Source organism: Gemmatimonas sp. (assembly GCF_036405635.1).
Classification (GTDB): domain Bacteria; phylum Gemmatimonadota; class Gemmatimonadetes; order Gemmatimonadales; family Gemmatimonadaceae; genus Gemmatimonas.
In genome coordinates this window covers 1-57671 of sequence record NZ_DASWXE010000076.1, presented here as the reverse complement: position 1 = coordinate 57671, position 57671 = coordinate 1, and the positions used below count along the sequence as shown (strand labels likewise).

Annotated in this window: 52 protein-coding genes and 1 pseudogene (1 of these 53 running past the window's edge); 26 read left to right on the top strand and 27 right to left on the bottom strand. The window is 65.2% G+C overall.

Annotated features, from left to right (window positions below; all coding sequences use genetic code 11):
• From VGE27_RS05605 to gpmI, 3 genes are all read right to left on the bottom strand, one after another.
• Window positions 1-149 carry the beginning of a 6-pyruvoyl trahydropterin synthase family protein gene (locus tag VGE27_RS05605; RefSeq protein WP_331048654.1) on the bottom strand. It extends 280 nt beyond the left edge of the window, so the window shows 149 of its 429 coding nt (coding positions 1-149); its start codon is at window positions 147-149; its stop codon lies off the left edge, out of view.
• A gap of 72 nt (window positions 150-221) precedes the next feature.
• Window positions 222-935 carry a hypothetical protein gene (locus tag VGE27_RS05600; protein ID WP_331048653.1) on the bottom strand — a complete coding sequence of 238 codons (714 nt, stop codon included), beginning with the start codon at window positions 933-935 and terminating at the stop codon, window positions 222-224.
• A gap of 5 nt (window positions 936-940) precedes the next feature.
• A complete protein-coding gene (gpmI, locus tag VGE27_RS05595; protein ID WP_331048652.1) occupies window positions 941-2503 on the bottom strand; it encodes a 2,3-bisphosphoglycerate-independent phosphoglycerate mutase in 1563 nt (520 codons plus the stop codon).
• Window positions 2504-2588: 85 nt separating this feature from the next.
• On the opposite strand from gpmI, the gene VGE27_RS05590 reads away from it, so the two are divergent.
• From VGE27_RS05590 to VGE27_RS05535, 12 genes are all read left to right on the top strand, one after another.
• A complete protein-coding gene (locus tag VGE27_RS05590; RefSeq protein WP_331048651.1) occupies window positions 2589-3248 on the top strand; it encodes a hypothetical protein in 660 nt (219 codons plus the stop codon).
• A gap of 38 nt (window positions 3249-3286) precedes the next feature.
• Window positions 3287-4099 (top strand): L,D-transpeptidase, encoded by an 813-nt coding sequence (locus VGE27_RS05585; protein WP_331048650.1) that lies wholly within the window; start codon window positions 3287-3289, stop codon window positions 4097-4099.
• A 219-nt stretch (window positions 4100-4318) separates the two neighbouring features.
• On the top strand, window positions 4319-5266 hold the full coding sequence (locus tag VGE27_RS05580; RefSeq protein ID WP_331048649.1) for a hypothetical protein: 948 nt from the start codon (window positions 4319-4321) through the stop codon (window positions 5264-5266).
• Window positions 5263-6249 carry a D-Ala-D-Ala carboxypeptidase family metallohydrolase gene (locus tag VGE27_RS05575; RefSeq protein WP_331048648.1) on the top strand — a complete coding sequence of 329 codons (987 nt, stop codon included), beginning with the start codon at window positions 5263-5265 and terminating at the stop codon, window positions 6247-6249. Before VGE27_RS05580 ends, VGE27_RS05575 begins: the two co-directional genes overlap by 4 nt.
• A 29-nt stretch (window positions 6250-6278) precedes the next feature.
• Window positions 6279-6737: a hypothetical protein gene (locus VGE27_RS05570; RefSeq protein WP_331048647.1), complete on the top strand. Its 459-nt coding sequence runs from the start codon at window positions 6279-6281 to the stop codon at window positions 6735-6737.
• A gap of 3 nt (window positions 6738-6740) precedes the next feature.
• Window positions 6741-7301 carry a YkvA family protein gene (locus VGE27_RS05565; RefSeq protein ID WP_331048646.1) on the top strand — a complete coding sequence of 187 codons (561 nt, stop codon included), beginning with the start codon at window positions 6741-6743 and terminating at the stop codon, window positions 7299-7301.
• A gap of 71 nt (window positions 7302-7372) precedes the next feature.
• Window positions 7373-8863, top strand: a complete 1491-nt coding sequence (gene guaB, locus VGE27_RS05560) for an IMP dehydrogenase (RefSeq protein WP_331048645.1) — start codon at window positions 7373-7375, stop codon at window positions 8861-8863.
• Window positions 8864-9011: 148 nt separating this feature from the next.
• Window positions 9012-10583: an amino acid permease gene (locus tag VGE27_RS05555; RefSeq protein WP_331048644.1), complete on the top strand. Its 1572-nt coding sequence runs from the start codon at window positions 9012-9014 to the stop codon at window positions 10581-10583.
• Window positions 10580-11611, top strand: a complete 1032-nt coding sequence (locus tag VGE27_RS05550; protein ID WP_331048643.1) for a bifunctional oligoribonuclease/PAP phosphatase NrnA — start codon at window positions 10580-10582, stop codon at window positions 11609-11611. Before VGE27_RS05555 ends, VGE27_RS05550 begins: the two co-directional genes overlap by 4 nt.
• 93 nt (window positions 11612-11704) lie before the next feature.
• The gene (locus VGE27_RS05545; RefSeq protein WP_331048642.1) at window positions 11705-12868 is read left to right on the top strand and encodes an Mrp/NBP35 family ATP-binding protein; all 1164 of its coding nucleotides are present in this window, start codon (window positions 11705-11707) and stop codon (window positions 12866-12868) included.
• Entirely contained in the window at window positions 12849-14210 is a 1362-nt protein-coding gene (locus VGE27_RS05540) for an MATE family efflux transporter (RefSeq protein ID WP_331048641.1), read from the top strand. Before VGE27_RS05545 ends, VGE27_RS05540 begins: the two co-directional genes overlap by 20 nt.
• A 7-nt stretch (window positions 14211-14217) precedes the next feature.
• The gene (locus VGE27_RS05535) at window positions 14218-14967 is read left to right on the top strand and encodes an SAM-dependent chlorinase/fluorinase (RefSeq protein WP_331048640.1); all 750 of its coding nucleotides are present in this window, start codon (window positions 14218-14220) and stop codon (window positions 14965-14967) included.
• Between the two features lie 20 nt (window positions 14968-14987).
• On the opposite strand, the gene VGE27_RS05530 is transcribed toward VGE27_RS05535, so the two are convergent.
• The 3 genes from VGE27_RS05530 to VGE27_RS05520 all read right to left on the bottom strand — a co-directional run bounded on the left by VGE27_RS05530 (window position 14988) and on the right by VGE27_RS05520 (window position 17010).
• On the bottom strand, window positions 14988-15725 hold the full coding sequence (locus tag VGE27_RS05530; protein WP_331048639.1) for a hypothetical protein: 738 nt from the start codon (window positions 15723-15725) through the stop codon (window positions 14988-14990).
• Between the two features lie 12 nt (window positions 15726-15737).
• The gene (locus tag VGE27_RS05525) at window positions 15738-16187 is read right to left on the bottom strand and encodes a hypothetical protein (RefSeq protein ID WP_331048638.1); all 450 of its coding nucleotides are present in this window, start codon (window positions 16185-16187) and stop codon (window positions 15738-15740) included.
• Between the two features lie 220 nt (window positions 16188-16407).
• Window positions 16408-17010, bottom strand: coding sequence for an RNA polymerase sigma factor (locus VGE27_RS05520; protein ID WP_331048637.1), 603 nt, complete (start codon window positions 17008-17010; stop codon window positions 16408-16410).
• Between the two features lie 124 nt (window positions 17011-17134).
• Between VGE27_RS05520 and VGE27_RS05515 the strand changes: the two genes are divergently transcribed.
• The 6 genes from VGE27_RS05515 (at window position 17135) to VGE27_RS05490 (ending at window position 22238) form a co-directional block, all read left to right on the top strand.
• The gene (locus VGE27_RS05515; RefSeq protein WP_331048636.1) at window positions 17135-17863 is read left to right on the top strand and encodes a class I SAM-dependent methyltransferase; all 729 of its coding nucleotides are present in this window, start codon (window positions 17135-17137) and stop codon (window positions 17861-17863) included.
• A 15-nt stretch (window positions 17864-17878) separates the two neighbouring features.
• Window positions 17879-19369: a menaquinone biosynthesis decarboxylase gene (locus tag VGE27_RS05510; protein ID WP_331048635.1), complete on the top strand. Its 1491-nt coding sequence runs from the start codon at window positions 17879-17881 to the stop codon at window positions 19367-19369.
• On the top strand, window positions 19369-20325 hold the full coding sequence (locus VGE27_RS05505; RefSeq protein ID WP_331048634.1) for a UbiA-like polyprenyltransferase: 957 nt from the start codon (window positions 19369-19371) through the stop codon (window positions 20323-20325). Before VGE27_RS05510 ends, VGE27_RS05505 begins: the two co-directional genes overlap by 1 nt.
• Entirely contained in the window at window positions 20322-20960 is a 639-nt protein-coding gene (locus tag VGE27_RS05500) for a flavin prenyltransferase UbiX (RefSeq protein WP_331048633.1), read from the top strand. The genes VGE27_RS05505 and VGE27_RS05500 overlap by 4 nt, the downstream gene beginning before the upstream one ends.
• 85 nt (window positions 20961-21045) lie before the next feature.
• On the top strand, window positions 21046-21738 hold the full coding sequence (locus VGE27_RS05495; protein ID WP_331048632.1) for a hypothetical protein: 693 nt from the start codon (window positions 21046-21048) through the stop codon (window positions 21736-21738).
• On the top strand, window positions 21735-22238 hold the full coding sequence (locus VGE27_RS05490) for a metallophosphoesterase family protein (protein WP_331048631.1): 504 nt from the start codon (window positions 21735-21737) through the stop codon (window positions 22236-22238). The genes VGE27_RS05495 and VGE27_RS05490 overlap by 4 nt, the downstream gene beginning before the upstream one ends.
• On the opposite strand, the gene VGE27_RS05485 is transcribed toward VGE27_RS05490, so the two are convergent.
• The 5 genes and pseudogenes from VGE27_RS05485 to VGE27_RS19465 form a co-directional block, all read right to left on the bottom strand.
• On the bottom strand, window positions 22184-23467 hold the full coding sequence (locus VGE27_RS05485) for a GIY-YIG nuclease family protein (protein WP_331048630.1): 1284 nt from the start codon (window positions 23465-23467) through the stop codon (window positions 22184-22186). The genes VGE27_RS05490 and VGE27_RS05485 overlap by 55 nt on opposite strands.
• Window positions 23394-24230 (bottom strand): bifunctional DNA-formamidopyrimidine glycosylase/DNA-(apurinic or apyrimidinic site) lyase, encoded by an 837-nt coding sequence (mutM, locus tag VGE27_RS05480; protein WP_331048629.1) that lies wholly within the window; start codon window positions 24228-24230, stop codon window positions 23394-23396. Before mutM ends, VGE27_RS05485 begins: the two co-directional genes overlap by 74 nt.
• Window positions 24223-25503, bottom strand: coding sequence for a phosphoribosylamine--glycine ligase (purD, locus tag VGE27_RS05475; protein WP_331048628.1), 1281 nt, complete (start codon window positions 25501-25503; stop codon window positions 24223-24225). The genes mutM and purD overlap by 8 nt, the downstream gene beginning before the upstream one ends.
• A gap of 136 nt (window positions 25504-25639) precedes the next feature.
• Window positions 25640-26710 carry a M48 family metallopeptidase gene (locus VGE27_RS19470; protein WP_345787987.1) on the bottom strand — a complete coding sequence of 357 codons (1071 nt, stop codon included), beginning with the start codon at window positions 26708-26710 and terminating at the stop codon, window positions 25640-25642.
• Window positions 26711-26878: 168 nt separating this feature from the next.
• A pseudogene (locus VGE27_RS19465) lies at window positions 26879-28036 on the bottom strand (trans-sulfuration enzyme family protein); the annotation flags it as partial.
• A 179-nt stretch (window positions 28037-28215) separates the two neighbouring features.
• Between VGE27_RS19465 and VGE27_RS05465 the strand changes: the two are divergent.
• Complete coding sequence (locus VGE27_RS05465) at window positions 28216-29298, top strand: HD domain-containing phosphohydrolase (protein WP_331048626.1); 1083 nt, start codon at window positions 28216-28218, stop codon at window positions 29296-29298.
• Here VGE27_RS05465 and VGE27_RS05460 read toward each other — a convergent pair.
• Window positions 29260-30015: a hypothetical protein gene (locus tag VGE27_RS05460; protein ID WP_331048625.1), complete on the bottom strand. Its 756-nt coding sequence runs from the start codon at window positions 30013-30015 to the stop codon at window positions 29260-29262. The two genes, VGE27_RS05465 and VGE27_RS05460, sit on opposite strands and share 39 nt — an antisense overlap.
• A 248-nt stretch (window positions 30016-30263) precedes the next feature.
• Here VGE27_RS05460 and glmM point away from each other — a divergent pair, with 248 nt between their 5' ends.
• The 4 genes from glmM to VGE27_RS05440 all read left to right on the top strand — a co-directional run bounded on the left by glmM (window position 30264) and on the right by VGE27_RS05440 (window position 36524).
• Window positions 30264-31634 carry a phosphoglucosamine mutase gene (glmM, locus tag VGE27_RS05455; protein ID WP_331048624.1) on the top strand — a complete coding sequence of 457 codons (1371 nt, stop codon included), beginning with the start codon at window positions 30264-30266 and terminating at the stop codon, window positions 31632-31634.
• A gap of 11 nt (window positions 31635-31645) precedes the next feature.
• Window positions 31646-33472: a glutamine--fructose-6-phosphate transaminase (isomerizing) gene (gene glmS, locus VGE27_RS05450; RefSeq protein ID WP_331048623.1), complete on the top strand. Its 1827-nt coding sequence runs from the start codon at window positions 31646-31648 to the stop codon at window positions 33470-33472.
• 434 nt (window positions 33473-33906) lie between these two features.
• Complete coding sequence (locus VGE27_RS05445; RefSeq protein ID WP_331048622.1) at window positions 33907-34794, top strand: Fpg/Nei family DNA glycosylase; 888 nt, start codon at window positions 33907-33909, stop codon at window positions 34792-34794.
• A 62-nt stretch (window positions 34795-34856) separates the two neighbouring features.
• Window positions 34857-36524, top strand: coding sequence for a peptide chain release factor 3 (locus VGE27_RS05440; protein ID WP_331048621.1), 1668 nt, complete (start codon window positions 34857-34859; stop codon window positions 36522-36524).
• Window positions 36525-36607: 83 nt separating this feature from the next.
• On the opposite strand, the gene VGE27_RS05435 is transcribed toward VGE27_RS05440, so the two are convergent.
• Window positions 36608-38176 carry a hypothetical protein gene (locus VGE27_RS05435; protein ID WP_331048620.1) on the bottom strand — a complete coding sequence of 523 codons (1569 nt, stop codon included), beginning with the start codon at window positions 38174-38176 and terminating at the stop codon, window positions 36608-36610.
• Between the two features lie 65 nt (window positions 38177-38241).
• On the opposite strand from VGE27_RS05435, the gene dtd reads away from it, so the two are divergent.
• A complete protein-coding gene (gene dtd / locus VGE27_RS05430) occupies window positions 38242-38715 on the top strand; it encodes a D-aminoacyl-tRNA deacylase (protein WP_345787986.1) in 474 nt (157 codons plus the stop codon).
• A gap of 69 nt (window positions 38716-38784) precedes the next feature.
• Here dtd and VGE27_RS05425 read toward each other — a convergent pair whose 3' ends face one another.
• Window positions 38785-39969, bottom strand: coding sequence for a trans-sulfuration enzyme family protein (locus tag VGE27_RS05425; protein WP_331048618.1), 1185 nt, complete (start codon window positions 39967-39969; stop codon window positions 38785-38787).
• A gap of 53 nt (window positions 39970-40022) precedes the next feature.
• Between VGE27_RS05425 and VGE27_RS05420 the strand changes: the two genes are divergently transcribed.
• A complete protein-coding gene (locus tag VGE27_RS05420) occupies window positions 40023-40646 on the top strand; it encodes a Maf family protein (RefSeq protein WP_331048617.1) in 624 nt (207 codons plus the stop codon).
• On the opposite strand, the gene VGE27_RS05415 is transcribed toward VGE27_RS05420, so the two are convergent.
• Genes VGE27_RS05415 through VGE27_RS05400 form a run of 4 tightly spaced genes read right to left on the bottom strand, consistent with a single transcriptional unit; the run spans window position 40632 to window position 45627 of the window.
• Window positions 40632-41738 (bottom strand): glycosyltransferase family 9 protein, encoded by a 1107-nt coding sequence (locus tag VGE27_RS05415; RefSeq protein ID WP_331048616.1) that lies wholly within the window; start codon window positions 41736-41738, stop codon window positions 40632-40634. The genes VGE27_RS05420 and VGE27_RS05415 overlap by 15 nt on opposite strands.
• A complete protein-coding gene (locus tag VGE27_RS05410; protein WP_331048615.1) occupies window positions 41738-42535 on the bottom strand; it encodes a lipopolysaccharide kinase InaA family protein in 798 nt (265 codons plus the stop codon). The genes VGE27_RS05415 and VGE27_RS05410 overlap by 1 nt, the downstream gene beginning before the upstream one ends.
• Window positions 42532-44109, bottom strand: a complete 1578-nt coding sequence (locus VGE27_RS05405) for an adenylate/guanylate cyclase domain-containing protein (RefSeq protein WP_331048614.1) — start codon at window positions 44107-44109, stop codon at window positions 42532-42534. Before VGE27_RS05405 ends, VGE27_RS05410 begins: the two co-directional genes overlap by 4 nt.
• A gap of 18 nt (window positions 44110-44127) precedes the next feature.
• On the bottom strand, window positions 44128-45627 hold the full coding sequence (locus VGE27_RS05400) for an anthranilate synthase component I family protein (RefSeq protein ID WP_331048613.1): 1500 nt from the start codon (window positions 45625-45627) through the stop codon (window positions 44128-44130).
• A 62-nt stretch (window positions 45628-45689) separates the two neighbouring features.
• Between VGE27_RS05400 and VGE27_RS05395 the strand changes: the two genes are divergently transcribed.
• Window positions 45690-46295 (top strand): NUDIX domain-containing protein, encoded by a 606-nt coding sequence (locus VGE27_RS05395; RefSeq protein ID WP_331048612.1) that lies wholly within the window; start codon window positions 45690-45692, stop codon window positions 46293-46295.
• A 71-nt stretch (window positions 46296-46366) separates the two neighbouring features.
• Here VGE27_RS05395 and VGE27_RS05390 read toward each other — a convergent pair whose 3' ends face one another.
• From VGE27_RS05390 to VGE27_RS05350, 9 genes are all read right to left on the bottom strand, one after another.
• A complete protein-coding gene (locus tag VGE27_RS05390; protein ID WP_331048611.1) occupies window positions 46367-47074 on the bottom strand; it encodes a hypothetical protein in 708 nt (235 codons plus the stop codon).
• Entirely contained in the window at window positions 47074-47763 is a 690-nt protein-coding gene (gene yihA, locus VGE27_RS05385) for a ribosome biogenesis GTP-binding protein YihA/YsxC (protein WP_331048610.1), read from the bottom strand. The genes VGE27_RS05390 and yihA overlap by 1 nt, the downstream gene beginning before the upstream one ends.
• Window positions 47760-50234, bottom strand: coding sequence for an endopeptidase La (gene lon / locus VGE27_RS05380; protein WP_331048609.1), 2475 nt, complete (start codon window positions 50232-50234; stop codon window positions 47760-47762). Before lon ends, yihA begins: the two co-directional genes overlap by 4 nt.
• Before the next feature lie 35 nt (window positions 50235-50269).
• Window positions 50270-51532, bottom strand: coding sequence for an ATP-dependent Clp protease ATP-binding subunit ClpX (gene clpX, locus VGE27_RS05375; protein WP_331048608.1), 1263 nt, complete (start codon window positions 51530-51532; stop codon window positions 50270-50272).
• Window positions 51533-51900: 368 nt separating this feature from the next.
• Entirely contained in the window at window positions 51901-52515 is a 615-nt protein-coding gene (locus VGE27_RS05370; protein ID WP_331048607.1) for an ATP-dependent Clp protease proteolytic subunit, read from the bottom strand.
• Between the two features lie 43 nt (window positions 52516-52558).
• Window positions 52559-53803 (bottom strand): trigger factor, encoded by a 1245-nt coding sequence (gene tig / locus VGE27_RS05365; protein WP_331048606.1) that lies wholly within the window; start codon window positions 53801-53803, stop codon window positions 52559-52561.
• A 258-nt stretch (window positions 53804-54061) separates the two neighbouring features.
• Window positions 54062-55534 carry a phytoene desaturase gene (locus VGE27_RS05360; RefSeq protein WP_331048605.1) on the bottom strand — a complete coding sequence of 491 codons (1473 nt, stop codon included), beginning with the start codon at window positions 55532-55534 and terminating at the stop codon, window positions 54062-54064.
• A complete protein-coding gene (locus tag VGE27_RS05355) occupies window positions 55534-56439 on the bottom strand; it encodes a carotenoid biosynthesis protein (protein ID WP_331048604.1) in 906 nt (301 codons plus the stop codon). The genes VGE27_RS05360 and VGE27_RS05355 overlap by 1 nt, the downstream gene beginning before the upstream one ends.
• The gene (locus VGE27_RS05350) at window positions 56436-57410 is read right to left on the bottom strand and encodes a phytoene/squalene synthase family protein (protein WP_331048603.1); all 975 of its coding nucleotides are present in this window, start codon (window positions 57408-57410) and stop codon (window positions 56436-56438) included. Before VGE27_RS05350 ends, VGE27_RS05355 begins: the two co-directional genes overlap by 4 nt.
• Between the last annotated feature and the right edge of the window lie 261 nt (window positions 57411-57671).

Genomic DNA, 57671 nt, shown 5'->3' with positions numbered 1-57671 from the left:
GTGACATCACACAAATAGGTGTGGCCGTGATAGTGCGGATGGGCGCAGGCGCCGAACACGTCGGCGTTCTCCTGGTCGCTCCAGTCGGGACGACGATAGCGATGCGCGGCCGCAAACACGACGCGACGGGTGAGCGAGGTACGGGGCATCGGGCCGCGCAGGGAGGGGAGACGACGACGGCGCCACTCCTGCGAGTGGCGCCGGTGAACGAACGGAGTGCCTTAACGGAAGAGCGGGACCGACACGCCGGCGCTTACGCCCCAGTTGGTGCGCCACGCCGAACGCTGGCGCGTGTCGGTGAGCACCGACGTGGTGTCCGACGCTTTCACGAAATAGCGGTCGGGGTACTCGTACTTCCACATGTAACGACCAATGTCGATGCGCACCTGTGGCCCCTTGCGCGGCAAGTAGCGCAGGCTGGCACCATAGGTCAGCGCAAACTTGCTGCCAAAGCGATACGCACCGGTGTCGACGGCGGCAAAGTTGCTGGCAATACCACCGCCGAAATTCACCGACGGCATCAGGTTGTGCCACGTCTTCTTGCCGGTAAGCGAGATATCGAGGCCCAGGTCCATCACATGCGTGTTGGCCGACTCCATGCGCAGCACACGCGTGGCGCGCGGGTTGTTCGGCACCAGCACCTTTCGCTCCGATGGCGCGAGCAGGTAGCGCGCATACAGCGATACCGGACCACCAACCCCCAGATCGTAGCGCAATGAACCCATCGCTGACGACTTGGATGCCACATCGGCCGGGTCGCGCTTGATTGCCAGCCAGCCGGCCATGATGGTCAGCGTCTGGCCGATCTTGAAGTCTTCGTACGGGCTCGCCGACGGCTGATGACCGACCTGCGCGGATGCCACGGCCGGCACAGCGACGGAGAGCGCCGCCAGCACAGACGCGCGGGCAAGGACAGCAAAACGAATGGAGGACACGCGCATCACGAAATGACTCGGGCAGTTGGACGAACGCGAAGATCGCGTCCGGTGATTTCAGGGGGAAGCGGCAAGCCCAGCAGCGTCAGCACTGTCGGACCGACGTCGCAGAGCGCGCCGCCGTCGCGCAGCGGTGCCGTCTCATCGGGGTCGATGATGACGAGGGGCACCGGGTTGGTGGTGTGGGCGGTGTGCGGCTGACCGGTGATCGGATCCACCATCACGTCCGCATTGCCATGATCGGCCGTGATGATCAATCGGGCGCCGCCCACCCGCGCGGCCTCGAGAATGCGCCCCAGGCAGGCATCCACCGTCTCCACGGCCTTCATGGCGGCGGGAATGGAACCGGTGTGTCCGACCATGTCGGTGTTCGCGAAATTGCACAGCATGAAATCATGCGTGCGATTGGCGAGCGCTTCACACAGGATGTCGCATACTGCCGGCGCACTCATCTCCGGCTGCAGGTCGTAGGTCGCGACCTTGGGGCTCGGCACCAGGTGTCGGTCTTCGCCAAGGAACGGTGCATCACGTCCACCATTGAAGAAGAACGTCACATGCGGGTACTTCTCCGTCTCCGCAGTACGCAGCTGCGTGAGGCCGGCATTCGACACCACCTCACCAACAAGGTTCTGCATCGACTGCGGGGCAAACGCCACCGGAAAGTTGAACGCATCGTCGTAGTGCGTCATGGTCGTGATGTGCAGCACCGGACGGATGCCCGCATCAAAACCCACAAAGTCCGGCAGTGAGAGCGCACGCAACGACTGACGCATGCGATCGCTGCGGAAATTGGTGCACACGAGGACATCGCCGTCGCGCATGGGCGCGATGGCTTGGCCATCCGCACCGGCCATCACCCACGGCAGCACAAACTCGTCAGTGACATCGGCATCGTAGGAACGCTGCAGTGCGGCCAGCGCGTCGTGCTCCACCGGCGCATTTCCTTCCACCGCGGCCCGATACCAGAGACCCGTACGTTCCCACCGATTGTCGCGATCCATGCCGTAGTAGCGACCACTCACCGAGGCGAGCATCGCGCGGCCGGCCACGCGTTCGAGCAGGGAAGAGAGGAACCCATACGCGCTCGACGGCGGCGTATCGCGTCCGTCGAGCATGGTGTGAATGGCCACCCGTGGCACGCCTTCACGATGCGCGAGTTCCACCATCGCCAACATGTGATCGTCGTGGGCATGCACACCGCCGTTGCCCAACAGGCCAAGCAGATGCAGGGTGCCACCAGTGCGCTTTGCGGTGGCGCAGGCCGATAGCAGCACCGCGTCGCGATAGAAGTCGCCGTCCTCGATGGACGCGCCGATGCGCACCAGGTCCTGCATCACCACGCGTCCAGCACCCAGGTTGAGGTGCCCGACTTCGCTGTTGCCCATCTGCCCATCAGGCAGCCCGACTGCCCGCCCGGATGCGCTGAGCAGTGTACGTGACGCATGTGACCAAACCCCGTCCCAGATCGGGGTATTGGCCAGACAGATTGCGTTCGCCTCACACGCTTCGCGGTATCCCCATCCGTCCAGGATGATCAGGGCCACTGCTCGCGTCGCTCGTGCAGACATCGTTCTCCGGGGTAAGCTTGGGGAAACGTCGTGGGCGGAATCTACTGCAACGCGGCTCAACCATTCAGAGGAACCCCGGATCTCCATGCGTGTTCGTCGTCGGATCGTGGTGTTGGCCCTCGTATTAGGCGCCTTGGCGGCGTTCGATGGTTTCCTCCTCTTGAGACGGGATCGCTATCGGGAGGAGACGGCCCGTCTGCGCACCGGCATGACGGACCTGGAACGGCAGCGGGCCGACGCCATTGTGGCGGCCGATGCCGACCGGGCCACGCTGATGATCGAGCTGCTGCGGCGACAGGCGCAGGGCGATGAGGCACTCCACCTGGCGGTCAACGTGGACTCGTCCTTTGTGGCGCTGGATCGTGGCACGGCGCGTCTGCGCACCATGACGGCCACGATCGGACCGGAACGCCGCGTGGGCACTGCGCCTGACACCATGCACGCCGTGGTGCCGCGTGGAATGCGCGTGGTGGAGCGCCTGCTGGGCAAGGACGATCGCTATGAGCTTCCGGCCTGGCTCTGGCTGGACCGTGGACTGCCGGTACCAGCGGTGCGCTCCGGCACGGGCTGGACGGGCGCGCAGGCCATTGTCACCACCGGTGGGGTACTCATCTACTCGACCCCCACTACGGGGCCACTGGCCGACAGCAGCTATGTGATGCCGGGCGCAGTACGGGTCTCTGCCGCTGACCTGGTAGCTATCCGCGAGAACCTCACCACCGGAACCAAGGTGTACTTCTTTTGACCACGGCACCGTCATTCCGATTCCGTGCGCGCTGGCTCATGGGGCTGATTGTCCTGCTGGCCGCCTACACCGTCTGGCTGCTCATCGGCACCTTCCGGCTGCGTTTTGAGCGCGACGTGGCCCGCATGGTGTTCAACGACAACACCGAGTCCATCGAGCAGGCCATTCTGCAGGCCGGCTCGGGGGCTGACAGTCTGCGGGCTGAGCTCGCCGAGGCCCCGGTACCACCGGCCGCGGCCAACGCCCCCTACATCGTCGTATCCATCGCGGAACGACGCGTCTGGTACAAGCAGGGCGACAGCGTGCTGTTCACGGCCCCCGTCGCCACCGGTTCCGGGAAGCAGATGGTCGTGAAGGGAAGCACCAAGGTCATGCGCTTCGAGACACCGCGCGGGCGCCTGGTGGTGCAGCGCCGGGATTCCGCGCCGGCCTGGATTCCCCCGGACTGGCATTTCCAGGAACAGGCCAACAAGCGGGGGATGGGGTTGGTGCAGATGGTGCGCGGTTCCCCGATCAAACTGAAGGATGGGTCGAGCATCACAGTGCAGGGGAACGACGTCGTCCGTGTGGGGTCCGATGGCAGTGTCAAACCGCTCTCGGCCAGTGACGGCCGGGAAATCGTGGCCGATGGGCGGATCGTCATTCCACCTTTCGGAACAAATCAGCGAAAGTATCCGGATGTACTGGGCACCCGCCGCCTGTATCTGGGTGATGGCTACGCCTTGCACGGGACGAATAATCCCAAGTCGGTTGGCCAAGCTGTGAGCCACGGCTGTGTCCGCCTCCGGAACGAAGACATCGAAGCGCTGTACAATCAGGTTTCCGTCGGGACTCTGGTCTACATCTACTGACCGGATTTCCCACACACGCGGCCGGCTGTCTACCGGCGGCTTTTGGCCCCGTGATGCGGGAGTCTCCCGGCAGTGGGAGACTTATATTTCCCGACTGACGTTCGATCGTCTTTCTGATTAGCTGATCAGACATCGAGCGCCATCCCCGACTCCGTGAATTCGCCACAGCCTCTCGATACCGCACACGCCGTTCGCCGTCAGTCCCGTTCACCACGCATAGTGCGTCGCCTTTCGGTGACGCTCGGTGTGGGCGCGTGTCTGACGCTCGCGGCTTTTGCTCGACCCGGCCGTGCCGGCGAGGCGACCACGGTTCGCCGCGCCACCGAATACACGACCGCGCGTCGTGCGGCGGCTGCGGCGCCCGGTTCGCTCATCGACTCCCTGCGTGGACGCAGCCGCAAGCTGCGCGCGCGATTCCTCTCGCCGACGCGCACCGCCAGTGTGCCCATTCTGCGCGAGCTGTTCGGCGATTCCGCCACTTCACATGCCGGCATCTATGCGACGCCCGACTCCGTGAGTGCGGCGACGCCGTTCCATTTCATCACCATGCGTCCGTTCGCCGACAAGGTGCGCGGCCGTATCGGCGCCTATCGCATCGGCTTCTTTCCCGCCGAACGCCGAGGTGTGCGCAGTGCGTCGTACTCGAATCCCGAAGGCTTTCTCGAGGTCACGGCGAACAATCAGGACACGCATATCTCCGAGCACTTCCGCCTGCGTGATTTTCTGACCCACGACCAGGCCACCGTGTGGCCCAAGTATCTCGTGCTGCAGGAAACGCTGGTCGACAAGCTCGAACTGGTGCTGGCCGAATTGCGTTCGATGGGCATTCCTGCGCAGAAGATGCGGGTGATGTCGGGCTTCCGCACACCGCAGTACAACGAGCAGGGTGTGGGGGCCGGTGGTCGCGTGCAGGACAGCCGTCATCAATACGGCGACGCGGCCGATGTGTACGTCATGAACAGTGCGCGCGACTGGATGAGCGACCTCAATGGCGATGGTCGCGTCGACATTCGCGACGCACGTGTGCTGGCCAAGGCGGCGGAGCGGGTCGAACAGGCCCATCCCGAACTCGCCGGTGGCATCGGTGTGTACACGGCCACCTCAGCACACGGCCCGTTTGTGCACATCGATGTGCGCGGTCAGCGTGCTCGCTGGGGATCGCTGTGATCCGACGTCGTACCGCACTGGTGCTCAGTGGTCTCGCGGCGATTACGGCGGCTATCTGGTACCAGCCACCTGGTGAACTCATGGCCGACACCTCCGCGCAGAGTGCCGCGCGGCGTGTGCCCAGAGTGGAAGCCACCGCCGAGGCCAAGGGCACGAGCGGTGACGTGCACATGCGCTTCGTACGGGCTGGCGAGCGCCTGGCATTCCCGCTTCGCGTCAATGGCGATGCACTGGGCTTTACCTACCAGTGGATCGCCGTGGGGGGCAACGAGTCGGGAGACGTGGCGCGTCCGCTCGACAGCGACACGCTGCTGGCGCCGCTCACGCCGGGCTTCTACGAACTGGCGGTCACGCGGGCCGGCGTGACACAGCGTCTTACCGAGCCACGACTGGCCGTGCTCGTGCCGTTCGAGCTCAAGTTGGGCAGCACGCTCAATGGCTATCAGATCGGTCGGTATCCGTCCGAGTGGTCGCGCGACGAACAGGGCGAGCGGCCCGATGGATTCGCCGAAGTGCGTGAAGAACATCTCGACCTGCCACTGACCCGGCATCTCAAGGTGCGCGATTTCGTCACGCACGACCGGCAGACCATGTGGCCCCGCTATGTGGCCGTCGATCCGCGCGTGCTCGACAAGATCGAGCTGGTGCTGCGGGAACTGGCGCGTCGCCGGGGCGAGGAACGCATGGATTTCGATCTCGAAGTACACTCCGGCTTCCGCACGCCACTGCACAACTCTGCCGTCGAAGGCTCGGCGCGCGACTCGCGGCACCTCTACGGTGATGCGGCCGACGTGGCGATCGACGCCGATGGAGACGGCCGTCTCACCATCTTCGACGCCTATCGGGTGGAACAGGCGGTGGATTGGGTGGAGCGCATGCACCCGGAACTGGCCGGTGGGCTCGGCGTGTACAGCAGCCGGCGGTACGCCACGCCATATTGCCACATCGACGCCCGCGGCGAACGGAAACGCTGGCGAGGCTGACCGCGTAAGGCGGGCTTAGGAGGAAACACATGAATCCATACGTCCGCGATCGCATCACCCGAAAGCTTGAAACGCTCAACGATGAGCGTCTCTATCAGGTACTCGACTATGTCGAGTTCCTCGAATCGAAGTACGCCGAAAAGCCGGCGCCGGTGGCCAACGTCTTCCAGCGCTTCACCGATGGCGTGGAAGACACGCTGCGGGCCGGCGGCCTGGCCGTTGGAACCGTCTCCGAGGCCATGGGGTTTCTGAACAAGGCTGTCGGGGTATTGAACAACGTCGCTCAGACCACCAAGACGGTGGCCACCGACGTCGTTTCTGCCGCCAAGACCGCCGCCGATCAGATCGGTGCTCCGCCTCCGGGAGGCGCACCGACTGGCTCCACCCCCGCGAATCCTCCGTCAGCCGCCGCTCAAGCCGCCCCTGACGGTGCCCCACCTGCGCCGCCAACCGCGCCGCCCTCAGCTCCAGGCTCCAACCCCACCTGATTCATGGACGAACGGCAGCGACCCGACCCGGACGACGATCACGAAGAGACCGAGGGACATGCCCGAGCAGAGGCGCACGCGGAAGCGCGCGAGCATGCCCGCAGGCGGCGCCTGTCGGCGGCGCGTCGGGAACGTCGTGCCCGTCGTGAGGAAGCCGAGGGGCGCGGCGGTGCTCCGCGTCGAGGGCTCAAGCGCTCGGTGGTCAACGCGATCCGGCAGATTCCGTCGTACATCCGCCTGCTGATTGGGCTGTTCGGTGACCGACGGGTGTCCAACATCGACCGGTTCATGGTCATCGCGGCGGCGGCCTATATCATCTCGCCGCTCGATTTCATTCCCGACGTCATCCCCTTCCTGGGTGAGGTGGACGACGTGTTCCTGCTCATGCTCTCTCTCCAGCGGTTGGTGGAGCGGGCCGGATACGACGTGCTGCTGGATCACTGGCGGGGCGATCCACGGGAGCTCGACGATCTCAATCTGGCCGGTATCGTGGCCGCCGCCGGGTTCTTCCTGCCCAGCCGCTTGCGCCGTCGCCTGCGCAAGATGGCCGGCCATCGGGGCTGATGTCTGGGCTCCGGTCTGTCACAGCTGCAGACCGGAGTTGATTCACCGTCGAGTGCCGTCTACTCTTCAAGATGGCACCCTCGACAGATGGCCCCTCACGCGGCTCCGCCCGTATTCGTGAGGACGTCGCGCTTACGTTCGACGACGTCCTCCTTGCTCCTCGCCATTCGCGCACGCATCCGCGCGAGGTGACGCTGCACTCGCGCTTCACGCGAGGCATCACGCTCAATGTGCCACTGGTCTCTGCGGCCATGGACACTGTCACCGAGAGCGAAATGGCGATTGCGATGGCGCGCTATGGTGCCATCGGCGTCTTGCACAAGAACATGTCGATCGACCGGCAGGCGGCTGAAGTCGATCGGGTGAAGCGCAGCGAGAGTGGCATGATCCTCAATCCGATCACACTCTCGCCAACCGCCTCACTTCGCGAAGCGGTCGCCCTGATGATGCGGTTCAAGATCTCGGGCGTGCCCATCGTGAATGGATCTGGACACCTCGTCGGCATTCTCACCAACCGCGACCTCCAGTTCGAACGGGACCTCGACCGACCGCTGAGCGAGGTCATGACCAGCGAAGGGCTGGTGACCGCACCGGTGGGCACTACGCTCGATGAAGCGGAACGCACGCTGGGCAAGCACCGCATCGAGAAGCTCCCGGTGGTCGATGACCACGGCATGCTCAAGGGGTTGATCACGGTCAAGGACATTCACAAGCGCCGTCAGTATCCCGATGCCAACAAGGATCAGCATGGTCGCCTGCGGGTGGCTGCCGCGATCGGCGCTGGCGCTGACTACATCGACCGGGCCCGGGCCCTGGTGCAGGCTGGTGTGGATGTGCTGATCATCGACACGGCCCACGGACATAGTGAAGGGGTGTTGCAGGCCACGGCGCGAGTGCGCGAGGCTTTCCCCGAAGTGCAGTTGGTGGCGGGCAACGTGGCGAGCCGGGCTGGAGCCGCTGCCCTGGTCGAGCGGGGTGTGGACGCGGTGAAGGTGGGTGTTGGACCTGGTTCGATTTGTACCACGCGCGTGGTGACCGGCGTTGGTGTGCCGCAGTTGACCGCGGTCATGGAAGCAGTGGAAGGGGCGGGCGATGTGCCCGTGATTGCTGACGGTGGTGTGAAGTATTCCGGCGACATTGTGAAGGCGCTCGCGGCCGGTGCCTCGAGTGTGATGATGGGCTCGATGCTGGCTGGCACCGAAGAGAGCCCCGGCGAATCGTTCCTGCTCGAGGGACGCCGCTTCAAGATGATCCGCGGTATGGGATCGCTCTCCGCCATGCAGGACGGCTCGGCCGACCGCTACTTCCAGGAAGGCGAGATGTCCCCCAAGAAGCTCGTCCCGGAAGGCATCGAGGGACGAGTGCCCTACAAGGGCCCGGTTGGCGACGTGCTGTTTCAGATGGTGGGCGGCCTGCGCAGCGGCATGGGCTACGTAGGGTGCGGCAGCATCGAGGCGTTGCGTACGGAAGCGGAGTTTGTGCGCATCACCACGGCGGGCCTGCGTGAATCGCACCCGCACGACGTGACGATCACACGCGAAGCGCCCAACTACTCGCTCTGACCAGTTTCGCTGGGCCACTGTCCGAAACCATCGCCCGTGGGCACATTAGCGCCCACGGGTGATCTGTCTCCCGCCGGCAGGTCCTTGTAGTTGCCTTGCGATCCGTCCTCCACCCAACGGATCGCTCCACCCAGACCACACCGCTCTGATGGGAATCTGGTCAAAGAAATCGATCGCGGCGCTGCGTGCAGAAGCGAACAGCTCCGAAGGAGGGCTCAAGCGTACGCTGGGAGCTCTCAATCTCACGTTGCTCGGTATCGGTGCCATCATCGGCGCCGGTATCTTCGTGCTGACGGGCACAGCCGCTGCCAACTTCGCGGGCCCCGGCGTCTCGCTGTCGTTCGTGCTGGCCGGACTGGCCTGCCTGTTCGCGGGTCTGTGCTACGCCGAGTTCGCGTCGATGATTCCCATCGCCGGTTCCGCGTACACGTACAGCTATGCCACGATGGGTGAGGGCGTGGCGTGGTTCATCGGTTGGAACCTCGTGCTCGAGTACCTGTTCGCGGCCGCCACGGTCAGCGTGGGCTGGTCGGGCTACTTCGGTGCGCTGCTGAGCGAAGTGGGCATTCACATTCCCGCGGCATTTGCCTCGGCGCCGCTGACGGTGGTGAATGGTCACCAAGTCGTGCGCGCATTCACGTGCGTCGACCCTGCCACGGGCGGTGCGCTGATGGATGCCGCCACGCATGTGGCCTTCGTCGCACGAGATGCGTGCACGGCAGCCGGCGGTAATGTGGTGGACGGCCTGATCAATCTGCCGGCCGTGGTCCTGATCCTGGGCCTCACCATGCTGCTGGTGCGTGGTGTGCAGGAATCGGCCACGTTCAACAACGTCGTCGTGGCTATCAAGATGACGGTGGTGTTGCTGGTGATCGGCTTCGGCTTCATGTACATCAACCGCGAAAACTGGACGCCGTTCATTCCGGATATGGTCACCAACCCGGATGGCTCCACGAAGTACGGCATCTCGGGCGTGCTGCGTGCGGCGCCGGTGGTGTTCTTCTCGTACATCGGTTTCGATGCTGTCTCCACGGCGGCGCAGGAAGCGAAGAACCCGCAGCGTGACCTGCCGATCGGCATGATCGCATCACTGCTGATCTGCACGGTGCTCTACATCCTGATGTCGCTGGTCATGACGGGCCTGGCCCCTTACCAGCAGCTTGGCGTGCCGCACCCGGTGTCGGTGGCCATTGGCGCGGTGCCGCAGCTCAAGTGGCTCGAGTACCTCGTGAACATCGGCGCCACGGCGGGCCTGTCGTCGGTTGTGCTGGTGATGCTCATGGGTCAGCCGCGCATTTTCTACACGATGTCGCGTGACGGCCTCCTGCCGAAGATCTTCAGCCGTGTGCACCCGACGTACCAGACTCCGGCCGCGTCGACGTGGATCGTGGGAGCCATTGCCATCGTGATCGCCGGCTTCTTCCCGCTCGGCCTGCTCGGTGAGCTGGTGTCGGGTGGTACGCTGGCGGCCTTCGCCACGGTGTGCATCGGTGTGTGGGTGCTCCGGAACCGTTCGCCGGAACTCGAGCGCCCGTTCCGTACGCCGCTGGTCCCGTTGGTCCCGATCCTGGGCGCCGGTGCCACGTTGTACATGATGTTCCAGTTGCCGAAGCTCACGTGGACGTTGCTCGGTGCGTGGACGGCGATCGGCATGACCACGTACTTCCTGTACGGCATGCGCAACTCGACGATCGGCAAGCAGGAAGCCTCGCGTCGATGAACGCACTTGCCGCCGATGGGCTCCTGAGCGCATCGGACGTGCGGCAGGCGGCGATCCATACCTGGTTCGCTGCCTTCCGCCCGGGAATGACGGTGGCATTGTCCACGCATATCAATGCAGACGGCGACGGGTGTGGCTCCGAAACGGCGCTCGCCCGTCTGCTCGCCCAGCGGGGGATTGACTGTCGCATCGTCAATCCCACGCCATGGCCGTCGATGTTCGAGTTTCTGCTCGGACCCGACGTGCAGGAAATGAGCGCCATGGGCGCGGCCGGTCTCGATGACATCGACGCGCTGGTGGTGCTGGATATCAACGACGTGCGCCGCCTCGGTCAGCTCGCCGACAAAGTCCGTTCGTTGACGGTGCCGGTGCTCGTCATCGATCACCACATCGCTGGTGACGAGCCCGTGGGCACGACCGCGGTGGCCGATACCAAGGCCTGTGCGACCGGCGAACTGGTGTACGATATCGCCGTCACACTTGGCCTCGAGGTGACACCGGCGGTGGCGCAAAGCCTCTACGCCGCCATTCTCACCGATACCGGCAGCTTCCGCTTCAGCAATACGTCGCCGCGGGCGCACGCGATTGCCGCGCAGTTGCTGGTGGCCGGCGTGAACCCGGAGGAGATGTACCGGCGCATCTACGCGCAGGTGAGCGTGGGACGCTTGCAGCTGCTGCGTGAAGCGCTGGGCAGCCTGCAGGTGGAGTCCGATATCGGACTCTCGCACATCTCGGTGGATGCCGGCGTGACTGATCGTTTCCATGTCACGAGCGAGGAGCTTGATGGCATCGTGGAGCATCCGCGCAGCATCACGGGCACGCGACTGGCGCTGTTCTTCCGCGATCTGGGCCACGACAAGGTCAAGGTGAGCTTCCGCAGCACCGGCGATGTCGATGTGCAGCAGTTGGCGCGGCGATATGGCGGTGGCGGGCACGCCAAGGCCTCTGGCGCCATGATCAGCGGATCTTTGGAAGAAGTCCGTACGCGGATCGTGGCCGACGCCCGGGCGTATTTGCGGGGCGAGTAACACGGACCTGCCGCTTGGCAGGTCCGCCGAGGGCATTCCGGCGCCCCGGTGAGGTCTCTAGGTTTCTCTGCGTACCCTAGGCCTCCCACAGAAATGTCGTCTCTCATGGAACGGATCACCGACGCACTGTCGGCGATCCGCAACCCGCGCACCGGCGCCGATGTCATGGCTGCCGAACAGGTGCGTGATATCGCTACCACCGTCGACGGCAAAGTCCGGTTCACCCTGTTGCTGGCCCCCGAGGACGACGCCACGCTGGTGCGTGATGTGCGTCAGGCGGTGGAACAGATCGACGGGGTGCGCGACGTGCGTGTCGATGTGCGCGATCCTTCGCAGAAGAGTGAACCCACCCCGGCGCGCCGCGCTCCTGCGTCCGCACCAGCTCCCGAATCGCAGCCCATGCATCAGCCCACTGCCGCCAAGCGCGCACTCCCCGTGATGGAAGCCGCCCCGGCCCCGAAGGCACCCCCCCGTGTGCCAGATCCGGTGCAGTACCCCAACCTCGGGCGCATCATCGCCGTGTCGTCCGGTAAGGGCGGTGTGGGCAAGAGCACCGTGGCCGTGAATCTCGCGATCGCACTCGCCAAAGCGGGCAAGCGTGTCGGCATCATGGACGCCGACATCTACGGTCCGAATCTTCCGCTCATGCTCGGGGTCGACGCGGCGCCGGCGGTGCGCGACGAGAAGATCATTCCGCTCGAAGCCTTCGGGATCAAGGTCATCTCGCTGGGCTTCCTGATCGAGAAGGAACAGCCGGCCATCTGGCGTGGCCCCATCGTCATGAAGATCATCACGCAGTTTCTGCGCGATGTGAACTGGGGACAGCTCGACTACTTCCTGGTGGACATGCCGCCGGGTACGGGTGACGCGCAGCTGTCGCTGGTGCAAGCCACGCAGGTGCACGGTGCGGTCATTGTCACCACCCCGCAGCAGGTGTCGGTGGGTGATGCCCTGCGAGGCGTGAAGATGTTCGAGCGCACCGCCGTGCCCGTGTTGGGTGTGGTGGAAAACATGTCGTGGTTCGAGAATCCCGAGACCGGCAAGCCGATCGCCATGTTCGGCAGCGGTGGCGGCGAGCGTCTCGCGAAGGAGTGCGGCCTGCCGCTCATTGGCCAGATCCCGCTCGATCCGCGCATTCAGGAAGGCGGTGACACCGGACGGCCGATTGTCGACGCGGAGCCGGACAGCAAGGCGTCGAAGGCCATCCATCAGCTGGCCGAACGTGTGATGCAGCGGCTTGACGAACGCTATCGCTGATTCCGCCCCGCATGATGCTCCACGCGGCGAACTGGTTGGTGAGCCACTCTCACTGACCATTCGCCGCGTGGCGCTTCCGGCCGTCATCGCGAACCTGCTGATGACGGCCTTTCACAACGTCGACACCTTCTGGATCGGTCGCTCACTTGGCGCCGATTCGCTTGCTGCCGTTACCGGCTCGATCTTCTGGATCTGGCTCGTCATCTCGATGGGTGAGATGGTCAGCATTGGTCTCGATGCGATCGCGGCCCGGCGTCATGGCGAACGTCGCCCCGCTGACGCTGCGCGCACAGTGAGCGAAGGGTTGGTGCTGGCCACGCTGCTCGGCGGTGCCATCGCACTGGCCACGCCGTTTGTGCTCGACTGGCTGTTCGTTGCGCTGCACACTGGCGACGCTGTGAGCGACATCGGCCGGCACTACCTCGGCACGTATCTGCTGGGCATGCCGCTGATCTTCGGCTTCTTTGCCGTGGACGCGGCGTTTCGCGCAAAGGGCGACACACGCACTCCTCTCGTGATTCTCGCGATCACGACCGTGCTCGGGCTCATCCTCGATCCCATTCTCATTCGTGGTCTTGGCCCCGTGCCGGCATTTGGTGTGCGTGGTGCTGCGCTCGCCACGCTTGTGCCGCGCGGACTCGGATGTCTGATCGGCGTGGTGCTGCTGCAGCGGCGCGCGATGTTGCAGTGGGCCCGTCCGCGCTGGATGGTGTTGTGGGCCATTGTGAAGGTGGGCGCACCCGCTGCAGCCACCGGCGTGGCGTTCAGCGCGATCTATGTGGCGCTCACGCGCATCACCACGCAGTTCGGTACTCCGGCACTGGCGGCACTCGGACTGGGCTTTCGTCTCGAGAGCGTGGTGTACGTGGTGAGTGTGGGCATGGGCGCCGCTGTGGCGGCCATCGTGGGGCAGAGCATCGGGGCCGGCGACATCGCGCGTGCGAAACGTGCCGGGTGGTATGCTACCGGCATTGTCAGTGCGTTCGGCTTTGTCATGGCCACGGTGAGCTTCTTCTTCGCCGAAGAGTTCGTGTCCATATTCTCGACCGATCCCGACGTCGTGCGCGAGGCTGCCTTGTATTTGCGCATTGCAGCGTTCAGCCAGTGTTTCCTCGGCGCCGAGGTGGTACTGGAAAGCGCCATGGGCGGTGCAGGGTGGACCTTCATCCCGATGTTGTTCAGCACCGCCATCACGCTGTTGCGCCTGCCGGTTGGTGCGTGGGCAGCCCAGCAGTGGGGCACCACGGGGCTCTGGTGGACCCTTGCCCTCACCGCGGCGGCGCGCGGCGCGGTCATGGCGTTACTGTGGGCGTGGGGGCGATGGAAACTGCAACGCGTATGAGGTGCCGATGAACGTCATCACGCTGCTCACCGATTTTGGCACGGCCGATGGGTACGTGGCCGAGATGAAAGGCGTGCTGGTGTCGAACGCGCCGTCGGCGACACTGATCGATCTCTCGCATGAAGTACCTGCGCAGGATGTGGCGTTCGCTCGCCTCACTGTCGCGCGATACTGGCGGCGGTTTCCTGTTGGAACCGTGCACCTGGTGGTGGTCGATCCGGGTGTCGGCACGGCACGCGAAGCCATTGCGGTGGAGAGCGAAGGGCGCTTTCTCGTGGGCCCAGACAATGGTGTGCTGTCGCCGGCGTTGTTTTCACTCTCTGCACGCGTGGTGAGTGTCCCGGTGCCGATCACGGCGTCACCCACGTTTCATGGGCGCGATGTCTTCGCGCCGGCCGCTGCGGCTCTCGCGCAGGGAACGTCACTGGACGAGTTGGGCGACGTGTTTCATTCGCCTGTTCGGCTGCGCACACCGCAACCGCGGCGTGATGGCGATGGTTCGTTGCACGGCGAGGTGCTGACCATCGATCGCTTCGGCAATGTCATGACCAACCTGGTGGTCAGGGACGCCGGTGGCGTGGTGGTGGCCGGAGCGCGCACAGCGCGACTGGTGCGCACCTATGGTGAGGCCGCGTCGGGCGAGCTGGTGGCTCTGGTGGGTTCCAGCGGGTTCGTGGAGCTCGCTGTGCGCGATGGAAATGCCGCGCTCACCTTCGGGCTCTCGCGGGGACACGCGGTCTCACGCCCTGCTGGCTGACAGGCAGCCGACGATCCGAGTTAGAGCTCGGCGCCGCTTCCTGAACTGCTGTTGGTCGTGGGTTCCACCGGACGGCGGGCCGCCACAACCCCTTGAACGGGGGTCGGCGTTTGCCAGCTGACTGGCACCTGCACTTCGTTGGTGCTCGTGGTGCTGGCCGGCGCCCACTTGGCATTCCAGCGTGAGCTGCCACCAAAGCGGCCGAACTGCACGCTGAGCCGCGACACGCCCACCCGCGACTTGACCACGGCACCCATGCCCACCGTGGCCACGGCCCATGTAAAGGCCACCGCGACCAGACGGGCCAGTGCGCCCACTACGGGGACGCTGGAGGCCAGCGCGGCGCCAAACCAGATCAGGCTGAGCGCCAGCAAACCCACCGTCAGGCCACGAACGGCGGCGCTGCGCTCGGAACCGCGCCCGCTGCCGGCAAACGCCCGTCCGATGACGATGGCCACGCCCAGCAGCCCCAAGGTGACCGCGCCGGCCAGGGCCAGTGCCCACGCCAGCGCAGCGAGCGGAATGGCCAGAATGCCAATGATGGTGATGGCGCAGGCGATCACCATGACGAGTAGGGCAGGCACCGCCAGCAGCTGAGTGAGCAGGCCCGCCCAGAAGCTGCCAGAAACATCTCGGGCGGCCGTCTTGGCCACCGCCGTAAGCGCTTCTTCGGCCGTCATGAGCACGACCACGCCGATGATCATGCCGATGCCGAACACCCCGGCAACGGCCATCAGGCTGGCGGTAATCGCGGTCATGGAGACGTCTGCCTAACGGGCGCTGCGCGCCGTGGAGGCCAGAGCCCGCAGCCCCACCACGCCCATGCCCGCCGTTGCCACGAAGCCGCCCACGGCAAGCGCCATGACTTCGGGGGAGCTGGATCGCATCGCATCGAGGCCGGGCTGGCCCAGCACTGTGGTGATGACATCGGAGCCGGCCGCGACCACCTGCTCACGGAATCGTTCGAGGCCCAGCTGGGTGAGTACCACGGCGATGTCCGCCCGGGCGACGGCCCAGGTGGCACCCGCCGTGGCCAGCCCCGCCGTGATGGCGGCGCCGAAACCGGCGGCGATGCGAGCCGGTCGTGTGGCCGGTACGAGCTGTTCCACAGTGCGGGTGGCCGCAGCGTGCCACGGCTCGAAGACCTGCACATGGCTCATCACCCGGTCGGAGAAGCCGATCGAGGGAGCAAAGTCGGGGAGGGCGTCGAGTGCCACCATGAGCTCACGAGCCTGTTCGAGCTCGGATTGGCACTCCAAACACAAACGGACGTGAGCCCGCAGAGGCGCCACGCCAAATCCTTCCTCACCATCGAGGAGGAGCTCTATTTCGTCAGGTCTGAGGTGTCTATTGGGCATCTTGGCCTCCATGACCGGAATACGCGCGCGGCATGTGGCAGGTTTCAACGAGGTACGCGGAAGTTGACATGGGTGCTGGCCGTCACTCCCGGGTGGGCTCGAGCGCCCGGCGTAACTCGTGCCGGGCGCGGTGGATGTAGGTCTTCACGGTGCCCAGCGGCAGGTCGAGGGTGGTCGCAATCTCCTCGTAGGAGCGCCCCTCCACGTGCCGCAGCATGATGCAGGCCCGGTATTCGGGCCGGAGGCTGGCAATGGCCCGCTCGATGGCCGAGCCAAGCTCCTTGGCCTCGATCTCGTCCAGCGCGCTCTCCTGCTCCGACTGCAGATCCAGCGTGGTCGCTTCGACCTCGGCGGCCGACGAAGCATGGGGACTGCCATCCATGCTGATGGTCTCGATCCGCCGACGGCGCAGGTGATCGATGGCCACGTTGTTCGCGATCTTGAACAGCCAGCTCGAAAACTTGAATTCGGGGCTGTACCGGTCGATGTGGTTCAGGACCTTGATGAAAGCGTCCTGCGCCAGGTCTTCCGCCGTCTCACGATCGCGGACCATTCGATAGACAAGCGAGAATACGGGCCGCTCGTAGCGGCGCACGAGCTCGCGAAAAGCGAGCTCACGCCCCTGCTGGGCGAGTCGGACCACGTCGGCATCAGGAAGTGTCCCCAGCTCGTCAAGGATCGGCATGCGCTGGGGCAAAGCTAGTCCGACACGGCCAGCGCGACCAGCGGTGCGGCATCATCCATTGCAGCAAAGGGCCTCGATGCCTTGCTCGCCCTTCGCCATGATTCGATGTTTCGGGATGCCCGGCATGCCACAATCCGCCGCTGCCTCCGCCGCTCAGGGCGAGGGGAAGCGTGACTACGTGCAGCAGATGTTCTCGGACATCGCGCCGCGCTACGACCTGCTCAATCACGTCCTCTCGCTGAACATCGACCGGCGGTGGCGCCGTCGTGCGCTCTCCCTGCTGGGGTGGACTGAGCGGCCCCGTGGCCGCTATCTCGATCTCTGCGCAGGGACGCTCGATGTCGGCGCCATGCTCACCCGCCAGAAGGGCTTCGGTGGTCGGGTGGTCGGCGCGGATTTCGCGGTGCCCATGCTGCGCCATGGCATCGGCAAGGCGCCGGCTGATCGTCTCGCGCCAGTTGGTGCCGATGCACTGCAGTTGCCCTTTGCCGACGGCTCGTTTGACGGTGCCGTGGTCGCCTTCGGCATCCGCAATGTGGCCGATCTCGATGCGTGCCTGCGGGAAGTGCGCCGGGTGCTCACCCCCGGTGCCCGTTTTGTGATCCTCGAATTCTCCACGCCACGCATTGCCCTCGTGCGCGTGGCGTACCAGTTCTATTTCCACCGTATCCTTCCACTCATTGGTCGTTTGGTGAGTGGGCATGGATCGGCGTATACCTACCTACCGCTGTCCGTCGCGCAGTTCCCCACCGAAACCGCGCTCGCCGATCGCATGCGTGCGGCTGGCTATCACGCCGTGCAGTGGGAACGCCTCAGTCTCGGCATTGCCGCGATTCACACCGGCACCGTCTGACCCGCCCCCCGCGACATGTCACTCGATACTCTCGCAGATTTTCTCGACGCCATCGATCGTGCTGGCGAGCTCCATCGCGTCAGTGCGCCGACCAATGTGCATCTCGAGATCACCGAGATCACCGATCGCGTTTCCAAGATGGCCGGTGGTGGCAAAGCCCTGCTGTTCGAAAAGCCCATCCTGCGCGATGGCACGCCGTCGGCGTATCCAGTCGCCATCAATCTGTTCGGCTCCATGCGCCGCATGGCCATCGCGCTGGGTGTGGATTCGCTCGACGAGATCGGCGCGCGCATCACGCAGTTGATGGACCTCAAGGTACCCGATGGCCTGCTTGGCAAGCTGTCGCTGCTGCCGCGATTGCTCGAGGTGTCGAAGTTTCCGCCGCGTGTGAAAGGTGGTACTCCGTCGTGCCAGGAGATCGTCTGGAAGGGTGACGATATCGACCTCGACAAGTTGCCCGTGCTGCACTGCTGGCCTGAGGATGGAGGTCCCTTTCTCACGATGACGGCGGTGGTGAGCAAGGATCCGGCCCGCGGCATTCGCAACGTGGGCATGTACCGCGTGCAGCAGATGGGCAAGCGGCATGTGGCCATGCACTGGCAGCGTCACAAGACTGGCGCCGAACACATGCGGCAGATGGCCGAGCGCGGCGAGAAGATGCCGGTGTGCATCATCATTGGCTCGGACCCGGCCAGCATGTATTCGGCCAGCGCGCCGCTGCCGCCCAATATCGACGAGTTCCTGTTCGCCGGCTTTCTGCGCCGTGATCCGGTGCGTCTCGCCAAGGCCGTCACGAGTGATCTCGAAGTGCCGGCCGATTCGGAGATCGTGATCGAGGGCTACATCGATCCGGCTGAGGAGCTGGTCGTGGAAGGGCCGTTCGGCGATCACACGGGATTCTATTCCGAGGCGGATCTGTATCCGCGCGTGCATGTCACGGCGGTGACGATGCGCAAGAATGCCGTGTACGCGACGACCATCGTGGGCCGTCCGCCGATGGAAGACTTCTATCTGGGGCACGCCACCGAACGCATCTTCCTGCCACTGCTCAAGCTCACGACGCCTGAAGTGGTGGATTACCACATGCCGGCCGAGGGAGGGTTTCACAACCTCGTGTTCGTGAGCATCGACAAGAAGTATCCCGGGCACGCCGACAAGGTGATGCACGCCTTGTGGGGGCAGGGGCTCATGTCGCTCGCGAAGGTGCTGGTGGTGGTGGACAAGGAAGTGAACGTGCGCAATCCCGTGGAAGCGTGGTGGGTGGCGCTCAACAACATGGACCCGCAGCGGGACGTGCGGTTCACCATGGGGCCGGTGGACGTGCTCGATCACGCCAGTCGCGCGTTCACGTATGGCAGCAAGATGGGCATCGACGCCACACGAAAATGGCCCGAAGAAGGCTTCACGCGCGCCTGGCCGAAGGTGATCGAGATGGACGAGGCGACGAAGCGCGCCGTGGATGCGAAGTGGGCCAGTCTCAACATCGGTCCGTTGGGGTCCCGCTGATGTCGGCGCCAGGCATCGTCCCACCTCCGGGCGCGCGCGACGGACAGCTCATGCGCGGGCAGTCGCTGCCGGTGCGTCTGGGCAATTTCGTGAAGCTGCCGCATACGGTGTTCGCGATGCCGTTCTCGCTGGTGGGCGTGCTGTTCGCGAGCGCCGTGGCACCCGTGACGGCGGCCATGGTGTGGTGGGTGATTGTGGCCTTCACGAGCGCGCGCTTCGCCGCCATGGCGTTCAATCGTCTGGTGGATCGTGACGTCGACGCGTTGAACCCGCGCACCGCCATGCGCGAGCTGCCAGCGGGCACGCTGACGCTGACGCAGGCGCGCGTGAGCATCGTGGTGGCGAGTGCGCTGTTCGTGTATGCGGCGTGGCGGCTCAATCCGCTGTGCTTCGCGCTGTCGCCGGTCGCACTCCTGTGGGTGCTGGGATACAGCTACACCAAGCGGTTTACGCGGTGGTCACACCTGTGGCTTGGATTGGGCCTCTCGATTGCGCCGGTCGGCGGCTATCTCGCAGTGACGGGGCAGTGGAGTGATCCGTGGTGGCTGTTGTGCGTGCTTGCGCTGGCGGTGGTGTGCTGGAGCGGCGGCTTCGACATGATCTATGCACTGCAGGACGCCGAGTTCGATTCGCGACATGGGCTGCACAGCGTGCCGAGCACTTTGGGTGTGGTGAAGGCCATTCGCATCGCGCGCACACTGCATGTGCTGGCGGTCGCCTGTTTTGCCGGCGTGATGGCCGCGCATCCGCTGGGTATCACGCCGGGGTTCGTGACGGCGGTGCTGTGGATCGCCGTGGCGGGGATCGCGCTGATGCTGATCTGGGAACATCGCTTGGTGAAGGCGAATGATCTCAGCCGCGTCGATGCCGCCTTCTTCACCATGAATGGCATCATCTCGCTGGGCTTCCTCACGGTCATCTTCGCGGCGCGTGTGCTGGTGGGAGTGCGGCGATGAGTGGCGATCTTGATCGGTGGATGCCGCGGCACCCGGTGGTGCTCGCCATTACGGGGGCGTCGGGTGCGCCGTATGCCGTACGTTTGTTGCAGGCGCTGGTCGCGCAACGGGTGCCGACCTGGCTGATCGTGTCCGGGCACGGCTGGCGGCTGCTGGCCACGGAGAGCGATATCGGCGACCTCGAAGCGCTCAAGACGCGGGTGGAGGCGGGCAGCACGGCCGGCAGTTTTGCGAGTGTGGTAACCGTGTTCGACGATGCCGATCGTGGGGCGGCGCCAGCCAGCGGATCGGCGCGCACGAGCGGGATGGTGGTATGTCCGTGCTCCATGGGCACGGTGAGCGCGATCGCCCATGGCACATCGCGGTCATTGGTGGAACGCGCGGCAGACGTGGCCCTCAAGGAGCGGCGCAAGCTCATTCTCGTACCGCGTGAGACCCCACTGTCGCTGATTCATCTGGAGAATCTCACGGCGGTCACGCGGGCCGGCGCGACGGTGATCCCCGCGGCGCCTGGTTTCTATCACAAGCCGGCGCGCATCGAGGATCTGGTCGATTTCCTGGTCGCCCGCATCCTGGACCATCTGGATATCGAGCACGACATCGGGCATCGCTGGGGCGCGATCAAGGGCGAATGACCTGCACGGGACGTGACCGTCCGCGGGCGTGAAGCGTCTTGCCTCCAACGTGATGCGATGTCGCATCCTCCGGAGGTCACCCCCAATGCTCGATCTCGACCTGTTCGAGAAGTCCATCCAGCGAGAACGTCGGCGTCGCTTCTGGAGCGCCGCCTGGCTTGGAGCATTGGTGTCCGGCGCCCTGGTGGCGCCGTCGATTGTGGTGGTGATGCTGTACGGGGTTCAGGGACGCTCGCGCCTGATGTTCGGCCTGGTCCTCGCCCCGTTCGCGGCAGGCGCGCTCTTCGCCGTACTGTCATCGGTCACCCGCCTGGGAGGCGCGGTATTGCATCAGTTCCTGCATCCATCGGGCGGCGGGCGAGACGCGACTATGGAACGGGCATTGGCGCCTGCTGTGTCCCAGGCTGAGGCGATGGCCGCTGAAGGCCGCCTGGATGAGGCAATCGATATCTTCGAGTCTATCCGGCTCGAACACGGGGATTCGGTGGGTACGCTACGGGCCGAAGCCGAGCTGATGGCCGCGGAAGGCGAGCATGAGCGGGCCCGTCATGCCCTCCACCGAATTCGCCTCATGGGTGAGGTCTCTCCCGCCGACGAGCTCTACGCCACCCATCGCCTGATCGATCTCTACCTGGGTCCGCTCGAAGATTCCGGGCGCGCGGTGGTGGAACTTCGGCGTTTGGCCGACAGATTTCCGGGGACGCCGGATGCGGAGGGTGCGCTCGCTGAATTGCAGCGACGTCGTGCCCTGCGCACTGCGACCTCGGACATGGAATGACGCAGAGCGCCACGATCATCGGACTGATTTCGGATACACATGGCCTGGTGCGCCCGGAGGTGTTTGAGGCGCTCAAGGGTGTGTCGCAGATTCTGCATGCGGGTGATGTCGGCCCCGCCGACGTACTCGCCGAGCTGGCCACGATTGCGCCCGTGCGGGCCGTCTGGGGCAACACGGATGCCCCAGGCCGTCCCGATCTCGTCGAGCGTATCGAGGAGGTCATCGACGGTGTGCGCATCGTCGTAACGCATGGTCATGAGGTGGGGCAGACCACGCCACCGCGGCTTGTGAGTGCCTACCCGAAGGCGGATGTCATCGTGTACGGGCACACGCATCAGCAGTTGGTAACCAAGGCGGCGCGGCGCATCGTCGTGAATCCCGGCGCGGCGGGACCGCGTCGATTCAAGCTGCAGCCCTGTGTGGCCAAGCTGTACATCCACAAGGGTCAGGCCGACGTCGAGCTCATCCCGTTGATGGTCGAGGATCCGGCGGAGGAGTAGGAGCGGGCCAGTTCCTGCAGCGCACCAACCACCGAATCCGCCACAAGCGCCCGCTCTCCCTGTCGTCCACGCAACCAGGACTCCACGAGCAGCAGTTCGTCGAGCTGGTTGACCATCGCGCCGGACGGCGCCTGTGTGGCGCGCGATTCCATCGCCTGCAGGTCGTTCACCGAATCCGGATCGGCGCAGCGTGCTTCGGCTACCACGCGGCCGTGCCGGATGAGATAGAGACGATCGTCACCCAGGCGACCCGGCACCGCGTACACACAACTCGGGCGTGAGAGTGCTTCGCGTACGCGGCCCAGTTGCGATTCGAGGTCCTGCAACGCGGTGAGTCGATCACGCAGCCAACCGGCACGTTCGTACGAAAGTGCGGCGCTGGCCGCCGCCATTTCGCGCACGAGATGCTGCTGCGGTGAATCATCGCGCCCCTCGAGCACGGCCTTGGCGCGGGTGAGCTGCGCGCGATACTCGTACTCGCTCGTGGCACCAATGCACGGCCCCAGGCAACGACGCGTCTCGTAGCGATGACACGCGGGGGTCCGCTGCATGGCCGGATGGTGTTCATCGAACAACTCGGCCACATCGCGCACATGCATGCGAATGCGATCGGAGCAGTCGCGCAGGCCGAGCGCGTCGTTGAGCACACGCAGCGCGTCCACCAGCGGCCGCCGCGAAGCAAACGGGCCGATGATTTGCGCTACATCGCGCGAGCGTGCCGCCGCACTCGCGCGCTGCACGCGCAGGCGCGGGGTGATGCCTTTGGCGATGGTGATCACCCACCATTTGTCGAGCGGACGTGCCGAACGCACGTTGTAGCGTGGCAGGTGCGCGCGAATGAGCCGCACTTCGCGCAGCAGCGCCGCAAACTCACTGGGATGTGGCTCCCACTCGATACGCACCGTCTCACGCAGCAGCCGCGCGTGCCGGTGCTCGGGCCAGGGCAGGCGGAAGTACGAAAGCAGCCGCGTGCGCACCTGCGTGCTCTTGCCCACGTACAGCACATCGCCGCGGGCGCCGCGCATGAGGTACACGCCCGGCTCGTTGCGGGCGGAGCTGCGCACCTGGTCGCGCAGTCGTTCCACGTCGACGTCTGGTGTGTCTACCGCGAGATCGAGCTGCTCACCGCCGACCTGTCTGGCGCGGTCGAACGGACTAGCGCTGGCAGCCCGGGCAGAAGACCGTGCTGCGGCCGTCCACGGCGTGGGTGACCACGAGCCGTCTGCCACAGCGAGTGCAGGGTTCCCCGCCGCGTCCGTAGGCGGCCAGTTGCTCAACAAAGGTGCCACGCTCACCGCGCGCATCCCGGTAGTCGCGAAAACTCGTGCCACGCGCGGCGATACTCGCCGTCAGCACGTCGCGCAGCTCGGCGTGCAGTCGCTGGGTTTCGGGGGGCGTCAGGGACGCCGCTTCTCGGGAAGGATCGATGCCGGCGCGCCACAGAGCCTCGTTCGCGTAGATGTTGCCAACGCCAGCCAATCGCCGCTGATCCATCAAAACTACTTTGATGGGCTGATGCGATGACCGAACACAACCCGAAAATGCAGTCGCGTCGAACGTTTGGTCAAGAGGCTCGGGGCCAAGTGCGCCCGAATAAGCCGAAAATCGTCCGGTCTCCATGAGGGCGACTGTTCCCAGCCGTCGCACATCGCGGTAGTGCAGCGTGCGGCCGTCGTCCAGGACAAAGGCCACACAGCTGTAGGTGAGTTCGTTCTCCGGCATGGAGCCGTCGTCCACCAGCAGACCGCCGGTGAAGCGGGGCTGCACCACCAGATGCCGCTGCGTGTCGCCCACGACGAGATCCAGCACAATCAGCTTTGCGCGACGCCACACCCGCGTGATGGACGTGCCTTCCAGCGACGATGGCAACTCCTCCGGCAATATCTCACGCAGCACATCGGGGCGCGATACGACGACGCGCTTGATCACACGCCCCACCACCATCGCGTGCAGGTCGCGCGCGATGGTCTCCGTTTCCGGCAGTTCAGGCAATCCGCGCGGCTTCCCGCCAGCCGATGTCGGAACGGAAGATTGCGCCGTCGAACTCGATGCGCGCGGCAGCGTCGCGACTGGCCCGCTGCGCCGCGGCAAACGTATCGGCCAATGCCGTCACCGCAAACACGCGGCCGCCATTCGCGCGCAGCACACCCGATGCATCTCGCGTGGTGCCAGCATGAAAGACACGCACGTCATCGCCGAAGCTGGGCAGGAAAATCTCGGCGCCCTTGCGTGGTGCATCGGGATAGCCGCTCGATGCCACCACGGTGGTCACGCTGGCACCAGAACGCCACGCGAACGGTGACATGTTGCCGATGCGCGACCCACGCGCGACCGCCAGCATCGGGTCGAGCAGGCTGCTGGTGAGCATGGGCAGGATGGCCTGCGTTTCGGGGTCACCAAAACGGCAGTTGAACTCCACCACTTTGGGGCCTTCAGGCGTGAGCATGAGCCCCGCGTACAACAGACCCGTGAACGGCGTGCCGCGCTTGCGCAGCGCATGCAGCGTCGGTAGCAGCACGCTCTCGGTGACACTGTCCACCAATGACGACGTGGAGAATGACACCGGGGTGTACGCACCCATGCCGCCGGTGTTCGGGCCCTCGTCACCATCGAGCAGACGCTTGTGGTCCTGGGCGCCGATCATCGGTAACACGTCGTATCCGTCGGTGACCGCGAACAGCGACAGCTCCTCGCCCGTCATGAACGATTCCACCAGGCACTCGCTGCCCGCATCACCAAATGCGCGATCATCGAGAATACGATCGATGGCATCGAACGCTTCCTTCTCCGTCTGGCACACGATCACGCCCTTGCCGGCCGCCAGGCCGCTGGCCTTGATGACCACCGGTGCGCCAAAGCGTGCACGCACCGCCTGCTTCGCGGAGGCAGCATCACGATGCGTCTCGGCGTGCGCGGTGGGGATGTCGGCGGCCATCATCAGCGCCTTGGTGTCGGCCTTTGATGTTTCCACCGTTGCCGCGCCGGCCGTTGGACCGAATGCCGGAATACGGCGCTCCTGGAGGTAGTCCACGACGCCCGCGGCCAGCGGCGCCTCGGGACCGACTACCACCAGATCCACCTGCTCCTGTTCCGCCAGGGCCGCGACCGCGCGAGGATCACTCACATCGATCGACACCAGTCGACCGAGATCCGCGATCCCGGGATTGCCCGGTGCCGTGATCAGTTCAACGGACGTGTTTTCGCGCAGCAGCGTATCGGCCAGCGCGTGCTCACGGCCGCCAGAGCCGAGGAGGAGGATTTTCACTGCGATCGTCGGGTTCGGGGGAACGAGTACGGGGTGAACCGCCGGTGTTGGGCCGACGGCTCCGCGAAACGCGAAACCCAAGACCCGCAACCCGGCAGTTCACCCCGGAACACTAAACCCGCGACCCGGACCCGTCCTAGTTCGTCGGCGGAGCTGGCGGTGGCGGAGGTGCCGGCGGCGGCGGCGCATCACCCGGCCCCGAATCCCCGGCCGCCGCCGAGGTGGCGGTCGCCGCGGCGCGGAAGGCATCGCGGAAGGCGTCGGCGGCGCGATTGATCACGTCACCCACCGTCTCCGCGGCGGCCTTGGCCTTGTCGGCGTAGTAGTCGCGCGCGTCCTTGATGTCCTCCCGCAGCGGTCGCTCGGCTTCAGAGCCACGGCGGATGTAGTCGCCGCCCACGATGGTGGTATAGGCACCGGTCTGCTCCCAGCGCCGCAGCTCGCCCGCCCGCACCGTGTGGAACGGATGCTCACGCAGGGCGGTGTTGAGGGCCTTGAGGACGCTGTCCCACGCGGTGCCGCCAAGCTCGTAGTCGGCCGCCTGCGCGAGGTACGCATCAAGATCGATGCTGTCCCCGTCAGCCCGTCCACCGGCCAGCTTGAGGAACGTCATGAGACTGGCGCGCGGATCCTGTGTGCCGAGCATGCCGGCCCGGTCAGCCGAGAGCTCCGACTTGCGGTACCACTCGAGCAGGGCGAGCTGAAAGGGCAGCAACGCGATCGACGCCAGCAGCGGCAGGGCACTCATGCCGAAGAACAGCACGATGAGCGCGATGGTGCGATAGGTCGTGCGCCCGGTCATGATGTGGCCGAGCTGCTGCGCCAGCACAAAGCGCTGCTCTTCGGGCTCCAGCAGTTCGAGCGTGCCGGAGCTGATCACGATGAACGGCTGGTCGAAGCCAACCGCACCGGCGTTCGCGATGGGCGTCTGCGCTACGTAGAGCTGCGGCGCGGGCAGGCCGGCATTGGGCCAGTCCATCGTCGCCAGCACTTCCTGATACAGGGCGTGCAGGCGGGGGCGCTGCGACGGGCCGACGAGGACGGCATCGCCGAGGAAGAGGTTTCGGACACCGCGCTCGCCGAAGACGCTGGCGATCTTGCGGACGACTTCATCGAAACCGGGAAGGGCGCGCAGGGTCTGCAGCGCCGCGCGGTCGGCTGGGTGCTCCCAGGTGACCGACGAGATCTGGGTAAGCGGGGTAGGCATGGGAGACACTACGGCGCCGCCGTCTGGAGGTTCCAGACGGCGGTGGCGGGTTGCGGGTGGGCGGGTTTGGGGGGGAACGGCGGGGTTGCGGGCCCCGGGACCCGGGTCTCGCGACTCGAGGCCCGGCCGTTCACCCCCAAACCCGCCCCCCGCGACGCACAACCCTTCCAGCGCGTACTCGAGGTCCGCGATCAGATCTTCAGCGTCCTCGATGCCGCACGACAGCCGCACCATGCCATCCGTGAGGCCCATGGCCTGCTTCACCTCAGCCGGCACCGAACCGTGGGTCATCGAGAACGGGTGGTTGGTCAGGCTTTCCACGCCGCCCAGGGATTCCGCGAGTGAGAAAACGCGGACCCGTTCGAGGAACTTGCGCGCGTTGTCGATCGAGCCGAGCTCGAGTGTCATCATGCCGCCGAACGCCGACATCTGCTGCTTGGCGAGCTCATGGTGCGGGTGGTGTTCGAGGCCAGGGTAAATCACCCGCTCCTCACCCAAGCGACCGAGGAGGAAGTTGGCCACGGCCCGACCATTGATGTCGTGCTGCTTCATGCGCAGCGGCAGCGTCTTGGTGCCGCGCAGGGCCAGCCAGGCATCGAACGGACCCGGCACGGCGCCCGCGGCGTTCAGAATGAACTGCAGCCGATCCGCGAGGTCGTCCTCAAGAACCACCGCGAGGCCGCCGATCATATCAGAGTGACCGTTGATGTACTTCGTGGTCGAGTGCCAGACGATATCGGCACCGAGCTCCAACGGGCGCTGGAAAACCGGCGTCGCGAAGGTGTTGTCCACGATGAGCAGGGCCTGGTGCCGCTTGGCGATGTCGCTCATGGCACGAAGATCAGTGAGCCGCATCAGTGGATTGGTCGGCGTCTCCACGAGGAGCGCCCGCGTGGCCGGTGTCATGGCCTCGGCCACCAGCTGTGGGTCACTGGTGTCCACGTATGAGAAGGACAACCCCAGATGGCGCAGGATTCGATCGAACAGCCGGAAGGTGCCGCCGTAGACATTTTCGGCGCACACAATGTGGTCCCCGGCGCGGAACAGCTTCATGATCGAATCGAGGCATCCCATACCGCTGCTGAAGGCGAAGCCGTGCCGGCCCCCTTCCAGCGTCGCCACGTTGCGCTCAAGCGCCTGGCGCGTGGGGTTCTTTCCGCGAGCGTACTCGTACCCCTTGTTGACGCCGATACTCTCCTGCACGTAGGTGGACGTGAGGTAGAGCGGCGTCATGATGGCACCAGAGACTTCGTCGGGGCGCTGGCCAGCGTGGATGGCGCGCGTGGCGAGGCCACCCGCAAGATCTTCGTCGTAAATGCGCGTCATGGGCTTCGTGTCGTTCGGGGAGAGTTGCCGCGGGAAGCTAGCCGCTCGGCCGCCCCGGGGCGAGCAGTGCAGGTGACGCACGCGCACGCCACCAAGGGTGGCATGCGTCTGGTGAGTGCGGCCGAACCGCCCGTCGTGACCTGGCCCGAGTGGCCGCGCGATCCCAAGCCGGCGGCCTGATGCGGATGCAATACGCCCTCACGGGTGAGCTGCGCCGTTGTCTCATCGTGGACGATGAGCGCGCGATGCGCGGCATCCTGCGCCGTCTGATGACGGCCGAGGGTTTCGAGTGCCTCGAAGCGGCGTCGGGCAGTGAAGCGCTGGAACTCCTCGCCACCGAGTCGGTGCCGTTGGTGCTCTCGGACTTTCACATGCCGGGGATGGACGGCGCCGAACTGCTGCGGCAGATCCGCGAGCGTTGGTCGAATACGGCGGTGGTCATGATCACCGCGATGTCGGACGTGAACCTGGCTGTGCGCTGCCTCGATGCCGGCGCGCTGGACTACCTCACCAAGCCGTTCACGATCGAGGAAGTGAGCGCGCGTGTGGCGCAGGCGCTGGAGAAGCGCCGCCTGCTGCTGGAGAATCAGGCCTACCGCGATCATCTGGAAGAGCGGGTATCGCTGCAGGCACGCCGCTACGAGGAACTCTTCGTCGCATCGCTGCAGTCGCTGGCGGATGCGCTCGAAGTGAAGGACGCGTACACGTGGGGGCATTCCACGCGTGTGTCACGCTATGCCGTGGCCATCGCGCGTGAGTTGGGTGTCACGTCGCCCCGTCTCGAGCAGTTGGAGTTGGGCAGTCGGTTGCACGACATCGGCAAGATCGGTGTGCGCGAGGACATCCTGAACAAGGACGGCGCACTCACGGACGATGAGTATCAGCATGTCATGGAGCATCCCGTGATCGGCTGGCGGTTGCTGTCGCCACTGCTGCACGAGATGCCGCATGCGCTGGCGGTGGTGCGGTCCCACCATGAGCGGTTCGACGGGCGTGGCACACCGGACGCACTGCGTGGCGGCGAAATTCCACTCGAAGCGCGTATCACCGCGGTCGCGGACTCGTTCGATGCGATGACCAGCGGCCGGCCGTATCGTGACGGTATGCCGGTGGCCGACGCCATCGAGGAGTTGCGCCGCTGTTCGGGTACCCAGTTCGATCCGCAGTGTGTGGCCGCCTTCGAACGCGCCATGGAACGGCAGAACTTCCCACTGCCCGATTGGTCAGTGCGGCGTCAGACGCACCTGCAGATCGTGGCCTGAGCCAACCAGGCGCGTCGCTGCGATCTCGCGGATGTGCGCGACGTCCTCCTGCGGGGTGACGAACACCTCGCCACCGAAGAGCAGGGGCGCGGCCACGCCCGCGACCAGCAGATCGACGTTCGCGTGTGGCATGATGGTGCAGGTGCGATCAACCGGGGTCAGTGCCGCACTACGCCCGAACGCACGCGCTTCGTGCAGCAGGCTCCGGTGGGTGTGCACCTGCCCATCGTGCAGCAGGCACTCTTCATCCCGTCCCTCAGCTTCGCGGTCGCCTTCGAGCGACAGTCCGAAGTGTGAGCCCAGATCCACCGCAATGGCGCGGTCTGGCAGGTGCACCGTCGCGTGCGCGGGTGCCTGGTCGAGCAGCACCAAGGGCCTTGCCGACGACACGAGGGGCATGAGTCGCTCGGCGATCTCGAATGTGGTGAACACGGCGCCTGCATCGTGCCGGTTCATCTCAGTCACCATGGCATCAGATGCGGTGGCTGGGTCGACCCACACCAACCCCCGGCCGTCGGAGGCAGCAAGGGCGGTGAGCAGGAGACTTCCGCCAGGCAGGACCGCCGCCGCTCGTTTGCCGGACAACGCGCGCACGAGCGGGGCGCTGCGCTGCAGCAGTGTGATCCCTGCGGCCACGGAACGGGCCACCTCGACACCGTCGAGACGACCCCCGCCGGCAGCAAGGGCGAGGGAGAAGAGGGCAAGCGGATCGGACATGATCCACGATATCCGGGCGAGCGGCCAAAGTGGGAGGTGGTTCCGTCACTGTAACGCGTATCACCTCTGCGCGTCCTATTCCAGACGCGCTGTTTCCCGGTTCGCTGCATGAGGCCACTTCCGGCTCCCTGACACGATCATGGCGGAGTCAGCCGTGTCACGCGGGGAACCCCGTGGTTCCCGTCGTGTGACACACCTAGCTTGAACGATTGCCGGGTGGTGGGTGGAATTCAGAGCCGAGGAGCCTCATGGCGTTTGATGGGTTGATGGTGAGTGTGTCGGGAGTGCGGGGCCGGGTGGGTGACGCGCTGACGCCGGAAGTGGTCGCGACCTTCGCGGCAGCTTTTGGGGCGTGGGCGTCGCGCACGGGCAACCGTCGGGTCGTGGTGGGCCGTGACAGCCGTGTTTCAGGACCGATGTTCACGCGCATCGTGCATGGTGCGCTCGAGTCGGTTGGTTGCACGGTCATCGACATCGGTATGGTCCCGACGCCGACCATTCAGCTCGCCGTCGAACATCACCACGCTGCCGGCGGGCTTGGCATCACGGCGAGCCACAACCCGATCGAGTGGAACGCGCTCAAGTTCATCGGACCCACGGGGCTCTTTCTCTCCGCTGCTGAAGGCGCAGAGATGCGTTCGCTGCTCGACAGCGGCATTCCGCGTGCAACGTGGGATCAACTCGGTCGCATCGAGCGTGATGACGAGGCGATCGATCGCCACATCGCCCAGGTGTTGGCGTTGCCATGGCTCGACGTCGAGGGCATTCGTGCGCGCGGATTCCGCGTGGCGCTCGACTGCTGCCACGGCGCCGGCAGCGTGATCATGCCGGCCCTGCTGACAGAGCTGGGCTGCGAAGTGTACGCGATCAACATGGAAGCCGACGGCCGCTTCCATCGCCCGCCCGAGCCGGTCGCCGAGAATCTCGGCGAACTCGAGGCGTTGGTGCGTGGTTCGAATGCCGATATCGGTTTTGCGACGGACCCTGATGTCGATCGCCTGGCGTTGGTGCTCGATGACGGCAAGGCACCGGGTGAGGACTACACGCTGGCGTTTGCCGCGCGTACGGTGCTGCGCCATCGTCCCGGCCCCGTGGTGACCAACCTGTCCACCAGCAAGGTGGTGTCGGATGTGGCGCATGAACTCGGCGTGCCGTTTCACTTCGCCAGTGTGGGTGAAGTGAACGTGGCGCTGGCCATGCGTGATGCTGGTGCGACCATCGGTGGCGAAGGCAATGGCGGCGTGATTCTGCCAGAGTTGCATCTCGGACGGGACGCCCCGGTGGGTGCCGCGCTCATGCTGCAGGTGATGCTCGAAGAGGGCCGGCCGTTGTCGGCACTCGTGGCGGATCGTCCTCGCTATGTGATCGTGAAGGACAAGCTCGATCGCCCCGACGCACCACTCGATACGGTGTATGCCGCACTGCGCGCGGCCTTCCCCGATGCCGCTGCTGATACGCAGGACGGTCTGCGTCTCGACTGGCCTGACCGTTGGGTGCACCTGCGCCCGTCGGGCACCGAGCCGATCGTACGCGTGATTGCCGAAGCACCAACCGACGTGGCGGCGCGTCATCTGATTTCGCAGGCCCGCGAGCCGCTCGACGCGCTCGTCTCCCTCTGACCTGACCGACCATGTGCGGAATTGTTGGCTACGTAGGTGACCGGATCGCCACACCGATGCTGATCGAGGGGCTCAAGCGCCTCGAGTATCGCGGCTATGACTCGGCCGGTGTCGCGATCATGAACGGCAAGGGGGTCGAGACGCGGCGTGCAGCCGGCAAGATTTCGCGCCTCGAGTCCGTCATCGCAGCGGATCCACCGGTGGGCACCATGGGCATCGCGCATACGCGCTGGGCCACGCATGGTCCGCCAAATGAGACGAATGCACACCCGCACGTGAGCCAGAACGGCAAGATCGCCGTGGTGCACAACGGCATCATCGAGAACGCCACGGTGCTCAAGGCGGGCCTGGAATCGCGCGGTTACGTGTTCAAGTCGGACACGGACACCGAAGTGCTCGCGCACCTGATCGAGGCCGCGTATGCCGGCAACCTCGAGGCTGCGGTGATCGAGGCGCTCAGTCAGGTGGACGGTACCTACGGCATCGCCGTGATCTCCAGCGACGAGAAAGAGAAGATCGTGGCCGCCCGCAAGGGTAGCCCGCTCCTGCTCGGCATCGGCGAGGGCGAGTACTACATCGCATCCGACGCGTCGGCGATTCTGTCGCACACCCGTCACGTGGTGTACCTGGACGATGGCGACATCGCCGTGCTCACGCGCGACGGCTACAAGGTGGTCGACCTCGACTCCACGCTGCAGGAAAAGCCGGTCACGCGCATCGAGTGGGATCTCGCGCAGATCGAGCGCGGCGGCTATCCGCACTTCATGCTGAAGGAAATCTTCGAGCAGCCGACGACGGTGGAAAACACCATGCGTGGGCGTCTCATCCTCGAGGAAGGCTTCTCCAAGCTCGGTGGCCTGAACATCCCCAAGGAAGACCTGCTCGCGGTCGACAACATCATCATCACGGCCTGCGGTACCAGTTGGCACTCAGCGCTCATTGGCGAGATGATGATCGAAGAGCTGTGCCGGATCCCGGTGGAAGTCGAATACGCCTCGGAGTTCCGCTACCGGAACCCGATCGTCACGCCGCGCACGCTGTGCATCGTGATTTCGCAGTCCGGCGAGACGGCGGACACGCTGGCCGCCATGCGCGAAGCCAAGCGCCGTGGCGCGCGTACGCTGGGCCTGGTCAACGTGGTCGGCTCGACGATCGCGCGCGAGGACGACGGTGGCATCTATCTGCACGCCGGTCCGGAAATCGGTGTGGCGTCCACGAAGGCGTTCACCAGCCAGGTAGTCGCACTCGCGCTGTTCACGCTCAAGCTGGCGCGCCTGCGCGACATGAGTGTGCAGCGCGGCCGTGAAGTCGCGCAGGCGCTGGCCAAGCTGCCCGAGCAGATCCAGAGCATCCTTGATCGTGCCGGCGAGATCGAAGAAGTCGCCGAGGAGTTCAAGCGCGCGTCGAACTTCCTGTACCTGGGCCGCGGCTACAACTTCCCGGCCGCGCTCGAAGGCGCGCTCAAGCTCAAGGAAATTTCGTACATCCACGCGGAAGGCTATCCGGCCGCCGAGATGAAGCACGGCCCCATCGCGCTCATCGACGAAATGATGCCGGTGGTGTGCATCGCGCCGCACGACTCGGTGTTCGACAAGATCACGTCGAACATTCAGGAGGTGAAGGCACGCAAGGGCAAGATCATCGCCATCACCACCCGCGACGAGCCCTCGTTGGTGGGCAAGCTGGACTATGAGTTCCGCGTGCCCGAGACGATCGATCTGCTCACGCCGATCCTGGCATCGGTGCCGCTACAACTGCTGGCGTACTACATCGCGGTGAAGCGAGGCTGCAATGTGGACCAGCCGCGCAACCTGGCGAAGAGTGTCACGGTGGAATAACGGGACAGGGACGGCACTCTCGAGAGCCGGGTCCAGATGTCAGTTAGGGAGATGTCGGAGTACAGAGATCCGACGGATTATAGATGGTGGGAGATCAGACCTTCGTAGATGGTGAGAGGTCTGAGTGCACGGGGCGGGCTGTCGTGTGCGTCGATGCCCCGTTGTGATGAATCGGGAGCCCCCGGTGTCGCAGGTCGCGATGCCGGGGGTTCTGTCGTCTGGCGTCTGGCGTCTGGCATCTGTGCCCGTGTCGCGCACGAACCGCGGCCGGCGCCAGTGCTCAGGCTTCTGACATCTAGGACGGTCTGGTCTCTCATTCATCTATCTCCGTCAGATATCGGACCTCTGACATCTGACCTCCGATATCTGACCGCAGATATCTGAACCGAGAAGGCCGCTCTGGCCTCTTCCTTGTCTTCCTCGCAGGATTGGTGATGCCCGAGTTGCCGGATATCACCGTCTATGTGGAGCGTCTGACGGCCACGGTGGTGAATCACACGCCGGAAGCGGTGGTGGTGCACAATCCGTTTGTGCTGCGATCGGTGGAGCCGCCGCTGTCCGCATTCACCGGACGGCCCATCGTGGGCGTGCACCGGCTTGGCAAGCGTATCGTACTCGTCTTCGAGTCCGAGCACTTTCTCGTCCTGCATCTCATGATTGCCGGCCGCCTGCGTTGGCGCGCACCAGGTAAGCGCATTGCCGGCAAGTTGGCACTCGCCAGCCTCACGTTCCCACATGGCACCCTGTATCTCACCGAGGCTGGCACCAAGCGCCGGGCCTCGTTGCATGCGGTGCAGGGGCACGAGGCACTTCAACGCTTCGATCGCGGCGGTCTCGAGCCGATGACCTGCAGTGTGGCCGAATTCGGAAACATGCTTCGGTCCGAGAACCACACGATCAAGCGGTCACTCACCGATCCGCGGCTCATGAGTGGCATCGGCAATGCCTATTCCGACGAGATGCTGCATGCCGCGCAGCTCTCGCCAATGGTGCTCACCAGCAAGCTGACCGACGACCAGATCGCCCGCCTGCACGGCGCCATGCAGGCCACACTCGCCAGCTGGACCGATCGTTTGCGGGTCGAGGCAGGTGAGGCCTTCCCGGAGACCGTGACGGCCTTCCATGACGCCATGGCCGTGCATGGCCGCTACGGGAAACCGTGTCCTGTGTGCGGCGCTCCCGTGCAACGCATTCGCTACGCAGACAACGAGACCAACTACTGCGCGCGCTGCCAGACCGGCGGGCGGGTGCTCGCCGACCGCGCCCTGTCCCGGCTGCTCAAGGGCGACTTCCCGCGGACGCTGGACGAGCTGGCCGACTGATCCTTCGGGGGACAGCAGCCCGCCCCCCAAATCGCCTCAGGAAGCCGCTATCTTTCAAGGCTATGACCGATGCTGTCACGCCTGAACTTTCCCCCGAGCTGCCGCCGGAGCTTCCTGCGGAAACCGCCGGTGGTCCAGTGGACGATTCCCGCCTCGAGCGGGAGATCGCCCGCCGTCGCACGTTTGCGATCATTTCGCACCCTGACGCCGGCAAGACCACACTCACCGAAAAGCTGCTGCTGTACGGCGGTGCCATCCACCTGGCCGGCTCGGTGAAGGCTCGGCGTGCCACCCGGCACGCTACGTCCGACTGGATGAAGCTCGAGCAGGAGCGCGGCATCTCGGTCACCAGCTCGGTGCTGCAGTTCGAGTTTCTGGGCTACCAGCTCAACCTGCTCGACACGCCCGGTCACGAAGACTTCTCCGAAGACACTTACCGCACGCTGGTCGCCGCCGACAGCGCCATCATGCTGCTCGACAATCGCCGCGGCGTGGAAGAGCGCACGCGGCAGCTGTTCGATGTGTGCAAGATGCGGCGCACGCCCATCTTCACGCTGGTCAACAAGTGTGACCGGCATGGCGAAGATCCGCTCAAGCTGATTCAGGATGTCGAGGCAGACCTTGGCATCGACTGCTTTGCGGCCACCTGGCCCGTGTTCGAGAATGACGTCTTCGTGGGTGTGTACGATCGCCTCAAGCGCGAAGTGCACCTCTTCGAACGCAGCGGCGACCGCGGCGCGACGCGAGCCGATGACACCATCGTCAGCATCGACGACCCGCAACTCATCGAGGCGATGGGTGAGTCGGCCTTCGATCGCCTGATGACCGACATCGAACTGCTCGACGCGGCAGGGCACACCTACGAGCACGAGCGAGTCATCGACGGATCGCTCACGCCGGTCTTCTTTGGCTCGGCGCTGACGAACTTCGGTATCGAGCCGTTCCTGCGCGAATTCCTCGAGCTGGCACCTCCCCCGGGACCGCGTGAGTCGAGCGCCGGTCCGGTTGCACCGGGGCGGCGTGACTTTACAGGCTTTGTGTTCAAGATTCAGGCGAACATGGATCCCAAGCATCGCGATCGTGTGGCGTTTCTGCGCATTGTCTCGGGTCACTTCGAAGCCGGCATGCAGGTCGTGCACCAGCGTACCGGCAAGCCGATGCGATTGGCGGCGCCGCAGCAATTCATGGCCCGCGATCGCGTGGCCATCGAGGAAGCATGGCCCGGTGACGTGATCGGCGTGATGGATCGCGGCAATCTCCGCATCGGTGACACGCTGGGCGGTGACGGCAAGATGGAATTCCAGGGCATTCCCCGGTTTGCACCGGAGCACTTTGCGCGGGCCATGCCGGCCGACCCGATGAAGCGCAAGCAGTTCGACATCGGCCTGCGTCAGCTCACCGAAGAAGGCGCCGCTCAGGTGTTCTTTGCCGAAACCAGTGCGGGTGCGCAGCCCATCGTAGGAGCAGTCGGTCAGCTGCAGTTCGACGTGATGGCATTCCGGCTCGAGTACGAATACTCGGCGCCGTGCAAATTCGAGAAGATGACCTATCGCTGGCCGCGGTGGCTCACCGGCAAACCGGCCGACGTCGAGCGTGTGGCGACTGGCCTCGGTCGCATGAAGGTGTACGACCACAAGGGCAATATCGTCGTGTTGTTCCAGGATCAGTGGGCACTGCGTCGCGCGTTGCAGCACGAGACGAACGTGCAGTTCCACGAGACCGCTCCCTGATCGCCCGGATGTGGCGGTGACAAAAAGAAAGCGGGGCGACGAGCCAAGTGCCCGTCGCCCCGCTTTCGTTTGTACTGTACCAATCAGTCTTCGCTGGCCGCCGCGCGGGCGATCACGTCGATCTGACGGCCGACGTGTCCGATGACAAAACCGCCGTCTTCGGTGGACGCAAAGTAGATGCGCAGGCACGTCACCGGGTTGCTGCCCTTGCGCAGCTGGTCCGCACATTCGACTTCGCGATCGCTGTCGCGGAAGATGTACGGCGTCTTGCGCGCCGGATCGCTCGGACCCGGGGAGTAGTCGACACCCAGATCGGCGAAGACCTCACCCAGCGGACGGCTGAGGGCGCGGTCCTGACGACGACGGCCCACTTCGCCGAGTGCCTTGAGATACGACCAGGCCGTATCGGGATCGGGGAACTCGGAGTCACGCGAGGACGTGAACGCCGACGGCAGGATGCGCAGCGCGTCGGAGTACAGCGCCTGCGCCCGCTCGACCGCTTCCAGCACGGACTGCGGTGCGTCGCTGGCCGGCTTGGAGATCGGCTGGCGTTCCTTGAGGGCGGCCAGGGTGGTGCGCAGTGAACGGGCGGAGGAGCGCTCAGCCTCGAGCGACTGCCGCGATTCGTTCAGGCGCTCGCGGGTGCGGGCCAGCTCACCTTCGGCCGCACGGACCGCTTCTTCGAGCTGGCGCACGATCGCGATGAGCTGCGTCTTGTCCATCTCGACGCCCGACTCGGCCGCCGCGAGGGCTTCCGTGGCATCGGGCCGCTTGCTGTAGGCCGCACTGCGCAGGTCGCGCAGGGTGTCGGCGACGACCGGATCGGAGAACGGACGCTGCACCGACACTTCGGCGAGACGCTGCACGAGGCGGCGACGCTCACCGGGCAGCGCGAGGGCGCGGGCCAGGACCAGCGGGTGCTGGAACGGATCGGCTTCGAGCGTGAAGCCGGGCAGGTAGGCACGGGCCGAGCCGAGGAACACGCTGCGGGCGTGGCCACCCACGGCGTCGGAGAGGGCGAATGTGTCAGCGTGGCGCAGCTGGAAGCAGAGACCGAGGCCGAACATCTCGGCCGCAAACTGCTCCGGCGGCAGCACATACCCACCGTCCGGCAGCTCCGTGAGGAGCAGCACCGGCATGGTACGGGCCGGGTCGCACAGCACAAAACGCACGAACGCATCGAGCGTTCCCGCTTCGAGCTGCGTCGGCGTGCGCTGCAGGGGGCCGTCGTTGGAGACGAGCGTGAACGTGGCGTCGAGCTCGGACAGCAGGCGCGGCGGACGCACTGGCGGCGGAGCACCGTTGGGCGCGCCACCTTCCGTCCCGACGCGGATGTTCACCTGGCGGTGGATTGCACCGGCTGCGTTCTGCGACGCGACATAGGTGACATGCGTGGACCACTGCAGGGAGCGATCGAGCGGATCCGGCGCGTGGACGACGATATCGGCCAACGACGCGCCGTCATTCCGGTACGGCGCCCAGCGGAGGATGCGGCCGCCATCAAGAGTGTGGTTGGAGGGCGAATCCCAGGACAGTGGCTGTCCCTGATCCAGCCCAAGCCACGCCACACACGCGGCGAGGAACGCAGCATCGGCATCCGTCGCCGCAGAACGCGGCGTCAGATCGAAATGGAGAGCAAGACGTGGTTGCACGGCGGTCGTTGATTGCAATGTCCCTGGTCTTTCGTGTTCACGGGACCGGGGCCAAACTCTATGCTATGCGAATACTACTCCAACGAGTGAAGTCTGCTGAAGTCCGCATTCGCGCGGAATCGTCCGAAAGCCCTATTCGGGTTTCCGGCCGGATTCATGCCGGATATCTGCTGCTGGTCGGTTTCACCCATGGTGATACCGTCGCGGAGCTCGAATGGATGACGGAAAAAGTCATCGGTCTCCGTCTGTTCCCGGACGAGGAGCAGCGGATGAATCGGGACATCGTGGAACAGGGCGGTGCACTGCTCGTGGTATCGCAGTTCACCCTCTATGGCGACGTCCGAAAGGGGCGCCGCCCAAGCTTCATCGATGCAGCCAAACCCGAGCCAGCTGAGTTGTTATATAACCAGTTCGTGAGGGGTTTGCGACAGCGGGGGCTTCAGGTGGAGACGGGCGAGTTTGGCGCCATGATGGACGTCGAACTCATCAACGATGGGCCTGTCACCATTCTGCTGGAGCGGGACGCCGGCCGTGAGTGACTACGCGCCATCCAAGTGACCTGCTGTACTTTGGACGGGCCGGGTGTGGCAATTGGTTGGCTCAACCGTCTATGCTGCAGCCAGCGCCCGTTCCAGATCTGCGATGATGTCGTCGGTGTGCTCGAGGCCCACACTCACGCGAATGAGTCCATCTGTGATGGCCACCGCTGCGCGCTCGTCGCCCGTCAGCTTGCTGTGCGTCGTGGATGCCGGGTGTGTAACAATGGTGCGCGTGTCGCCGAGGTTCGCAGAGTGTGACACCAGTTGCACGCCATCGAGAAAACGGCGACCGGCGGCCAGTCCGCCCTTGAGCACCAGCACAACGATGCCACCGCCCTGCGACATCTGCCGCTGCGCCAAATCATGCTGGGGGTGTGACGGCAGAAACGGGTAGCGCACCGATTCCACGGCTGGATGGCCCTCGAAATGTCGGGCGATCGTCAGCGCGTTCGCGCAGTGACGGTCCATCCGCACGGCCAGCGTCTCCAGCGACTTGGACAGCAGCCAGGCATTGAAGGCGCTCATGGCGGGTCCGGTATGACGGGCGAAGAACCGGCAGTCGGCGAGATACTCCCGGTTGCCGATGATGGCGCCGCCCAGCGCCCGGCCCTGACCGTCGATGTACTTGGTCGCCGAGTGCACCACCACGCTGGCTCCCAGCGTCAGTGGGCGCTGCAGATAGGGCGTGGCGAAGCAATTGTCGACGACGAGGGGGATGCCCCGTGCCAGCGCCAACTGGCCCAGCCATGCCAGGTCGATCAGCTCTAGCCCCGGATTGCTCGGGGTCTCCACGAACAGCAGTCGCGTGTTGGGACGGATCAGGCGCTCCCAGGAATCGGGATCGCTGACGTCGGCATAATCGGCGGTCACGCCCCACTTGGGCAGCACTCGCGTCAGGATCTGGTGCGTTGACCCGAAGAGCGCCCGCGAAGCCACGATGTGGTCGCCCGCCGATACCTTCGCCGCCAGTGCGGTGAACACCGCCGACATACCGGAGGCCGTCGCGATGCCATCCTCGCCGCCTTCGAGCAGGCACAACTTCCGAACGAACTCGTCGGTGTTCGGGTTGGCATAGCGACTGTAGACATTGCCGCTCACTTCTTCGGTGAAGAGCGCCCGCGCGTGCTCGGCATCGTCGAACCGGAAGCTCGACGTCAGGAACAGCGGCACGGAGTGTTCACGCTCCGGCGTAATGGCCGACTGAGTGCGGATCGCGAGCGTTTCGAAGTTCGGAGTGTGCTGGTCGTCGGACATGTTCGGCAGAGCGGGGCGTTGGCATTCCATGCGATCGCCATAAACTTACCCACATGGCTCTCCAGTCTGGTCTCCCCACTACCGGCTCTCCGGTCCGCGTCATTCTGGCGTCGCAGTCCCCGCGCCGTCGAGAACTCCTCACCTTGGTGGGTATCACCCACGAGGTCCGTCCGGCGGATATCGACGAGACGGTCCTGGACGGCGAAGCGCCGGTGCCGCACTGCGAGCGTCTGGCCCGCGGCAAGGCGCAGGTGCTCGCTGTGGCTGAACCGGACGCGGTGGTCATTGGATCGGACACCATCGTCGTGGTGGACGGCGCCATCCTTGGCAAGCCGCGCGACCGGAGCGATGCCATCCAGATGCTCGAACGACTGTCGGGGCGTTCGCACACGGTGTACACCGCCGTCGCGGTGGCGCATGGTGGCCAGGTGCGCTCGGGCGTGGAGGCCGTTGACGTGCAGTTCCGTGTGCTTGACCGCGCACTCATCGAGGCCTACGTGGATACCGGCGAGCCCATGGACAAGGCCGGCGCCTACGGCATTCAGGGGTATGGTGCCACGATCGTCGAACGTGTCGATGGCGACTACTTTGCCGTCATGGGGCTCCCGTTGGGCCGCACGATCATGTTGCTGCGGGAGCTCGGCTTTCAGTACGCGTTCGGGTCAATCACCCGCTAGTCGGCTACCCAATCCCCGCACGTCGAGATCGGCGAGGCGCGCCGCCGCGTAGTGGGAACGCCAGTGGTGGAGCTTCGCAACGACATCGTCCACCCCGATGCGCTCGAGACGGCCCTCCCGATAGGTCATGTCGATCGGATAGTCCTCGCCCGGATCGCCATACGCGTCGATCATGAGATCGTGCGAAAAATCGTAGGGTCCCACGCGCTTGGGATTGGTGTAGCCCAGCAACGACACGACCGGCGTGCGCAGGGCGATGGCGAGGTGCAGTGGACCGGTGTCCGGTGAGAGCGCCACAGCGGCGCCATCGAGGATAGCGGCCAGTTTGCGCAGACCGCTGCCCAGTGCGGAGTGGGCCATCGGTGCCTCACGCAGGATGATGGCTTCGGCCGCACGCTCGCGCTCCGAGTTGCCGCCCACGAGCACCGGTTGCAAACCGAAGTCGTTCCACAGCACCTGGCAGATGCGTGCCCAGCGCTCGGGCATCCAATCCTTGGCCGGCTTGCTGGTGGCCACGACGATAGGCGCGATGGGACGATCGAACTGCGCGACAAACTCGCGTTGCCATGATCGCTCCGCGTCGTTCCAAGGACCCAGTGTCCATGACGGCGCGCCGTGCGGCACACCCAGTGCGTCGAGAAACTCGAAGTACTGGTCCTGCACATGCTGGCCCACGTGCGGCGCGATGCGGTGCGTGGTGAACAACCAGTTGGCATCGCGGGCGCGGGCGCGGTCAAACCCGAGCTTCACTGGAGATTTTGTGAAGCCCGTGATGAGACCGGCCTTGAAGTACACCTGCAACCCCAGCACCACATCGAACTGCCGCGATGCGAGTTCGCGGCGTACGTCGAGGAAGGCCTGCCATCCGCGGGAACGATCGAACACCACGATGTCGTCCACCAGGGGATGACCACGCACGAGCGTGGCCGGACCAGGCTGCAGCACCCATGTGATGTGCGCTGCGGGGGCATGTGCCTTGAGCGCATGGATGATGGGCATGACGTGCACGGCATCCCCAACGGCGCTCATCATCACGATACCGATGCGCTGGAGGCGCAGTGGCGGCAACGGCGGAGTGGTCGGCACCGACATCAATGGTGCTCCAGCGCCAGCGCGTCGGCGCGCGTGGCTTCCACGAACGCCGCGATGCGCCGATCGGCGAAATCACACCCGAAGTGTGTGCGCCATTTGGTCATCGAGCGGATAAGACGCGACACGTTGCGGTTCATGGTGTCATCCGGTGGTCGCGTTGAATCCCATTGCACGACGTCCACATCGATCATCAGCGCGTCGAGGGCCGCGCCCTGTCCAGGCCTGAGCAGCACGTTCTTGACGTTGAGGTCCGGGTGCACCACGCCATGACGGGCGAGGGTGCGCAGCAGCGCTCGCGTGGCATCCAGTGCCTGATCGCATTCCATATCGGGCGCCAGACCGGCCAGGACCATGCCCAGGTCTGCCGTATCGGGTACGTACAGCGTGACGACATCGACACGCACCAGCCCTGGTCCTGCATCATAGCGCACGAAACCCAGCACCTCCGTGGTCGGCACGCCAGCTCCGCGCAACGCGAGCGATTGCCACATCTCACGCGGCGCGCGCGACGGTCGCCGGAACCGATCGCCGGTGATGGGAGCGAGCAAGCCGCCATGCCAGGCATGTCGCACGACCACCTGCATACCCGATGTGGGCAGTGTGGCGACGTAGACCGGCGCGCGTCCACGCAATGCGCGTGACTGCGGTTGCTCGGATGCCCACTCGTACAGCGATCCATGCGCCTCGACGAGCGTCACGAGATCGTCTCGCACCGACGGAAAGGCCGTGATGTCGGCGCCAGCCACGTTCACGGTGGGCGGCAGTTCCCGTATGCCTTCGGGTACGGCCAGTTTCACGAGGTGGCTCCGTGTGTCGGAGACGCCACTTCCCATACCGGGCTGTCTTCGCTGGTATGGCGAAACACGCGCAACTCGGTGCGCGGCAGGCACGCCACACGGCCCACGAGGCTGTGCACCATCGCCTCGCTCACCAGCACTTCACCACTCTTGGCCAGTGAGCAGAGTCGGCTGGCGAGATTCACGGTGTCGCCGATGAGCGTGAACTCGAGGCGTCGTGGCGAGCCGATGTTGCCCACGAACGCGTCACCGGTGTGAATGCCGATACCTACCCGCAGCTCGGGACGCCCTTCGCTGCGCCACCGTTCGTTGAGCTGGGCGAGTGCCTCCTGCATGTCACGGGCGGCGGCCACGGCGCGGTCGGTGTCGTCTTCACGCGCTTCCGGTGCGCCCCAGTAGGCCATGATGGCGTCGCCGATGAACTTGTCCAGTGCGCCCTCGTGCCGGAACACGCAGTCCACCATCGCGCCAAAGTACTCGTTGAGCTGCTGCGCCATGGCCGTGGGGGGCAGCGATTCCGCGATGGCGGTGAAGTGACGGATGTCGCTGAACAACACCACGACGGGTTGGCGCACGCCGCCCAGCGATACCTGCGTGGTGCTCCCCGCGATGCGCTCGGCGAGCTGCGGCGTGAAGTAGCGCTCGAAGTTCTCGCGCACACGCTCGGCATGCTGCAGCTGAGCGGCAGCCAATTCGCGCTCCACGGCAGCCGAGGCAATGCCGGCAAACGCCACCAGCAGCGCGAGGTCATCATCCTGAAAGGCCTGATGCTCACGCAGATGATCGACATACAGCACGCCCATCGTGCCACGTCCCTCTCCCAGCAACGGAGCGGCCATGGCGGATTTCACAGCCTGCTGCAGCACGGACTCACCGGCGGTACGGGTATCGCGTGCGGCGTCGTTCGTAAGCAGTGCCACCTGGCGCTCGGCCACACCGTGCGCGATGGCCCGCGGCACCGGGCGGGGAATGGCGCCCTTGCGATCACGTGAGATGCGCGTGCTCAAGGTGCCATCCGGTTCGGTCAGCAGGACCGCGACGCGATCGGCGTCGAACGTCGCGAACAGATCGGTCGCGATCGCATCGAGCAGGCCTTCGAGATCGCCAAAGGTGCCCAGTCGCTGCGCGATGCGCACCAGCTGGGTGAGGCGTGCCGTGGCGCGATCGTTGTTGATGGCGATGTCGGCCAGCGCCTGGTCGCGCGACGGCACCAGGCGCTCACGCAGCATGGTGGCGCTGGCTTCACGACCGGACAACGAAGGGGTGGGCCGCATCGCCACCGAGTCCACTTCAATCACCGTGAACGTCACGGTGCCAAACGCCACGGTGTCGCCGAGTCGCGCGATGCCACGGTTGACGCGCGTACCGTTGATCCATGTACCGTTGCGCGACCCCAGATCGACGATCTGGATACCACGATTGCGGTCATCCAGCGCGAGCTCGGCGTGTCGTCGTGACACGGCCGGATCGAGCACGGGCAGGTCGCTGATCGGATCACGGCCGAGTACGAGCGTGGCGCGTCCTACCAGCGAGAAGCGCCGGTCACCCGAAGCCGACGTGAGCACGAGCGTCACGCGCGAGTCTCCCGCATATCAGCCACGGGCGCGGCCAATGGCGGTCAGCATGGCGCGCGCCTTGTTCTCCGTCTCTTCCCACTCACGCTCGGGCACTGAGTCGTACACGATGCCTGCGCCCGCCTGCACCGAAGCCACGCCGTCTGCAATGACACAGGTGCGAATAGTGATGGCGAGATCCATGCGGGTGTCGCCCGCGCCGATGACACCGAGCGCGCCAGCGTATGCGCCGCGACGTTCCGGCTCGAGTTCGTCGATGATTTCCATCGCGCGTACCTTGGGCGCGCCCGTCATGGTGCCCGCGGGGAACACGGCGCGGAACGCGTCGAGCGCACTCGACCCATCGGCGAGTTCCCCTTCCACCTGGCTCACGATGTGGAACACATGTGAGTACCGCTCGACGACCATGAGATCGGTGACCTCGACCGTTCCGTACTTGGCGAGGCGACCCACATCATTGCGGCCCAGGTCCACAAGCATGACATGCTCGGCGCGTTCCTTTTCGTCGGCCAGAAGCTCGGCGGCCAGCGCGTCGTCTTCTTCCTGCGTCTTGCCGCGCGGGCGGGTGCCGGCGATGGGGCGCACGGTGAGGCGCCCGTCAGCTACCCGTACAAGCAACTCTGGTGAGCTGCCCACCAGTTCGAGGCCGTCGAGGAACAGGTGGTACATGTACGGCGAGGGATTCAGCGCGCGAAGAGCGCGGTAGAGCGTCGTCGTGTCGAAGTCGAGCGGCACTTCCATGCGGCGAGCGAGCAGCGCCTGGAAAACATCGCCAGCGAGGATGTATTCCTTGATGCGATCGACATCGCGCAGAAAGTCCTCACGCGGATACATCGACACTGCCGTAGCCGGTGCGGCACGCTCGTTGAGTGTGAGCGGCGGCAAGGTCTCGGGACTCTGCAGGCGGGCGATGGTTTCGTCGAGCGTCGCGACGGCCTTGGCGTACTGCGCATCGAGCGCCGCCGCATCAGCGCCACCAGCCACCGGCACCGAAACGATCACGCGCGCCTGACCGCGCCAGTTGTCGATGACCACGAGCGCGTCGGTGAACACGAAGCAGGCATCGGGATAACTCAGCGCCCGTGGTGGGGCATTGGGCAACCGTTCGATATGCCGCACCACGTCGTACGAGAAGAAGCCAAACGCGCCGCTCCACAGCGCGCCCAGCTCTGGCGCATCCACCGGATTCATGTCGCGCACGATGGCGCGCAGGTCCGCGATGGGATCGGCGGGCGTGCGGGCCCCGTGCCAGCCGGCTTCCTCGGTCCAGTCTTCCACGACGCCATCACGCAGCCGCCACGCCCCGCGTGGTTCGGTGCCCAGATAGGTGTAGCGTGACCACGCCTCACCCCGCGTGACCGCGGACTCGAGCAGGAACGCAAAGGGGCCGCGCCGCAGCTTCGCAAACGCGGAGACGGGCGTGCAGAGGTCGAGCAGGCAGTCGCGCCAGACGGGCACGAGTCCGCCGGTCGATCGGCAGCCCTCGGCGCGTGCGCGGAATTCGTCGAGCGTCGTCATCACCGGAAAGGTCGCCGCGTCGCTCGCCGGAGGGCAAGCGATAGCCTAGCATTCCCCGTGATGTGAGCAGTCTGCAGGCACACGACTTTGTGCGAGGTGCGGGGATGGCGGCGGGACGGGACAGTGGTGCGGATGGCACCGACGGGGCGACCCGCATTGCGGCACGCATCGTCGATGTGGTGGTGCTGGCGCCGGCAGCAGAGGGCGTCTATCCCGCGCGGTGGCGGGTGCTCACCCTGCGGCGCGCGGTCGGTACCCGATGCACCGGGGCCTGGGAAATCGTGCATGGCCGTATCGAGGCCGGAGAGCGCCCGGCCGATGCGGCATGCCGTGAAGTCTTCGAGGAGACCGGGTTTCGTGTCGATCGGCTCTACAATCTCGCCGTGAACCCGTTCTACATCCCCGTCATGGACACCGTGCAGCTGGCGCTGGTGTTCGCGGCCGTGGTCGATGCAGACACGTTGGATGATGATGCCGTCCTACTGAGCGAAGAACACGATCTGGCTCGGTGGCGGACTGCCGATGACGTTCAAGCTGAGCTGGCGTGGCCGCGCGAGCATGAGGCGGTACGACACGCCATGTGGCTGCTGCGTACGGGTGATGCGGGAGCGGTGGAGGATGTCTTGCGCGCGGCGGTTCCGGGCCGCGCGAGGACGGGTTTGGGCTGACCTGCCGTGAGACGGGTTTCGGGTCTGAGTTTCGGGTGTTGGAGGTCGAGCTCCGAACTCTCCCCCGAAACTCAGAATCTCTTTTTCGCCCCTGCTCGTGACCGTACGGCTGCCCGTTCGCGCTCCACGCGCTGTAGCACGGAACCCCAATCGGTCACCGTGGGGGCGCTCTCCATCTGGGCACTGACCGGCTGATTGAGATCGAGCTGCCCGTCGAACACCAGCAGGGCGGATTGCACCTCGCGCTGGCGCAGGCGGTACTCACCGAAGCCCGGTGTCAGCGGCACCATGTCCAGCGGTCGGAAATCGCGACCCGTGTTGGAGATGATGAACTCCTGCGGCGAGAACCGCGTCTCGCCCTGCTCGATCGCAAAGAAGCTGACGTACCAGATTGAATAGCTGGGCAGGCGGCTGCGCTCGCGAATGGCTTGCAGCTTGCGCTCATTGCCGTTCACCAGTTCGCGCAGGGCGCGATAGGAGTCGGGTGAGAGCAGTCGGATGAAACGCTCGTCGACCGGGATGGCGCGCACCTGCAGACCCGATGACGGTGAAGTCTTGAGCGCGATGTCATCCTGCCGCAGGGTGCCAAACCCGGCAGGTATCCAGTTGGGATCGAGTGTGTCGCCGGAAATAGTTGGCAGAATGGCCGGAGCCACCTGAGCCTGTGCGGGCGCCGGAGTCGCACCAGCGCAGGCCAGCAGCGCGAGGCAGGCCGGAAGCCAGAGGAGCCTGCGAAAATCGGGTGCACGTCGCTTGTCACCTCGCAGCACGGCTCGCATCACTGCTCCTCCTCATCCTCCGCCACGGTTCGCCAGTCGGGCATGGCCAGCAATTGCATCAAGGCCGCGGCCAGCTCATTGCGGCCTTCACCGGTCTGCGCCGAAAACGGCACCACCTGATCGGGGTCGAGCCCCAATCGCTTGCACAGCTCTTCGACCCGCGCCCGGGCCTGCACCGGCTTGAGCTTGTCGGTCTTGGTGATGGCCACGATGGTTGGTACCCCGACTTCCGCCAGAAAGTCCATCATGACGTAGTCTTCGTCGGTGGGATCGTGGCGCACGTCGAGCAGTTGCACCACGCCCTGCAGCCGGGGACTGGTACCGAGATATCCTTCGATCAGCGGCCGCCATTCCGCCTTGCGCGCCTTGCTGATGCGCGCGTAGCCGTAGCCCGGCAGGTCGGCCAGCACGAACTGATGGTTCACGTCGAAGAAATGAATCTCGCGTGTGCGCCCGGGCGTCGTACTGACGCGCGCAAACGATTTGCGGCGCATCAGCTTGTTGAGCAGAGAGCTCTTACCCACGTTCGAGCGGCCCGCGAACGCGATTTCCGGCAACTGGTTGTCAGGGCGCCAGCCATCCACCGTGGCCATCGGCCCGAGATACTCGAGGTGACGGATCACCATCGGATCGGGCGTGGCAGCCGTCTTGTCCACCGGCATGTCGGCGGACGTGTCCGTGTCGCTCACGTGGGCTGCCCCTGCTCGGTGTGCACCAGGACACCCTCACGCGCACCCTCACGGCCGGACGCATCGGGACGACGCGACGACGAGCGGCTCCGCGATCGCGGACGCGATTCACGATCAGCCAGGGCAGGCGCTGGCACATCGCTGGCGAGGCCGACCGGCTGCTGGCGCAACGCGAGGGCGAGCACTTCGTCCATCGTCTTCACCGTGTGCCACTGCACCCCGCCGCGCACATCCTCGGGCAGCTCGCCGAGATCCTTCGCGTTGCCCTGCGGAATGATGACGTGCTTGAGGCGATGGCGATGCGCGGCCACACCTTTCTCACGCACCCCCCCAATGGGCAGGACACGGCCGCGCAGCGTGACTTCACCGGTCATTGCCACATCACCGCGCACCGGAATGCCCGTGAGGGCGCTCGTCAACGCGGTGGCCAGCGCAATGCCCGCTGATGGGCCATCCTTGGGCGTCGCGCCAGCGGGCAGGTGCACGTGAATGTCCCGCTCACGATAAAAATCCGGCGACAGACCCAGTGCAGTCGCACGTGCGCGCACATAACTCAGCGCCGCGGCGGCCGACTCCTTGATCACATCGCCCAGCGTGCCCGTGAGCTGTACGCGGCCGCGGCCAGGCACCACGCTCACTTCGATCTCCAGCAGTTCGCCGCCGGTGCTGGTATAGGCCAGCCCAGACGCCACACCCACCTGATCCTCGAGTGTGGGCTCGTCGTCCTGATGCTGAATGGGTCCCAGCAGGGCAGGGAGCTCGTCACGGCTGACGGTGACCTGCGTATCGTCGGCCCACGTGCGCCGCGCGAGCTTACGTGACAGACGCGCGATGCGCCGCTCGAGATCGCGCACACCGCTCTCACGCGTCCAGCCACGGATCACGGCCGGCAGTACGTCGTCGGCCAGTGTCACCTGCGCGGCCGGGACACCATTGGACGTGAGCTGCTTGGGCACGAGATAGCGACGTGCAATCGCCAGCTTTTCGCTCTCGAGATAGCCGGGCAGCCGGATGATCTCCATGCGATCACGCAGCGCCTCCGGGATACCACTCAGCGAGTTGGCGGTGGTCACGAACATCACCTGCGACAGATCGTAGTCGACCTCGAGGTAGTGATCGTTGAATGCCTTGTTCTGCTCGGGGTCGAGCACTTCGAGCAGTGCGGCGGCAGGATCACCGCGCCAATCGCTGCCCAGCTTGTCGATCTCGTCGAGCAGGATGACGGGATTCATGGAATCCGCACGCCGCATCGCCTGCAGGATGCGTCCCGGCATCGAGCCAATGTACGTGCGGCGATGACCACGGATCTCGGCTTCATCACGCACGCCGCCCAGCGCCATGCGCACAAACCGGCGACCCAGCGACTTGGCGATGGAGCGACCCAGCGAGGTCTTGCCCACACCCGGCGGACCGACGAGACACAGGATGGATCCCTGCTGCGTGCCGACACGCCCGAGCACGGCGATGTGATCGAGAATGCGCTCCTTCACCTCTTCGAGGCCGAAGTGGTCTTCCTCCAGCAGCGCCCGCGCGGCGTCCACATCGGTGGTGTCTTCCGTGCGCACATTCCACGGCAGCGCCAGCACCCAGTCCAGCCAACCACGGGAGACCGCGGCGTCGGGTGAGGTGGGCGAGCTGCGCCGAATGCGGCGCAGCTCGCGGTTCGCGCGCGTCTGCACGGCTTCGGGCAGGCCGCGTTCGCTCACCTGCTTCGCGAGATCCTCGAACTCGTCACCATCATCCTGGCCGAGTTCGCGGTGAATGACCCTGAGCTGCTCCTGCAGGAAGAACTCGCGCTGGTTCTGGAACAGCGAGCTCCGCACCTGGTCGTCGATCTTGCGTTCGAGCTTGAGCAACTCGAGTTCGCTGCCCAGCACCTGCGTCAGCTGCGTCGCGAGCGCGTCGAGTGACTTCGCGGCCAGCAGTTGCTGGCGCTGGTCGATCGTGATCTGCAGGTGCGCCGCGATGCCGTAGGCGATGCGCTCTTCCTGCTCGAGCCCCTGCAACATGCCCACGATTTCCGGGGCGAGGCGGCGGTGCAGACCGGCGTACTCCTCGAACAACGACAGCGCATGGCGCACCTGCGCCGAGGTCTGCTCGGCAGCCTTACGCGCTGGTCGTTCCAGCGGGAGCGCGTCGAAACGCGCTTCGAGAAACGGGCTCGCCTTGCTGTCCTTCGGCTTGTTGACGCCGAACCGGCGCACGATCACGCGCTCGGTCGCATCGACCAGGATCTTCATGGTGCCGCCGGATACGCGGCTGGCCTGCTGCAGTCGTGCCCGCACGCCGATGCGATACAGGTCGTTGCCGGTGGGCTGGGCGACTTCGGGATCCTGCTGCGTGACGAGCAGGAGTTCACGCGAGCCTTCGAGGGCCTCGGCTACTGCGGCGAGCGAGCCGGCGCGACCGATGAGCAGGGGCATGGCGACGTGTGGGAACAACACGACGTCGCGAAGCGGAAGGACCGGCAACCTGTGGCTGCCGGTCCTTTGAGTGCGTGGTGTGGTCAGGCTTCCTTCTTCTGCCGCTTGGGCGCGATCTCGAGGAGCGGTGGGCCGCCGCTCTGTACGGCGGCTTCGGTGACACGCACCTCCACGACATCCTCTCGCGTGGGCAGGTCGAACATGGTGTCGAGTAGCGTTTCTTCGAGAATCGCGCGCAGGCCGCGGGCGCCTGTGCCGCGCTTGAGCGCCTTGGCCGCCACGGCACGCAGCGCCGATTCTTCGAAGGTGATCTTCACTTCCTCGAGGTCGAACAGGCGCTGGTACTGCTTGGTCAGCGCGTTCTTCGGCTCCTTGAGGATGGACATGAGCGCCTCCTCGTCGAGTGCCTCGAGCGGCACACACACGGGGAGACGACCCACGAGCTCCGGAATGATGCCGAAGCGAAGCAGGTCGTCCGGCTCCACTTCCGCGAACGGCGTCTTGGGCGTCGTCTTGCCGATGGACACGACCTTCGTGTCCGGCTTCTCGTCGCCAAAGCCGATCATGCGACGGCCCGTGCGCGCCTCGATGATCTTCTCCAGGCCGTCGAAGGCCCCTCCGCAAATGAAGAGGATGTCCTTCGTGTTGATCTGGATGTACTCCTGCTGTGGATGTTTGCGGCCGCCCTGCGGCGGCACACTGGCCACCGTGCCTTCGAGAATCTTGAGCAGGGCCTGCTGCACGCCTTCGCCCGACACGTCACGCGTGATGCTCGGGTTTTCCGACTTGCGCGCGATCTTGTCGATTTCGTCGATGTAGACGATGCCACGCTCGCACTCGGCGACGTTGAAGTCACCAGCCTGCAGCAGGCGCACGAGGATGTTCTCCACGTCCTCACCGACGTAGCCGGCTTCAGTCAGCGTGGTGGCATCGGCGATGGTGAACGGCACGTCCAGAATGCGCGCCAGCGTTTGCGCCAGCAGCGTCTTGCCGACGCCGGTGGGGCCGATCAGCAGGATGTTGGACTTGTCGAGTTCGACGTCGTCTTCACGGGCCGAGCTGGAGGCATTGATGCGCTTGTAGTGGTTGTACACCGCCACCGACAGCGCCTTCTTGGCCTGATCCTGCCCGATCACGTACTGGTCGAGGGTGTTCTTGATCTCGCGGGGCGTGGGCACCTGCGTGATCGATTCAGCGACCTCGCGCTCTTCGTCCTCCGCCAGGATCTCATTGCAGAGCGCGATGCACTCGTTGCAGATGTAGACCGACGGGCCCGAAATGAACTTCCGGACGGCGTCCTTGGACTTGCCGCAGAAGGAGCAGCGGAGATGCTTGTCGTGGGACATTGCGATCCGGTACGGGGCTAACGGGGGAGGCCGGCTTCCCGATTGAGTGCAACAACATGTCCGGCGCCACCATCCGTGGCGGCCCATGTTGCACATACGTAGAGAGTTAACCCTGTTCGGCGGGCAGGGTCAAGCGAAGATCACGCCGAGATGAGTGTCGGCACCTGGGACCAAAAACCACAGTGGTCTTCGCGGCTGGACCTTACTACACCACAAAGCGGGGCGGGTAGCGGGGAAACGAGTTTGGGGGTGAACAGCCGGGTTTCGGGTACAAGGTGGCGGGTGCCGAGACTCGCACCCCACTACCCATTGCCCGAACCCGATCCGTTCACCCCCAAACCCGCTACCGCGCGACCCACAACCGCCGTTTAGCGCCCAGCAGGCACCAGCTCAGCCTGGACCTGGATCACATTGTCGATCAGGCCGTACTCCTTGGCATCGTCGGCGCTCATGAAGCGGTCACGGTCCGTGTCACGCTCCACCTGTTCCACCTGACGGCCGGTGTGCTTGGCCATCAGTTCGTTCATCTTGGAACGGAGGTACAGGATTTCGCGGGCCTGGATTTCGATGTCCGAGGCCGAGCCGCCGCCACCGTTCTGCGACGGCTGGTGAATCATGATGCGGCTGTGCGGCAGCGCCGCACGATGGCCCGGCGCACCGGCGCAGAGCAGGAAGGCGCCCATTGAGGCCGCCATGCCCATGCACGTGGTGTACACCGGCGCCTTGATGAACTGCATCGTGTCGTACATGGCCAGGCCAGCCGACACCGAACCACCCGGGGAGTTGATGTACAGGTGGATCGGCTTCTCGGGGTTGTCCGCGTCGAGGAACAGCATCTGCGCGATGATGATGTTCGCGACGTCGTCGTTGATCGGCGACCCCAGGAAGATGATGCGGTCCATGAGGAGCCGCGAGAAGATGTCATACGTCCGCTCACCACGGCTCGAACGCTCGATGATGTACGGCATGTAGATCGACGCCATGCTGCGACTCTCCGGTATGGGATTCTTCTGGTCGGACGTCAGCTTAGGCTGCCGTCACGGGGTTCTTCTCGAGCAGCCAGGCGAAGACACGGTCTTCGGTCAGCTCGCGCTCCACTTCCGTGAGGCGTCCCGACTTCTGGAGCTGCGCGTACACTTGCCCCGGATCGGCGTTCCGGGCCTTGGCCAGCTCTTCGACGCGCGCGTCCACATCGGCCGCACTCGCCGTCAGCGACTCGCGCTCGGCCAGCGTGTCGATCACCAGGTCACGACGCACCTGACGCTCGGCCATCGGATAGAACTCCTGCGAGAACGTCTGCTTCTGCGCATCGGGCACGCCATACATCTGCATGTAGCCGTCCACCAGCTGACGCACCCACGCCTTCGGCACATCGAACGGATTGGCCGTCACGATCTGCTCGATGAGCTGACCGCGTACGTCGGCTTCGGATTCACGCTTGGTGTGCTCGCCCATGTCGGTGCGCACCGCGTCACGCAGCGCCTGCACCGTGTCGAAGTCACCGACTTCACGCGCGAACGCGTCGTCGAGCGCGGGCAATGCCTTGCGCTTGACGTCCTTCACCTGAACGCGCACGAGCTTTGTGGCACCACGCTGCGTTTCATCGGGGAAATCTTCCGGCCAGCGTACCGACTTCTCGGACGAGGCGCCGGGCGCGGTTTCCATGATGAGTTCTTCGATGCCCGGGATGGCCTGACCGCCGCCGAGCACGATGCGGTATTCCTTGCCCTCGGGCAGGATGCCATCGGTCTCTTCGGTGGACAGGATCACGGTGACCATGTCACCAGGCGCAGCCTTCTCTTCGACCGGCGTCCAATCGGCCTTCTGCTCACGCAGGCGCTCGATCTGCTCTTCGATCAGCTCGTCGGTGACGGCCGTTTCGGTGCGGGTGATCGTGAAACCATCGATCTTGTCGAGCGCCAGCTCGGGGCGCACTTCGCAGTGCAGCTCGAACTCGAGCGGCTGACCGGGCTCGGACTTGAGATCGTGGATGTGCGGCTGCGCGGCGAGCTTGAAGCCTTCGCGGTCGACAGCCTCACGGAACGCGTCATTGATCACCAGTTCGATCGCTTCCTGACGCACGGCTTCGGGGAAGCGCTTGCGAACCATCGACGGTGGAGCCTTCCCCGGACGGAAGCCGGGAATGCGCACCTGGGTCGCGTACTTGCGCGCCGCCTGGTCTTCATACGATGCCACCGTATCGGCCGGCACCGTGATTTGCAGACGGCGAGAGACGCCTGCGGTTTCGGTCGGGGTAATGGAAATGTTCATCCCGGGAAATGTAGTTGGGGGAGGGGAGGGGGGCGTAGGGGAGGGACCGGCGGGGACTACGGTACAGCAGGGAGGTGGGTCTTAGGGGGCTCGGTACGAGGCTGTGAGCTGCAGGTGGTAGGTAGGAGCTGGCATTGGAGTCGAAGCGCCACGGTGCCGGTCCGACCTATCACCTATCACCTACAGCCTCTCACCAAGCCCCCTAAAACCCACCTCCCAGCAGTTCCCGTCCCACCCACCGCTTCTCTTGCAGTGCCCTCAGTCCCGCCGCGCAGCCCCAATCATCTCCGCCACAATCTTCCCGCTTGATATCACCCCCGGCAGCCCCGCTCCCGGATGTGTCCCCGCGCCGCAGAAATAGAGATTCGTGATATCCCGATCGCGGTTGTGCGGGCGGAACCAGGCCGATTGCGTGAGCACGGGCTCGGGTCCAAAGGCGCTACCCAGATAGCTGTTGAGCGTGCCCTCGAAGTAGCGCGGGTCGATGCGACGCTCGGTGACGACATGCTGCGACAATCCCGGCAGGTACCGCTCTTCGAGATACTGCATGATGCGATCGCGATAGCGTTCGCTCACGCGCTCCCAGTCGGTGCCGCTGCCCAGGTGCGGGACGGGTGACAGCACATACCACGCATCAGAACCCGGCGGTGCGAGAGAGGGATCGGTCGCCGTGGGGCGGTGCAAATAGAGCGAGAAATCATCGGCCAGAATCTTCCGCTCGAAGATGTCTTCGAGGAGCTCGCGGTACCGCGGACCCATGAGGATCTCGTGGTGTGCGATGTCGGGATACTGCCGATTGGTGCCGAAGTAGATCACGAACAGGGACATCGAGTGCCGCATGCGCTCGAGACGTCGTGCCGATGTGCGTGGATGATGCTCTGGCTTGATGAGCGAGCGATACGCCTGCACCACATCGCCATTGCACACCACGGCATCGGCCGCGAACTGGGCGCCATTCTGACAACGAACGCCGGTCGCGCGCCCGTTGCTCACCATCACTTCGGCCACCTCGTGCTCGTAGCGCATGGTGCCGCCGAGCTCTTCGAAGGCACGCACCAATCCCTGCACGAGCGCGCCCGTACCGCCCATGCAGAACAGCACGCCCCACTGCTGTTCGAGCTTGTGGATGAGCGCGTACATCGATGACGCGCGGAACGGGTTGCCACCCACCAGCAGCGGATGGAACGAGAATACTTGCCGTAGCCGCTCGTCGGAGAGATAGGTGTTGGCCATTGCGGCCACCGAACGGTCGGCGCGGGTGCGCAGCAACGACGGCAGTGCCTTCACCATGGACGAGATGTTGGTGAACGGCTGGTCGATGAGCGGCATGCCAGCATCGAAGATCGCGCCGGCCTTTTCGCGGAAGGTCAGGTAGCCCGCTTCATCCTGCGGCGCGAATTGCCGCACCTGCGCGCGCAGGGCATCGGTGTCGCTGTTGTAGCGGAACACCGAGCCGTCCTCGAAACGGATGTTGTAGAACGGATCGAGGCGCACCAGCGACACGAAGTCGGCGGTGCGGCGGCCAGTGAGCGCGAAGATCTCGTCGAGCACCCACGGCGCCGTGATGATCGTGGGGCCGGCATCGAAGGTGAAGCCGTCCTGCTTGAACACACAGGCCCGCCCACCAGGCTGGTCGAGCTTCTCGACGATGGTGACGCTATGCCCTTGTGCCTGCAAGCGAATGGCCGCGGCCAATCCGCCAAATCCACTGCCGATGACAACGATGCGCATCAGGCGACGGTGGGGGCGCCGGCACGGAACGTCCCTTCACTGCGACGCAGGGCGAGCACCAATGGCACACCCATGGCGATCGTCCCAAGCACACCAGCCAGCACCATATCCTGCGCGAAGCAGATGGCCAGCGGCAGCAGGCCGTTCACGGCATACAGCGCGAGGGGCAGGTTGGAGGGCGACACCTGGCGAGCCCACACACTCGGTGGCACGATGGCCAGCATCGCGCGCGCCACGAGCACGCCGGTGAGAATCCACCCCAGCCAGTTGGTGAGCGGCATGCCAAAGAAGAATGGCGTGCCGATGAACTGCTGCAGTGCCGAGGCCTGTGAAAGATCACCGCCCAGCCAGAGCCAGTGGCGCGTCTTCACCATGGCGGGGTCCATGGACACATCCCACGCGGTGAGTACAAGACCACCGATGAGGGCCCACCACCACTTGGTCGCGTTGTCATCCCGTGCGGCCATGGTGCGTCCGCAGATGGCGAGCGAGGCTACCAGCATGTAGAACCACGATGTGGGGATATTGAATGGCACCAACCCGGCGATCTTGTAACCCAACTGATCGGTGTAACCGTACGCGCCAAAGGGAAACCCGGTGGCGGTGCCGGCCAGTTCTGAGCTGAGCGACAGCACGAATGCCACCGCAAACGTGATCAGCGCTGACCGCTTTCCGATGGCATGCGCGAGAAAAGCCAAACCAGCCACAGCGCCCAGCACCACTGTGGTCTGTCCGCCGAACGTGTAACCCAGTGCCATCACCCGCTGATTGGTGGGCGTTTGCAGCCACTCCGGGTATGGCGGCACCAGAAACGTGGCGAACGCAAACGCCGAGAACGCACTCAGGACGGCGTGTGCGATCAGCGCAAACACGGCCACGCGGAACAGGGGAGTCGAAGTGTTCACGACGGCGTCAGGGTATTGGCTTCCCGCCACGGCGATCCACTGCTTGGCGGGCAGGTGCCGTTTGGCGATTCAGGGCGATGTCGCCAGGCCTGCCAGAGCAAGCGCAGACGAGCCGGCGTGTTCATGCGGGCTCGACGTGACACCGTATCGTAGCCCTGTGATTCGATGGCACCGAGAATGCCGGCATAGCCACGCGCGCAGGCGATGGCACAGCGCTGTGCATCAGCGGCCAGCATGGAGATGCCCGGCGCGGATTCAGCATACAGCTGCCGAGCCCGTGCAATCTGGAACTGCATGTGCGGCACCCATCCGGCATGCCGCACAATGGTCGGATCGTGCAGCACGGCATCCACGGTCAGGCCGAACTGTGCCAGCTCCTCGGCGGGCAGGTAGCAACGCCCGCGACGCGCGTCTTCACCCACATCGCGGAGGATGTTGGTGAGCTGCATGGCACGGCCCAGCGTGCGGGCATGGCGGATAGCGGTCGCGAACCGCTCGTCGCCCGCGTCACGACTGGCGCCGGGCACACCGAACACGTAGGTGCACATCTCGCCCACGGAGCTCGCGACACCTTCGCAGTAACGTGACACGTCGGCCCAGCGCTCGTAGCGCTGTGAGACCAGATCCCGGGCGACCCCATCGAGCAGCTCGTACAGCGGGTGGGAGGGAACCGCGTACGTGTGCACCACACGCATCAGTTCGCGCAACACCGCGCTGTCCGCCGCGCCGCCCAGGGCGAGGTCCAGGCGCTCGCGGTAGAGGGCGAGGTCGCGTCGCAGCTCTTCGGGTGAGCGCGCCGTCTGCTGGTCGACGAGGTCGTCGGCGAGCCGACAGAACGCATACAGGGCGTTGGCGGCCCGTCGCTTTTCCACCGGCAGCAGGCGACTGGCGAGTGAAAACGTGCGGGCATGCAGCGCAGTGATGCGCGCGCATTCGATGGCATCGGGGCCGAACGAACGGAGCGAACTCATCGGCTCGATCGTCCGAGGCTTCGATGGCGGGAGGATGTCGTGGTCAACGGCACTCATGTAGGAATCGCACTCGGCAGCAGGGATCGCAACCTCCATGGGTTACCCACAGTCTCGCTTTGGGATTCGTGACGCCCCCCCCGAACGCAAAACGGGCACCGGAAAGATCCGGTGCCCGTCGTACTGCGCCTGCCGCTTCGCTTCACGCGAAGATCAGGAACCCGTACGCATGTTCGGGTTGTTGTCCCGCTCCGCGAACGGAAT

Coding starts and splice junctions, on each gene's coding strand:
- gpmI (WP_331048652.1), bottom strand. CDS start 2,503: ATGTCTGCACGAGCGACGCGAGCAGTGGCCCTGATCATCCTGGACGGA.
- VGE27_RS05590 (WP_331048651.1), top strand. CDS start 2,589: ATGCGTGTTCGTCGTCGGATCGTGGTGTTGGCCCTCGTATTAGGCGCC.
- VGE27_RS05585 (WP_331048650.1), top strand. CDS start 3,287: ATGGGGCTGATTGTCCTGCTGGCCGCCTACACCGTCTGGCTGCTCATC.
- VGE27_RS05570 (WP_331048647.1), top strand. CDS start 6,279: ATGAATCCATACGTCCGCGATCGCATCACCCGAAAGCTTGAAACGCTC.
- VGE27_RS05565 (WP_331048646.1), top strand. CDS start 6,741: ATGGACGAACGGCAGCGACCCGACCCGGACGACGATCACGAAGAGACC.
- guaB (WP_331048645.1), top strand. CDS start 7,373: ATGGCACCCTCGACAGATGGCCCCTCACGCGGCTCCGCCCGTATTCGT.
- VGE27_RS05555 (WP_331048644.1), top strand. CDS start 9,012: ATGGGAATCTGGTCAAAGAAATCGATCGCGGCGCTGCGTGCAGAAGCG.
- VGE27_RS05550 (WP_331048643.1), top strand. CDS start 10,580: ATGAACGCACTTGCCGCCGATGGGCTCCTGAGCGCATCGGACGTGCGG.
- VGE27_RS05545 (WP_331048642.1), top strand. CDS start 11,705: ATGTCGTCTCTCATGGAACGGATCACCGACGCACTGTCGGCGATCCGC.
- VGE27_RS05535 (WP_331048640.1), top strand. CDS start 14,218: ATGAACGTCATCACGCTGCTCACCGATTTTGGCACGGCCGATGGGTAC.
- VGE27_RS05530 (WP_331048639.1), bottom strand. CDS start 15,725: ATGACCGCGATTACCGCCAGCCTGATGGCCGTTGCCGGGGTGTTCGGC.
- VGE27_RS05525 (WP_331048638.1), bottom strand. CDS start 16,187: ATGGTGGCACTCGACGCCCTCCCCGACTTTGCTCCCTCGATCGGCTTC.
- VGE27_RS05520 (WP_331048637.1), bottom strand. CDS start 17,010: ATGCCGATCCTTGACGAGCTGGGGACACTTCCTGATGCCGACGTGGTC.
- VGE27_RS05515 (WP_331048636.1), top strand. CDS start 17,135: ATGCCACAATCCGCCGCTGCCTCCGCCGCTCAGGGCGAGGGGAAGCGT.
- VGE27_RS05510 (WP_331048635.1), top strand. CDS start 17,879: ATGTCACTCGATACTCTCGCAGATTTTCTCGACGCCATCGATCGTGCT.
- VGE27_RS05505 (WP_331048634.1), top strand. CDS start 19,369: ATGTCGGCGCCAGGCATCGTCCCACCTCCGGGCGCGCGCGACGGACAG.
- VGE27_RS05500 (WP_331048633.1), top strand. CDS start 20,322: ATGAGTGGCGATCTTGATCGGTGGATGCCGCGGCACCCGGTGGTGCTC.
- VGE27_RS05495 (WP_331048632.1), top strand. CDS start 21,046: ATGCTCGATCTCGACCTGTTCGAGAAGTCCATCCAGCGAGAACGTCGG.
- VGE27_RS05490 (WP_331048631.1), top strand. CDS start 21,735: ATGACGCAGAGCGCCACGATCATCGGACTGATTTCGGATACACATGGC.
- VGE27_RS19470 (WP_345787987.1), bottom strand. CDS start 26,710: ATGCCTACCCCGCTTACCCAGATCTCGTCGGTCACCTGGGAGCACCCA.
- VGE27_RS05465 (WP_331048626.1), top strand. CDS start 28,216: ATGCGGATGCAATACGCCCTCACGGGTGAGCTGCGCCGTTGTCTCATC.
- VGE27_RS05460 (WP_331048625.1), bottom strand. CDS start 30,015: ATGTCCGATCCGCTTGCCCTCTTCTCCCTCGCCCTTGCTGCCGGCGGG.
- glmM (WP_331048624.1), top strand. CDS start 30,264: ATGGCGTTTGATGGGTTGATGGTGAGTGTGTCGGGAGTGCGGGGCCGG.
- glmS (WP_331048623.1), top strand. CDS start 31,646: ATGTGCGGAATTGTTGGCTACGTAGGTGACCGGATCGCCACACCGATG.
- VGE27_RS05445 (WP_331048622.1), top strand. CDS start 33,907: ATGCCCGAGTTGCCGGATATCACCGTCTATGTGGAGCGTCTGACGGCC.
- VGE27_RS05440 (WP_331048621.1), top strand. CDS start 34,857: ATGACCGATGCTGTCACGCCTGAACTTTCCCCCGAGCTGCCGCCGGAG.
- dtd (WP_345787986.1), top strand. CDS start 38,242: ATGCGAATACTACTCCAACGAGTGAAGTCTGCTGAAGTCCGCATTCGC.
- VGE27_RS05425 (WP_331048618.1), bottom strand. CDS start 39,969: ATGTCCGACGACCAGCACACTCCGAACTTCGAAACGCTCGCGATCCGC.
- VGE27_RS05420 (WP_331048617.1), top strand. CDS start 40,023: ATGGCTCTCCAGTCTGGTCTCCCCACTACCGGCTCTCCGGTCCGCGTC.
- VGE27_RS05415 (WP_331048616.1), bottom strand. CDS start 41,738: ATGTCGGTGCCGACCACTCCGCCGTTGCCGCCACTGCGCCTCCAGCGC.
- VGE27_RS05400 (WP_331048613.1), bottom strand. CDS start 45,627: ATGACGACGCTCGACGAATTCCGCGCACGCGCCGAGGGCTGCCGATCG.
- VGE27_RS05390 (WP_331048611.1), bottom strand. CDS start 47,074: ATGCGAGCCGTGCTGCGAGGTGACAAGCGACGTGCACCCGATTTTCGC.
- clpX (WP_331048608.1), bottom strand. CDS start 51,532: ATGTCCCACGACAAGCATCTCCGCTGCTCCTTCTGCGGCAAGTCCAAG.
- VGE27_RS05370 (WP_331048607.1), bottom strand. CDS start 52,515: ATGGCGTCGATCTACATGCCGTACATCATCGAGCGTTCGAGCCGTGGT.
- tig (WP_331048606.1), bottom strand. CDS start 53,803: ATGAACATTTCCATTACCCCGACCGAAACCGCAGGCGTCTCTCGCCGT.
- VGE27_RS05360 (WP_331048605.1), bottom strand. CDS start 55,534: ATGCGCATCGTTGTCATCGGCAGTGGATTTGGCGGATTGGCCGCGGCC.
- VGE27_RS05350 (WP_331048603.1), bottom strand. CDS start 57,410: ATGAGTTCGCTCCGTTCGTTCGGCCCCGATGCCATCGAATGCGCGCGC.